The 57,671-nt window shown below is 57.4% G+C and carries 50 protein-coding genes (1 of these 50 running past the window's edge); 33 read left to right on the top strand and 17 right to left on the bottom strand.

Annotated elements, in window-relative coordinates:
- Window positions 1-591, top strand: the 3' portion of a protein-coding gene (hpnE, locus tag VMJ32_08030; GenBank protein HTQ38961.1) for a hydroxysqualene dehydroxylase HpnE. The gene continues 966 nt to the left of window position 1, outside the view; the window shows 591 of its 1,557 coding nt (coding positions 967-1,557); the start codon falls outside the window, past its left edge; its stop codon occupies window positions 589-591.
- A gap of 50 nt (window positions 592-641) precedes the next feature.
- Here hpnE and VMJ32_08025 read toward each other — a convergent pair whose 3' ends face one another.
- The 3 genes from VMJ32_08025 to VMJ32_08015 form a co-directional block, all read right to left on the bottom strand.
- Window positions 642-1,421, bottom strand: a complete 780-nt coding sequence (locus VMJ32_08025) for a hypothetical protein (protein ID HTQ38960.1) — start codon at window positions 1,419-1,421, stop codon at window positions 642-644.
- Between the two features lie 141 nt (window positions 1,422-1,562).
- Window positions 1,563-2,909, bottom strand: coding sequence for a lipid-A-disaccharide synthase (gene lpxB, locus VMJ32_08020; protein HTQ38959.1), 1,347 nt, complete (start codon window positions 2,907-2,909; stop codon window positions 1,563-1,565).
- Window positions 2,906-3,718 carry a glycosyltransferase family 2 protein gene (locus tag VMJ32_08015; protein ID HTQ38958.1) on the bottom strand — a complete coding sequence of 271 codons (813 nt, stop codon included), beginning with the start codon at window positions 3,716-3,718 and terminating at the stop codon, window positions 2,906-2,908. The genes lpxB and VMJ32_08015 overlap by 4 nt, the downstream gene beginning before the upstream one ends.
- 86 nt (window positions 3,719-3,804) lie before the next feature.
- Between VMJ32_08015 and VMJ32_08010 the strand changes: the two genes are divergently transcribed.
- The 12 genes from VMJ32_08010 (at window position 3,805) to VMJ32_07955 (ending at window position 14,605) form a co-directional block, all read left to right on the top strand.
- Window positions 3,805-3,945 carry a hypothetical protein gene (locus VMJ32_08010; protein HTQ38957.1) on the top strand — a complete coding sequence of 47 codons (141 nt, stop codon included), beginning with the start codon at window positions 3,805-3,807 and terminating at the stop codon, window positions 3,943-3,945.
- Window positions 3,942-5,093, top strand: coding sequence for an iron-containing alcohol dehydrogenase (locus VMJ32_08005; GenBank protein ID HTQ38956.1), 1,152 nt, complete (start codon window positions 3,942-3,944; stop codon window positions 5,091-5,093). Before VMJ32_08010 ends, VMJ32_08005 begins: the two co-directional genes overlap by 4 nt.
- Window positions 5,094-5,138: 45 nt before the next feature.
- Window positions 5,139-6,296, top strand: a complete 1,158-nt coding sequence (locus tag VMJ32_08000) for a PQQ-binding-like beta-propeller repeat protein (protein HTQ38955.1) — start codon at window positions 5,139-5,141, stop codon at window positions 6,294-6,296.
- A 79-nt stretch (window positions 6,297-6,375) separates the two neighbouring features.
- A complete protein-coding gene (locus tag VMJ32_07995; protein ID HTQ38954.1) occupies window positions 6,376-7,467 on the top strand; it encodes a peptidase in 1,092 nt (363 codons plus the stop codon).
- A gap of 76 nt (window positions 7,468-7,543) precedes the next feature.
- Window positions 7,544-8,851 carry a coproporphyrinogen-III oxidase family protein gene (locus VMJ32_07990; GenBank protein HTQ38953.1) on the top strand — a complete coding sequence of 436 codons (1,308 nt, stop codon included), beginning with the start codon at window positions 7,544-7,546 and terminating at the stop codon, window positions 8,849-8,851.
- Window positions 8,852-9,006: 155 nt separating this feature from the next.
- Entirely contained in the window at window positions 9,007-10,224 is a 1,218-nt protein-coding gene (locus tag VMJ32_07985) for a polyprenyl synthetase family protein (GenBank protein ID HTQ38952.1), read from the top strand.
- A 139-nt stretch (window positions 10,225-10,363) separates the two neighbouring features.
- The gene (locus tag VMJ32_07980; protein HTQ38951.1) at window positions 10,364-10,912 is read left to right on the top strand and encodes a hypothetical protein; all 549 of its coding nucleotides are present in this window, start codon (window positions 10,364-10,366) and stop codon (window positions 10,910-10,912) included.
- 48 nt (window positions 10,913-10,960) lie between these two features.
- Complete coding sequence (locus VMJ32_07975; GenBank protein HTQ38950.1) at window positions 10,961-12,325, top strand: glycosyltransferase family 4 protein; 1,365 nt, start codon at window positions 10,961-10,963, stop codon at window positions 12,323-12,325.
- Between the two features lie 305 nt (window positions 12,326-12,630).
- Window positions 12,631-12,945: an RNA-binding protein gene (locus VMJ32_07970; protein HTQ38949.1), complete on the top strand. Its 315-nt coding sequence runs from the start codon at window positions 12,631-12,633 to the stop codon at window positions 12,943-12,945.
- A 295-nt stretch (window positions 12,946-13,240) separates the two neighbouring features.
- Window positions 13,241-13,528, top strand: coding sequence for a 30S ribosomal protein S18 (rpsR, locus tag VMJ32_07965; GenBank protein ID HTQ38948.1), 288 nt, complete (start codon window positions 13,241-13,243; stop codon window positions 13,526-13,528).
- 87 nt (window positions 13,529-13,615) lie between these two features.
- Entirely contained in the window at window positions 13,616-14,035 is a 420-nt protein-coding gene (locus VMJ32_07960) for a thioesterase family protein (GenBank protein HTQ38947.1), read from the top strand.
- 99 nt (window positions 14,036-14,134) lie between these two features.
- Window positions 14,135-14,605 carry a nucleoside deaminase gene (locus VMJ32_07955; GenBank protein ID HTQ38946.1) on the top strand — a complete coding sequence of 157 codons (471 nt, stop codon included), beginning with the start codon at window positions 14,135-14,137 and terminating at the stop codon, window positions 14,603-14,605.
- Between the two features lie 27 nt (window positions 14,606-14,632).
- Here the strand turns inward: VMJ32_07955 and queF are convergent, their stop codons facing one another.
- Window positions 14,633-15,031: a preQ(1) synthase gene (gene queF, locus VMJ32_07950; protein ID HTQ38945.1), complete on the bottom strand. Its 399-nt coding sequence runs from the start codon at window positions 15,029-15,031 to the stop codon at window positions 14,633-14,635.
- Between the two features lie 6 nt (window positions 15,032-15,037).
- Here queF and queC point away from each other — a divergent pair, with 6 nt between their 5' ends.
- Together queC and VMJ32_07940 are read left to right on the top strand one after the other, a co-directional pair.
- A complete protein-coding gene (gene queC, locus VMJ32_07945; GenBank protein ID HTQ38944.1) occupies window positions 15,038-15,775 on the top strand; it encodes a 7-cyano-7-deazaguanine synthase QueC in 738 nt (245 codons plus the stop codon).
- A gap of 83 nt (window positions 15,776-15,858) precedes the next feature.
- The gene (locus tag VMJ32_07940) at window positions 15,859-16,593 is read left to right on the top strand and encodes a 7-carboxy-7-deazaguanine synthase QueE (protein ID HTQ38943.1); all 735 of its coding nucleotides are present in this window, start codon (window positions 15,859-15,861) and stop codon (window positions 16,591-16,593) included.
- Window positions 16,594-16,703: 110 nt separating this feature from the next.
- Here the strand turns inward: VMJ32_07940 and VMJ32_07935 are convergent, their stop codons facing one another.
- From VMJ32_07935 to VMJ32_07925, 3 genes are all read right to left on the bottom strand, one after another.
- Window positions 16,704-17,810, bottom strand: a complete 1,107-nt coding sequence (locus VMJ32_07935; GenBank protein ID HTQ38942.1) for a hypothetical protein — start codon at window positions 17,808-17,810, stop codon at window positions 16,704-16,706.
- Between the two features lie 92 nt (window positions 17,811-17,902).
- Window positions 17,903-21,427 carry an ABC transporter permease gene (locus VMJ32_07930; GenBank protein ID HTQ38941.1) on the bottom strand — a complete coding sequence of 1,175 codons (3,525 nt, stop codon included), beginning with the start codon at window positions 21,425-21,427 and terminating at the stop codon, window positions 17,903-17,905.
- 95 nt (window positions 21,428-21,522) lie between these two features.
- The gene (locus tag VMJ32_07925; protein HTQ38940.1) at window positions 21,523-22,200 is read right to left on the bottom strand and encodes an ABC transporter ATP-binding protein; all 678 of its coding nucleotides are present in this window, start codon (window positions 22,198-22,200) and stop codon (window positions 21,523-21,525) included.
- 159 nt (window positions 22,201-22,359) lie between these two features.
- Here VMJ32_07925 and VMJ32_07920 point away from each other — a divergent pair, with 159 nt between their 5' ends.
- Window positions 22,360-23,379 carry a sugar phosphate isomerase/epimerase family protein gene (locus tag VMJ32_07920; protein HTQ38939.1) on the top strand — a complete coding sequence of 340 codons (1,020 nt, stop codon included), beginning with the start codon at window positions 22,360-22,362 and terminating at the stop codon, window positions 23,377-23,379.
- A gap of 23 nt (window positions 23,380-23,402) precedes the next feature.
- Here VMJ32_07920 and VMJ32_07915 read toward each other — a convergent pair whose 3' ends face one another.
- Window positions 23,403-26,657 carry a hypothetical protein gene (locus VMJ32_07915; protein HTQ38938.1) on the bottom strand — a complete coding sequence of 1,085 codons (3,255 nt, stop codon included), beginning with the start codon at window positions 26,655-26,657 and terminating at the stop codon, window positions 23,403-23,405.
- Window positions 26,658-27,520: 863 nt separating this feature from the next.
- On the opposite strand from VMJ32_07915, the gene VMJ32_07910 reads away from it, so the two are divergent.
- A complete protein-coding gene (locus tag VMJ32_07910; GenBank protein HTQ38937.1) occupies window positions 27,521-27,970 on the top strand; it encodes a TraR/DksA family transcriptional regulator in 450 nt (149 codons plus the stop codon).
- A 313-nt stretch (window positions 27,971-28,283) separates the two neighbouring features.
- Entirely contained in the window at window positions 28,284-29,459 is a 1,176-nt protein-coding gene (locus tag VMJ32_07905; GenBank protein ID HTQ38936.1) for a trypsin-like peptidase domain-containing protein, read from the top strand.
- A 1-nt stretch (window position 29,460) separates the two neighbouring features.
- Here the strand turns inward: VMJ32_07905 and VMJ32_07900 are convergent, their stop codons facing one another.
- A complete protein-coding gene (locus VMJ32_07900; GenBank protein ID HTQ38935.1) occupies window positions 29,461-30,405 on the bottom strand; it encodes a nucleoside hydrolase in 945 nt (314 codons plus the stop codon).
- Between the two features lie 593 nt (window positions 30,406-30,998).
- Between VMJ32_07900 and VMJ32_07895 the strand changes: the two genes are divergently transcribed.
- Together VMJ32_07895 and VMJ32_07890 are read left to right on the top strand one after the other, a co-directional pair.
- Window positions 30,999-31,703 (top strand): phage Gp37/Gp68 family protein, encoded by a 705-nt coding sequence (locus VMJ32_07895; protein ID HTQ38934.1) that lies wholly within the window; start codon window positions 30,999-31,001, stop codon window positions 31,701-31,703.
- Window positions 31,700-32,839, top strand: coding sequence for a three-Cys-motif partner protein TcmP (locus VMJ32_07890; GenBank protein ID HTQ38933.1), 1,140 nt, complete (start codon window positions 31,700-31,702; stop codon window positions 32,837-32,839). The genes VMJ32_07895 and VMJ32_07890 overlap by 4 nt, the downstream gene beginning before the upstream one ends.
- A gap of 475 nt (window positions 32,840-33,314) precedes the next feature.
- Here the strand turns inward: VMJ32_07890 and VMJ32_07885 are convergent, their stop codons facing one another.
- Window positions 33,315-35,189, bottom strand: coding sequence for a sigma 54-interacting transcriptional regulator (locus VMJ32_07885; GenBank protein ID HTQ38932.1), 1,875 nt, complete (start codon window positions 35,187-35,189; stop codon window positions 33,315-33,317).
- Between the two features lie 128 nt (window positions 35,190-35,317).
- Here VMJ32_07885 and VMJ32_07880 point away from each other — a divergent pair, with 128 nt between their 5' ends.
- Both VMJ32_07880 and VMJ32_07875 read left to right on the top strand, forming a co-directional pair.
- Window positions 35,318-36,244, top strand: coding sequence for a sirohydrochlorin chelatase (locus tag VMJ32_07880; GenBank protein ID HTQ38931.1), 927 nt, complete (start codon window positions 35,318-35,320; stop codon window positions 36,242-36,244).
- Window positions 36,245-36,698: 454 nt separating this feature from the next.
- The gene (locus VMJ32_07875; GenBank protein ID HTQ38930.1) at window positions 36,699-38,891 is read left to right on the top strand and encodes a carboxy terminal-processing peptidase; all 2,193 of its coding nucleotides are present in this window, start codon (window positions 36,699-36,701) and stop codon (window positions 38,889-38,891) included.
- Between the two features lie 99 nt (window positions 38,892-38,990).
- On the opposite strand, the gene VMJ32_07870 is transcribed toward VMJ32_07875, so the two are convergent.
- Window positions 38,991-39,410: a hypothetical protein gene (locus VMJ32_07870; GenBank protein HTQ38929.1), complete on the bottom strand. Its 420-nt coding sequence runs from the start codon at window positions 39,408-39,410 to the stop codon at window positions 38,991-38,993.
- A 27-nt stretch (window positions 39,411-39,437) separates the two neighbouring features.
- Here VMJ32_07870 and VMJ32_07865 point away from each other — a divergent pair, with 27 nt between their 5' ends.
- The 3 genes from VMJ32_07865 (at window position 39,438) to trmB (ending at window position 41,680) form a co-directional block, all read left to right on the top strand.
- Window positions 39,438-39,983 (top strand): 3-hydroxyacyl-ACP dehydratase FabZ family protein, encoded by a 546-nt coding sequence (locus VMJ32_07865; GenBank protein ID HTQ38928.1) that lies wholly within the window; start codon window positions 39,438-39,440, stop codon window positions 39,981-39,983.
- A 118-nt stretch (window positions 39,984-40,101) separates the two neighbouring features.
- Entirely contained in the window at window positions 40,102-40,986 is an 885-nt protein-coding gene (locus VMJ32_07860; GenBank protein ID HTQ38927.1) for a rhomboid family intramembrane serine protease, read from the top strand.
- A gap of 52 nt (window positions 40,987-41,038) precedes the next feature.
- Window positions 41,039-41,680: a tRNA (guanosine(46)-N7)-methyltransferase TrmB gene (trmB, locus tag VMJ32_07855; GenBank protein ID HTQ38926.1), complete on the top strand. Its 642-nt coding sequence runs from the start codon at window positions 41,039-41,041 to the stop codon at window positions 41,678-41,680.
- 76 nt (window positions 41,681-41,756) lie between these two features.
- Here trmB and VMJ32_07850 read toward each other — a convergent pair whose 3' ends face one another.
- From VMJ32_07850 to VMJ32_07830, 5 genes are all read right to left on the bottom strand, one after another.
- On the bottom strand, window positions 41,757-43,202 hold the full coding sequence (locus VMJ32_07850; GenBank protein ID HTQ38925.1) for an aldehyde dehydrogenase family protein: 1,446 nt from the start codon (window positions 43,200-43,202) through the stop codon (window positions 41,757-41,759).
- A 74-nt stretch (window positions 43,203-43,276) separates the two neighbouring features.
- Window positions 43,277-43,651 (bottom strand): four helix bundle protein, encoded by a 375-nt coding sequence (locus VMJ32_07845; protein ID HTQ38924.1) that lies wholly within the window; start codon window positions 43,649-43,651, stop codon window positions 43,277-43,279.
- A gap of 67 nt (window positions 43,652-43,718) precedes the next feature.
- The gene (locus tag VMJ32_07840; protein HTQ38923.1) at window positions 43,719-44,852 is read right to left on the bottom strand and encodes a hypothetical protein; all 1,134 of its coding nucleotides are present in this window, start codon (window positions 44,850-44,852) and stop codon (window positions 43,719-43,721) included.
- Window positions 44,853-44,912: 60 nt separating this feature from the next.
- Window positions 44,913-45,800, bottom strand: coding sequence for an alpha/beta fold hydrolase (locus VMJ32_07835; protein ID HTQ38922.1), 888 nt, complete (start codon window positions 45,798-45,800; stop codon window positions 44,913-44,915).
- Window positions 45,801-45,899: 99 nt separating this feature from the next.
- Window positions 45,900-46,367, bottom strand: a complete 468-nt coding sequence (locus VMJ32_07830) for a hypothetical protein (GenBank protein HTQ38921.1) — start codon at window positions 46,365-46,367, stop codon at window positions 45,900-45,902.
- Window positions 46,368-46,778: 411 nt separating this feature from the next.
- Between VMJ32_07830 and VMJ32_07825 the strand changes: the two genes are divergently transcribed.
- The 7 genes from VMJ32_07825 to VMJ32_07795 all read left to right on the top strand — a co-directional run bounded on the left by VMJ32_07825 (window position 46,779) and on the right by VMJ32_07795 (window position 55,261).
- Window positions 46,779-47,336, top strand: coding sequence for a hypothetical protein (locus VMJ32_07825; protein ID HTQ38920.1), 558 nt, complete (start codon window positions 46,779-46,781; stop codon window positions 47,334-47,336).
- The gene (locus tag VMJ32_07820; GenBank protein ID HTQ38919.1) at window positions 47,333-49,162 is read left to right on the top strand and encodes a DEAD/DEAH box helicase; all 1,830 of its coding nucleotides are present in this window, start codon (window positions 47,333-47,335) and stop codon (window positions 49,160-49,162) included. The genes VMJ32_07825 and VMJ32_07820 overlap by 4 nt, the downstream gene beginning before the upstream one ends.
- Window positions 49,163-49,284: 122 nt before the next feature.
- Window positions 49,285-50,160: an ATPase domain-containing protein gene (locus tag VMJ32_07815; GenBank protein ID HTQ38918.1), complete on the top strand. Its 876-nt coding sequence runs from the start codon at window positions 49,285-49,287 to the stop codon at window positions 50,158-50,160.
- 123 nt (window positions 50,161-50,283) lie between these two features.
- Complete coding sequence (locus VMJ32_07810; protein HTQ38917.1) at window positions 50,284-50,814, top strand: general stress protein; 531 nt, start codon at window positions 50,284-50,286, stop codon at window positions 50,812-50,814.
- A 23-nt stretch (window positions 50,815-50,837) separates the two neighbouring features.
- Window positions 50,838-52,724, top strand: a complete 1,887-nt coding sequence (mnmG, locus tag VMJ32_07805; GenBank protein ID HTQ38916.1) for a tRNA uridine-5-carboxymethylaminomethyl(34) synthesis enzyme MnmG — start codon at window positions 50,838-50,840, stop codon at window positions 52,722-52,724.
- Between the two features lie 426 nt (window positions 52,725-53,150).
- The gene (locus VMJ32_07800; GenBank protein HTQ38915.1) at window positions 53,151-53,732 is read left to right on the top strand and encodes a response regulator; all 582 of its coding nucleotides are present in this window, start codon (window positions 53,151-53,153) and stop codon (window positions 53,730-53,732) included.
- Between the two features lie 119 nt (window positions 53,733-53,851).
- Window positions 53,852-55,261 (top strand): HAMP domain-containing sensor histidine kinase, encoded by a 1,410-nt coding sequence (locus VMJ32_07795; GenBank protein HTQ38914.1) that lies wholly within the window; start codon window positions 53,852-53,854, stop codon window positions 55,259-55,261.
- A 46-nt stretch (window positions 55,262-55,307) separates the two neighbouring features.
- Here the strand turns inward: VMJ32_07795 and VMJ32_07790 are convergent, their stop codons facing one another.
- The gene (locus VMJ32_07790) at window positions 55,308-56,960 is read right to left on the bottom strand and encodes a transposase (GenBank protein HTQ38913.1); all 1,653 of its coding nucleotides are present in this window, start codon (window positions 56,958-56,960) and stop codon (window positions 55,308-55,310) included.
- On the opposite strand from VMJ32_07790, the gene VMJ32_07785 reads away from it, so the two are divergent.
- On the top strand, window positions 56,959-57,534 hold the full coding sequence (locus VMJ32_07785; protein ID HTQ38912.1) for a hypothetical protein: 576 nt from the start codon (window positions 56,959-56,961) through the stop codon (window positions 57,532-57,534). The two genes, VMJ32_07790 and VMJ32_07785, sit on opposite strands and share 2 nt — an antisense overlap.
- The last annotated feature ends 137 nt before the right edge of the window (window positions 57,535-57,671 follow it).

The following is a 57,671-nucleotide window of genomic DNA, read 5'->3' as shown; positions in this document are numbered from 1 at the left end:
GACCGGCTGCGGGCCGCGCTGCCGGAATTAAAGCAGACCGATGGTTTGGAATCGGCCCCCATCAGCGCCGTGCATCTGTGGTTTGACCGGCCGATTACTGATTTGCCGCACGCGGTTTTGCCGGGCCGCACCAGCCAATGGGTGTTCAATCATGGCGTGCAATCGAATTCGACGGGTGCTGACGATCCGCCGGCGGACGCGCATTATATTCAAATCGTCATCAGCGCTTCGCGCGGTCTGGCCTCGCAGTCACGCGAAGCAATTATCGCACAAGTGCGGCAAGAGCTGGTCGAGGTGTTGCCGGAAGCAGCACAGGCGAAGCTGCTGCAAGCGCGGCTCATTACGCAGCAGCATGCGGTGTTTTCGCCGCTGCCGGGTAGCGAACACTTACGTCCACGCCAACAAACCGCGGTGCCGAATTTGTTTTTGGCGGGCGATTGGACTGCCACTGGCTGGCCAGCCACGATGGAAGGAGCCGTGCGCAGCGGATATCTGGCCGCAGAAGCGGTTCTTTTGCGCCTCAATCGCCCCACGAAAATCCTGTCGCCCGATTTACCCCGGCCGTGGCTGGCGCGGTGGCTGACAAGCTAAACCGCCAGCGGATGGATTCATCACTTTCCTGCGCGACAACAGCTTGTCCGCTACCCCAACTGCTCGATAATGCCTTCCAAGAAAGCGGCCAATTTTTTCGAGCAGACCAGCGCAGCCTCGCGGAAGCGCCACAAATCTTTCACCGTTGACGGCCGGCGAATGATCGAGCCGGCCGTGGCGCCAATCCGCCGCATCCATGTGGGGCGAGTAACCAACCGCTCGATGTCGGCCGGTAATTCCTCGTCGACCGGATCGCTCACGACCCGCACGGCCAAAAAACGCTGCTTTTCGCGGCGACATTCCTCGGCCACGGCCAGCGTTTCCATATCGACGGCCAAGGCGCCGTGCCGCTGACCCAATTGCAGCTTCTCCGCGGCTTTGAAAGCCACCCGATCAATCGTCAACAGCGGCCCCACGTGCAGGCCGGGAGTCGCTGCTTGTTGCTGCGGCGAAATGTGAAAATCGATCGCCAAGCGCCGGCCATCTTCGCCCAAGATGCAATCGGGCATGACGATGTCGCCACGATTCACATCGGCCTGAAGCCCCCCGGCCAAGCCCGCAGAGATCACCCAGCGCGGTTTGTGCCCGACGATGAGCGCGGCCGTGGCCATGGCAGCATTTTTTTGTCCCACTCCGGAGTGGACAATCACCACGCCGCGCCCTTTCAAACCACCCTGCCAGGCGGTGTACCGGCTGCCGCGGACGGCAATTTTGCCAGCCAATTTGTCCTCCAGCGCGCCGGCTTCCAAGCCCATGGCAAACACCAGGCCCACATGGCACGGCGGCAAATTTGCCTCGGGCAGATCGCTGGCCAATGAATGGTACGACATGCAAGCAATGATCGAAAATAGGACGGTGCAATGCCTGGAACACAAGCCCGCATGGTTTACAAGATACTTGCCTTTAGCACGCGCCGAAAGAGACTCGGCTGCAGAAGTGTGAAGCAAAACGAATACGGCGGAAGCGGCGTCTCAGGCCGCCTTATCCATGCGTCGCGGACCATCGTTGTTGGGCGCCGTTTTCGATTTGCTGCGTGCCTGTGCCTTGAGTATTGCCTTCTCCGCTCCGCCGCTGCTGGCCACGATCATGCCCGGCGTGAAATGCGGCCTGGGCGGCTGGGAATGCAGACGGGCATGATGCTCGGCCTCGGCCAAAATCAATTCGGCGGCCATTTGCGAGGCGCCGCCATGCCCCACTTTCGCCTTCAATTCCGCCAACTGCGCAATCAACCCATCGCGCCGCTCGTCGCTGGCCAACCACTGAGTTACATGCGCGGCGATTTGCAGCGACTTATCTTCGTAGGTTAAATACTCGGGGAACAACACCCGGTCGGCATCCGGATCGGTGGGACTATACGGCGTGGTATCGGACGGAAACAATTCCTTGGCCGTCAGTAAATTCACCAGCGTAATGTATTTGACCCGGCGAAACATTTGCTGCACGCGATAGGCCAACGGTGTGATCCAGTACAGCACGACGGTGGGCTTTTTGTGATACAACAGCTCCAGCGAAACCGAGCCGCTGCACGCCATGCAACATTCGGCCAACTGCATCAGCTCTGGCGTTTTGCGAACGTACACTTCCGCCGGCAGCTTGGCCTGTTCGATTAATCGCCGGGCGATTTGCGCCTGATGCGGCTTGAATGCCGCCACGGCAAAGCGAACTTTTGGAAACCTCACTTGCACCAGCGCCGCCGCTTTCAAAAACCACTTCAAGTTGTGCTGCACTTCCTGCGTGCGCGATCCGGGCAGAATGGTAATCAAGCGCCCTGGCTTGCGGCGCATGGCATCCATGAACGCTTCGTCAACTTTGTGCTCCCGCACTTCGTCGAAAAACGGATGCCCCACGAACGTCGCCCGGCAGCCTTGCTCGCGAAACCACGTTTCTTCAAACGGCAGCGCGCACAAGACGTGATCGACAAACCGCCGCATTTTTTTGATCCGCCAACTGCCCCACGACCAAATCTGCGGCGGGCAGTAATACAACACCGGAATGCCATGCGCCTTCGCCCGCCGGGCTATCCACCAATTGAAGCCCGGGTAATCGATCAGCACCACGGCATCGGGCCGCTGGTGGCGAAAGTAGCGATCGGCCCGGCTGGCCAGCGCCAGAAACTTGTGCAGGTTCAGCAGCGCCCGCAAAAACCACATCACCGCCAGGGCGGTCAAATCGGCATGCAGCGTGCAACCGGCGGCGGCCATTTCCGGCCCGCCGTAACCGACGCACTGCACTTTCGGGCGCAACCGACGCAACTGGCGAATCAAATTCGCCCCGTGTACGTCGCCACTGGGTTCTCCGGCCGAAAAGAAAATTTTCATGCGCGTTTCACCAGCGGCGGATGTTGCCCGGACGGAAAAGCAACTTCGCTGGCGGCGTGATCATGGCGCATTGAATTTTCCCCGCCACCGACAATCCGCAGCGCGGGCCGTTCGGCCATACCACCGGCAAACAATTCGCAAACGGTTTGACTCCGCCAGCGTCGGCAATGCCACCAGGCAGCCAGCAAATCGCCGGGATTGGCCCGTAAGTCTTGCAGCGGCTGGGCTGGACCCTGCCGCTGCACGTACGCTTCGCAGACGCGAAAGCCCCGTGGTCGAACCAGGGCAGGCAAATACCGCGCCATGCCTGCCGTAAGATTCAGGTCGCTAAACACTTCGCGCCGCGCTGCCCAAAACAAGCAATCAGGATCGTGCCCATCGAGTCCCAATAGCAACCACCTCGGAACTCGGCCGATGCGCTGCCACAGCTTGGCCGCGCCAAAGTGGCGGCGGCGGCCCATCACCAAATCGCCGCGCTGCAGCAAATTTAACAGCGCGGGGATTTGCTCAGGCGGGTAGGTCAATCCTGGCTCAAGGGCAATCAGCACTTCGCCCCGGGCAGCACGAATTCCCGCCGCCAGTGCCACGCTTACACCGGCCGGCTGATCCAGCCGCAACGCCCGCAATGCGCGGCATTCCATCAATAGCTTTTCCAGCAACCGCTGCGTGGCGCTGCTGGAGCCGTCATCGACGACGACAATTTCATACGGCTCCCCCAGCTTATCGAGCACCGCAGCCAGTCCGGGCAACTGCCGCCGGACTTCGTCCCCGCGATCCTGCTGCGGAATGATAACAGAATTTCGAATCATCGTCGCTTCCTTGCGACCGAATTCCCCCGGCGTTTCTAACCGCAGTGACGCAAAGGCACAGAGATAACGAACCGCGGGAAATTCGCATGCCCGTGAAAAATCGAGTAAAACCGGCCGCGGAGTATCTCAAAACCGTGGAACCCCGCAAAGGGCATTTCATGCTAGCATACGGCCTGGGCATCCGCTCCCTGCCGTCTCCGCGCCCCTTGGTTACAATCGAATTATGACGCCGTTTGATTTTTATCCGCGAACACGCATCGTCTTCGGCCCGGGCAAATTGGCTGCGCTGGGGGAGTTGGCCGGGGAATTGGGCGCGCGGCGAGTGCTGGTGGTGAGCGATCCGGGCATCGTGAAAGCCGGCCACACGGCGCGGGGCATGGAAATGCTCCAGCAGGCCGGCATTGAAGCGCAGTTGTTCGACAACGTGGGCGAAAATCCGACCACAGAACATGTCGATGCCGGATTGAAAGTTGCAAAACGCTTTCAGCCGCAGTTGATTGTCGGGCTCGGCGGCGGCAGCAGCATGGATTGCGCCAAGGGAATCAACTTTCTGTACACAGGCGGCGGCACGATGCAAGATTACTGGGGCATCGGCAAAGCCACCCAGCCCATGCTGCCGATGATTGCCGTGCCCACCACCGCCGGCACCGGGAGCGAAACGCAATCGTTCGCGCTCATCAGCGACGCCAAAACGCACATGAAAATGGCCTGCGGCGATAAAAAAGCTAGCTTCCGCGTGGCGCTGCTTGATCCGGAATTGACGGTGACCCAACCGTCGCGAGTGACGGCATTGACGGGCATCGACGCCGTGGCTCATGCATTGGAAAGTTATGTGTGCCGCACGCGCAATCCGGCTTCGATGGCCTTCAGCCGCGAGGCGTGGTTGCTGTTGGGCGCCAACTTTGCACACGTGCTGGCCGCTCCCACGAATTTGGAAGCCCGCAGCGGCATGCAGTTGGGCGCCTGCTTTTCAGGCCTGGCGATTGAAAACAGCATGCTAGGCGCGGCCCACGCATTGGCTAATCCACTGACGGCACACTTCGGTATTGCGCACGGCCAGGCAGTCGGCATGATGTTGCCGCACGTGATTCGCTTCAATGGCGAAGAGTTCGGCCATTTATATTTCGAGCTGTTGGAATGCACTGCCGGCGGAAATGGCTTTCCCGAGCCCACGGCGGGTTACCGGGGTCTGGCCGATTTTGTGGCCGCTTTGGTCCAGCAGGCGGGCTTGATCAGCCGCTTGCGTGAGTTCGAGATTCCAGCCCACAAGCTGGAAACGTTGGCCACCGATGCCGCCAAGCAGTGGACGGCCGATTTCAATCCACGTAAAGTGCAGGCGGAACAATTGCTGTCGCTGTATCAAGCCGCTTATTAATTGACCAGAGCTCAGCCATTGATGCGCACCAGATCAATATCGATTGTGCTTTTGCTTGTTTTCTTGTGTGGCTGCGGAACGCAGAACACTATTCCTACAGCCAACGATAATTCAGGGCTTAAGGCTGCCAGTGACGACGATGGTTCCACCAGCGGCCAGTGGCCGGTGTTTCGCGGCAATGCACAGGCGACGGGGGTGGCGGAAAGCCATTTGCCACCGCAGTTGCAGTTGGCGTGGAAATACGCGGTCCAGAAGGGATCGTTCGAGGCCACGCCGGTGGTGGTCGACGGCGTGGTTTACATCGGCGACATGGACGGCACGTTTTACGCGCTCGATTTGCAAACCGGCAAGGAGCGGTGGAAATTCGACATCGGCAAAGACAAGGCCGGCTTTACCGCCGCCGCCGCGGTGCGCGACGGTTTGGTTTACATCGGCGACATGGATGGAAATTTTTTCTGCCTGGATGCCCGGACAGGCGAGAAAAAATGGACTGCCACCGCGGGGGCCGAAATTGATTCCGCGGCCAATTTCTATCACGACAAGGTGCTGTTCGGTTCGCAAGATGCCACGCTGTATTGCTTCGACGCGAAAACCGGCCAGAAGCAGTGGACGCATCAAATTGGCGATCAAATTCGCTGCTCGCCCACGGTCGTGGACGATTGTTGTTTTTTGGCCGGGTGCGACGGCAAGCTGCACGTCATCGATTTGCACGACGGCAAAGAAACCGGCGCGGTGGAAATTGCGGCCCCCACCGGCAGCACGCCGGCCGCGACGGGCGAGTTGATTTATTTCGGCACGGAAGGGGCCACGTTTTTTTGCCTCAATTGGAAGCAGCTCAAGGAAATTTGGAGTTGGCAAGATAAACTCCGTGGCCTGCCGATTCGCTCCAGCGCCGCACTGACGCCGCAGGCGGTTGTTTTCGGCGGGCGCGACAAAATCGTGCATGCGCTCGATCCGAAAACGGGCGAGAAATTATGGGATTTTCCCACCAAGGGCCGGGTCGATAGCTCGCCGGTGGTGGTCGGGCGGCGCGTGTTTGTCGGTTCTGCTGACGGGCGCATTTATGGCCTCGACGTGGCTTCCGGCGAAAATGTTTGGGAGTACGAATGCGGTGGCGCGCTGGTCGGCAGTTTGGCTGCGGTCCAGCGGCATCTTGTTATTGCCAGCGATGCCGGAGTGGTATACTGCTTTGGAGAGAAGTAGCAGAGGGGCATGGTAGTCTGGTGTCTGGTCGTCTGGGGCGATATTGCATCCGTTGGGAATCGCGACGCACAGGTGAACGATGAAGAAACGTAATTTATCGCCGAGGATTTCCCGGCGAGAGTTTGTCAAATGCGCCGGCGGCGCATTGGGAGCAAGCGCCGTCCTTGCCCGAGCCCCGCTGTTTTTGCACGCCGACGACAAAGCCGGCGGAAAAGCGCCAGTTTTGGGTAACGGACCCCACACGTACGAGGCCCTTCACGGCTGGGCGCAGATTCCCGATGGCATGCGATTCGGCAACACGCACATGGTGCAAGAAGATTCGCAGGGGCGGATTTTCATCCATCATCAAAACGGTGCGCCCGACTCGGTCTTCATTTTCGATCCTGACGGCAAGTTCATCAAATCGTGGGGAGCCCAGTGGCGCGTAGGCGCTCACGGCATGCAACTGCGTCGGGAAGGCAACGACGAGTTTTTGTACCTGGCCACGACGAAGCAGCATCAGGTGGTAAAAACCACACTCGACGGCGAGCAACTGTTTGTGCTCGATTATCCCAAGGATGCGGATGGCGCGGCCGGCGACCGCTGCTATAAGAACGAGCAAAAGTATTTGCCCACGAACATCGCGTTTGCGCCGGGCGGCGATTTTTACGTGGCCGACGGTTACGGCTCGTATTTCATCCATCGCTATGGCAAAGACGGAAAGTATATTTCCACGTTTGGCGGCCCGGGCACGGACGACGGCGTGCTGCAAGAACCGCACGGCATTTGGTGCGACACACGGGGGCCGAATCCTATGATTTTAGTGGCCGACCGTAAGAACGAGCGGTTGCAATGGTTCGACCTGGACGGTTCGCACCTGGAAACGTTACGGCCGCCGGAGGACAAAGCCTATCGCCGGCCCTGCCACTTTGACCAGCGCGGCAGCGAATTGCTCTTGCCGGGGCTGGATGGCCGCGTAAGTATTCTGGACAAAGACAACCAGCAAATTGTCATTTTGGGCGATAATGACAATCCCCAGCAGCGTGGTAAAAACAATATTCCGGCCGCCGACCGCAAGCCGGGCGTGTTTGTTTCGCCGCATGGCTGCCTGTGGGACCGGGCCGGCAACATTTACATTACCGAGTGGCTGACCGACGGCCGGGTCATCAAGCTGCGAAAAGTGGATGCCTGACCATGTTGGCTGTGTGAAGTTGTGATGTTTAGCCGCAATCCCGACGCGCCGGGAGAGCGAGAGGAGCTGACACAGCGTGGCGACCGGAACGACCAAAAAAACCGAAGTTGGCAGCTACTTCATCGCCAATTACCCGCCGTTTTCGCAGTGGACGGCGGAAGCGTTGCCCGTAGTGCAAGCGGCGCTGCACGCCCCGCCGGCCGATGTGCCGCTGGGACTGTATTTGCACATTCCGTTTTGCCGCAAGCGGTGCAAGTTTTGCTATTTTCGGGTCTACACCGACAAAAACGCCGCGGAAGTGGAGCAATACGTTGCGGCCTTGGCGCGGGAAATCGAACTCGTCAGTAAGCTGCCGGTGATGGGTGGGCGGCCCTTTCGATTTGTTTATTTCGGAGGCGGCACCCCCTCGTTTTTAAGCGCCAAGCAACTCACGTCGCTGGTCGATCGGTTGCGAGCCAACATCCGTTGGGACCAGGCTGAGGAAGTCACGTTCGAATGCGAGCCGGGCACGCTTTCTGAACCGAAGGTGCAAACGCTCCGCGAATTGGGCGTGACGCGCATCAGCCTGGGCGTGGAAAACTTTAGCGATGCGGTGTTGGAAGAAAACGGCCGGGCCCATTTGTCGGCAGAAATCGCCAAGGCCTGGCAGTGGATTGTCGACGCCGGCTTTCCTAACACGAACATCGATTTGATCTCCGGCATGGTCGGCGAATCGTGGGACAACTGGCGCGATACGGTGCGCAAGACCATCGATTGTTCACCCGACAGCGTGACCATTTATCAAATGGAATTGCCGTTCAACACGGTGTATTCGAAAGATATTTTGGGCAATCACCTCGAAACGCCGGTGGCCGATTGGCCGACGAAGCGGGCCTGGGTCGATTACGCTTTCGACGAGTTGTGCGCCGCCGGTTACAGCGTTTCCAGCGCTTACACGTTGGTGAAAGACAAGCGCAAAGTCAATTTTAGCTACCGCGACAACCTGTGGCGCGGCAGCGATTTGCTGGCCACGGGCGTGGCCAGCTTCGGCCATATTTCCGGAGTGCATTACCAAAATTTGGCGGAGTGGCCGCAATATGTGGGTGCTTTGGACCGCGGCGAATTACCCCTGTGGCGCGGCATGCAGCCGACAGCGCATCAACGTCTGGTGCGGGAAATGATTTTGCAACTTAAAACAGGCGAACTCGACGCCGGATATTTCCGCCGCAAATTCGGCGTCGAAATTCTCGATCACTGGCGCGACGTTTGGCAGGAATACGCCGCCGATGAATTGCTGGCCATCGAGGGGGACCATATTCAACTTAGCCGCGCCGGTTTGTTGCAGGCCGACGCACTGTTGCCGGCGTTTTTCGAGCCCGAACATCGTGGAGTGCGCTACACCTAAGTGCCAGCAAACAGTTTTTCCAGGGGGATATTCTCGCAGCGTATCCTGGAAAGTATGCGGTTCTTGTCGAATACCATCTTTTCTTGCGGCTTCAAACGTGTAGCATTAGACGGAACGCCAATTGATCGGTCGCGGTTTTCTAGGAAGGCACTACTTTGGCAACTGCACTCCCCCAATCTGTCCGAGGTGATGGAAATTCGTCGGCGGGGTCCGCTTCCAATCGCCGTCACAGTGTACAAATTGACGACGGTTACGCCCGCCTGATGCAGGCCGCGGCCGTCATGTTTCAACCGCAAGAGTTGGAGCGATTGGCGCCGCGGTTGCATGGCCCATTGTCTGCGGCAAATCGCGATCATGGCGAACGGCTGAACGGACAAGGGTTGCAAGGTCTTACTCCGCTGGCAGCCACCGAAGCCCTGGCCTACGATTTTTTAGCCAAGGGGGGCAAGCATTCACGCCCATTCATTACGCTGGCGGCTTATCAGGCGTTGCGGACGGAGGAACCCGTCCGCGCCAATTCCGCGCGAAACGGTGAAGCGCATACGGAACTGGAATTGCCCGATGCGGTGAAGCGCTGCGCCTTGTCGATCGAAACGTTTCACAAGGCCTCGCTGGTGCATGACGACATTGAAGATGACGACGAGTTCCGCTACGGCACGGCCACGCTGCATCGCAAATACGGCACACCGACGGCAATCAACGTGGGCGATTATTTAATCGGTCTGGGCTACCGCCTAGTCAGCCGCGAAGCGAAAGCCCTGGGCCCCGACGTGGTCAGTGACATTCTCGATCATATTGCCGATGCCCACATGAAATTGAGCGAAGGACAAGGCGCGGAACTGATCTGGCGCGATTCGCACAACAAACAACTTACGCCGCAAGATACGCTCAGAATTTATGCGCTCAAAACAGCTCCGGCCTTCGAGGCGGCTTTGCACACCGGTTTGCGTTTGGCCGGCCCGACGGAACATTACTTGCAGCCCATTGCTCAGTTCGCCCGCGACCTGGGCATCGCCTTCCAAATTATCAACGATATGAACGATTGGTTGGGCGACAATCACAATAAACTGCTGGCCGCCGGAGATATTAGCGGCGGACGCCCGACGCTGCTGTGGGCCTTGGCGCTGGATGGTTTGCCGGTGGACAAGCGCGGCAAGTTGGAATCGTTGGCCAACGAACTACCCTTGTCGGACGAAAAGCTGCGTGAAATCCGGCGCCTGTACGATGAAGCGGGCGCTTTCCAAACGGCTGATCGATGGGTGTACAAGCACCAGCAACGGGCCGAAGCTTTGGCCGCGGACATTCAGCCCGAACCGCTACGGCGATTGTTTTTCCACTTGATCGACATGGTGTTGGAGCGTCGGCAAGTGTAGGCCGGAATTCCGGATTGGACTCTTGACCACCGCCGCCCTAAGATTGGTCCCAGCGACATTGTATTGCTACCTGGATCCCTTTGGACTTGCCTTGCGCTTGCAGTCCCGCCCGCTGCCTCCTGCCCTGTGCCAACCGCCTGTGCCATCTCGCCCCGTCAACGCTGAGTTATCGAGTCTTGTCGGGCTGTTTTACGGCTTGCCCGATGGCCTGGGGCACTTTGAAAAATCGCTCCCAGAAGAAGTGCCGGGACCTTATCGCAAATTACTGGATCATTGCCATCACATGACCGTGGCCATGGAAGAATTTTACGAAGGCCCGGTGGATGTGCGGGTGTTGGGAAAAAAGCTGGACGGGAACCATTATGCGAGGCGGATTTTGCTCATGCGCCACAGCGACCGGCGGGTGGTGCAATTTGGCATCGTGCGGTTGAATTTCGATTTCCTGAGCGACGAAGTGCGGCGAGAAATTGAAATCCAGCAAACGCCGCTGGGTCGCATCCTGATTCGCCATAACGTGATGCGGAAAATCGAACTCATAGGGCTGTGGCGCGTGCAGCCGGGGATCGACTTATGCCAAATGTTCGGCATCGCCCCGCAACAAACCACGTATGGCCGCACCGCCATTATTCACTGCAACTGTGAACCCGCGGTAGAATTGCTGGAGATTGCCGCGCCGGTGGATGTTTAGCCGCCGGGCTAGCCCGGCGCTTGCCTTATGGCGCTACAGACCAGTTCTATGGCCAAAATTCCCGAAGCGTCAGCTCGATACAGCGATGGTTCACCGTTGCGGATTGTGTATCTCACCGCGGGGGCCGCCACGCGCTATTGCGGTTCCTGCTTGCACGACAACGCCTTGGCTAAAGCACTGGCGGATTTGGGCGAGGATGTTTTGCTGGTGCCTACCTATACGCCGCTGCGCACCGATGAAGAAAATGTCAGCCTGAACCGCGTTTTTTTTGGCGGCGTGAATGTTTACTTGCAGCAAAACTCGTCACTGTTTCGACACACACCCTGGTTCTTAGATCGCTGGCTCGATTCCCCCAAGCTGCTCAACTGGCTGGCCGCGCGCAGCGCCGGCATGCCGGTGGCTAAATTGGGCGCCCTCACTATTTCCACGCTGCAGGGCGAACAAGGCCGGCAACGAAAAGAACTCGAAAAGCTGGCTTCGTGGCTGGAACAGGAAGGCCGGCCACAGGTGATTCATCTTTCCAACGCGCTCTTGCTGGGCATGGCGCGCCGGCTCCGCGAGCGGCTGAACGTGCCCATCATCTGCGGATTGGCGGGCGAGGATTTGTTCCTGGAGCAATTGTCCGAACCGCACTACAGCCAGGCGCGCGAGCTGTTGCGCCAGCGGGCGCGCGATGTCGATGTGTTCGTGGCGTACAACCGCTACTTCGCCGACTTCATGGCCGATTATTTAAGCGTTCCACATAATCGCATCGAAGTCATCCGCCACGGGCTGCATTTGGCCGGGCACGGTCAACGCCGTGGCAGCCAAGCAGACGAGCCGTTTACCATCGGCTTCTTTTCTCGCATCGCTCCGGAAAAGGGGTTGCATCTGCTGGTCGAAGCGTTTGCATTGCTGCGGGCTGATGGTGCTGACGGGGCTGTGCCCCGGCTGCGTTTGAAGGCCGCCGGTTACAAATCGTCCGGCGACGAACCGTATTTTCAATCCATCCTGCAGCGCGTGCAAGAGTTAAATTTGGCCGACCATTTTGAATATGCGGGCGAATTGGATCGCGCCGGAAAAATTGCCTTTTTGCAATCGCTCGACGTGATGAGCGTGCCCACGGTATATCGCGAAAGCAAGGGGCTTTCCGTATTGGAAGCGCTGGCCAACGGCGTGCCGGTCGTCGTGCCGCGGCATGGCTCGTTCCCGGAAATCATCGAGCATACCGGCGGCGGCCTGCTGTGCGAGCCGGAAAACGCCGGCGATCTGGCCCGCAAGTTGCGCGAATACATCTTGAATCCCGCGCTGGCTGCCGAACACGGACGCCGCGGCCGGCAAGTGATTCACGCCCAATACACGGCCCTGCAAATGGCCCAAGAACACCGCGAATTGTACCGCGAGGTAAAGCGTGTTGCTGTCGCGGCGGGGTAGCCGCCAAATTCGGCGTTGTGGCCGAACTCAAAAACCGGCAATGCTTTGCGGCTTACCAAAGGGAGGGGCTATGCCGAATCATCCCGGTCAACGCTCCAGACCACCGGCGGCAATTTCGGACTTCTTGATTGTTTTTTGCCTCACAGACATTGCGGCCTGCGCCAGGGGCACGCTACACTTCCAATAGCCGGTCAAGCGGCGTTGTGGCCCTCGGGGAGCCAAGCCACGGCGTCCTCGGTTCAGTTCACGTCTCGTTTTGAAGAAGTGCTGTTTTAGTTCGTGTGCTCCCTTGTAGAAGGTGTTCGATGGGTCGACGGATTTATGTTGGGAATCTTCCCTGGTCAACCACTTCCTCGGAATTGCAAAACATGTTTGCAGAACACGGCGGCGTGAAAAATGCCGAAGTGATTTCCGATCGCGAAACCGGCCGCTCCCGCGGTTTCGGGTTTGTCGAAATGGAATCCGATGAAGCGATGAATGCCGCCATTGCCGCCATGAACGGCAAAGACATGGGCGGCCGTGCGCTAACGGTCAACGAAGCGCGGGAACGCACCCCGCGCCCCGCCGGTGGCGGTGGTGGCCGTGGCGGTTATGGCGGCGGCGGTTACGGCCGGCGCTAAGCTTGTCTGGCGCCTTGATCGCCAAATTGTTTGTGAGGGCAGTTGACGGAGAGTTAACTTGACCATCACCTCGCCCCCGGCTGGCAAACTGCCCGCCGGGGGCGAATTGTTTTGAGTGGGGCGGCGTTGTAGAGGTCCAAGAGTCGAAAAGTCTGAAAGTCGAAAAGACGGAGGTGCGGGGCGATCCGCCCGTTTGACTTTTCGACTTTTAGAAACCACAAGACCCCGCTAGATTCTGAATGCGGAAACCGGTATCATAAGTCGTTTCATTTCACACCCCAACTCCTTCGTCCCTATGCCTCGATTTGGTTCCTTTCGCGACAAAAAGAAAATGCCCCTGCGGAAGCGGGCCAAGCCTAAAATCCGCACTAAGAAAAAAGACCCCATCTTCATCGATGGCAAGCGGCCGCGCCCCTTGTTTGTCGATTACAAAGATTTGGACCTGCTGAACAAGCTCACCAATCGCCAGGGAAAAATTGTCAGCCGTCGCAAAAGCGGTTGCACCGCCGCCAGCCAACATGCCATTACCCTGGCGGTGAAGCGGGCCCGCTTCATGGCGCTATTGCCGTACGTGGGCGAGTAGTTTTTAAGGCAGAAGGCAGACTGCAGAAAGCAGAATCGCACGCACGATTTGGTGTTTTCTGCCTTCTGCCTTCTGCCTTCTGCATTTATGCCTTCTTTCACCGCCACGCGCCGAGTGGAATTTCGCGATACCGATGCGGCGGGCATCATGCACTTCGCCTCGTTCTTTCCGCTGATGGAATCAGTGGAGCACGAATTCTTGCGGCACTTGGGGCTGAGTGTGCTGGCGAAAGATGATACGGGCCCGTTCAGTTGGCCGCGCGTCAATGCCCAGTGCGATTTTCAAAGCGCGGTGCGCTTTGAAGATGTGCTCACCATCACGCTCAGCATTTCCCGACTGGGAAACAAAAGCGTGACGTACAAATTCGAAGTGTCGCATGACGAGCGACCTGTGGCCACCGGCAGCATGACCGCCGTTTGTTGCCGGTTGCCCGCGACCGGTAACGTGCTGCAATCAATTCCCATTCCGGAAAATGTGGCCGGCAAACTCCGGCCGTATTGCGTGTAGCTGTAGGAGGCGAATCCCTTCGCCGACGGAATCAACCGCTTCGCAGTCGGGGAAAGGTTTCCCCTCCTACAACGAATGGCGATGTGCTAAGCTTTCGGCATGTCACCAGAAGACCTAATGCGGCTAGCGATCGACAAAACCCGCGAGGGTTTTAAGACGGGCAATAGTCCGTTTGGCTGTGCGATTGAGCAGGGGGGAAAAGTCATCGCCTCCGCGCACAACACGGTGCTGACGACCATCGACAGCACGGCCCACGCCGAAGTGAACGCCATTCGGGCTGGCTGCAAACACACGGGCAAAATTTTTCTGGAAGGGGGCATTGTCGCCACTACCTGCGAGCCGTGCCCGATGTGCATGTCAGCCTTGCACTGGGCCCGAGTAGAGACGGTTTACTTCGGCGCGACCGTCCAAGACGCAGCCGATGCGGGCTTCAACGAGTTGTACATCGACGCCCAGCAAATTCTATCGCTGGGCCGCAGCAAAGTAAAACTCATCGGCGGCGTGCTGTCCGCAGAGTGCAAGCAACTATTTCACGATTGGAAAATGCTGCCGACGGCCAGAACATATTGAAGACTCGAGGGATTGCCGTTTACAGATTCATGTATCAGATTTTAATTCCACGATCACATTCGTGCTGATCCCACCCCGCGGCGTAAAAGCCGCCACCAGTTTCATGCGGCGCGGCGCAAGCACCGCCACCAAATCATCCAAAATGCGGTTCGTCACCGTTTCGTAAAAAATTCCCTCGTTGCGGAACTGCTGCAAATACAGTTTCAGGCTTTTCAGTTCCACGCATTTGGCTTCCGGCGTGTACGTGATAGTTAGCGTGCCGAAATCGGGCTGGCTGGTTTTCGGGCAAACGGAAGTGAACTCTGGGCAGATGATTTCAATGCTGTAATCTCGCCCAGGATATTGGTTGGCGAAGGTTTCCAGCGTGTTGCGAAAATTGTCGGGCACGTGCAGCTCCTTTTCTTCAAACTTTAATTGTGCCAACATGGAAGGATGGAAACCAGAGCCTCCGCGACAACGAACACACCGAATGCGCCATCAAGGGGAAAATCAGCCGTCATTTTGCTCTCCGGCGGGCTAGATTCGACGACCACAGCCGCCGTGGCCAAGTCAGAGGGATACGAACTGTTTGCTCTGTCGGTCGATTACGGCCAGCGGCACCGGTTCGAACTGGAAGCGGCTGCTCGGGTGGCAAAACACTTGGGAGTAAAACGGCACGAAACAGTGCGAATCGATTTAGCTCGTTTCGGCCACAGCGCTCTAACCGCGGACATTGCCGTGCCCAAGGGACGCAGCGCCGATGAAATGGGACACGGCATTCCAGTGACGTATGTGCCAGCGCGGAACACGGTGCTGTTGTCGCTAGCGCTAGCGTATGCCGAAACGGTGGAAGCGGCCGACATTTTTCTGGGCGTCAATGCCATCGATTACAGCGGCTATCCCGACTGCCGGCCGGAATATATTGCTGCGTTCGAACGGCTGGCGAATTTGGCTACCAAGGCGGGCGTGGAAGGGACACTGCAATTCAAAATTCACACGCCGCTGATTACGATGACCAAAGCGGAAATAATCCGCCGCGGCACGCAATTAGGCGTAGATTACGGTCTGACATACAGTTGTTACGATCCCGACGCAAGTGGCAAGCCGTGCGGCCGCTGCGACGCTTGCTTGCTCCGCCGCAAAGGCTTTGCCGAAGCGGGAATGACCGATCCACTAGAATACAGCAATTAGCAATTAGCAACTAGCCAATCGCAGAAAATGAATGATACCGTCCGTTGCTAATCGCTAATTGCCAGCCGCTAATTGCTTTCATCATGCGTATTGCCGAGATATTTCGATCGCTGCAAGGCGAGGGCTTTCTGACCGGAACGCCCAGCGTGTTTGTCCGCGCCAGCGGTTGCAACCTGCGGTGCTGGTTTTGCGATACGCCATACACTTCCTGGGAGCCGGAAGGAGAAGATTTATCGGTCGAGGAAATTCTGCGACAGGTCGATGAATTGCTGGGACACCCTCACCCCGACCCTCTCCCAAAGGGAGAGGGAGATTATAAATGCGGTCATGTCGTTCTGACTGGCGGCGAGCCGATGTTGTTTGCCGAACTGGTGCCACTGGCCGCGGCTTTGCGCCAGCGCGGTCTGCACATCACGGTGGAAACGGCCGGCACACTGTATTTGCCGCTGGAGTGCGATTTGATGTCGATCAGTCCCAAGCTGGCCGGCTCCGCGCCGCCGGCATCTCAAGAACCGCGTTGGAATGTGCGGCATGAAGAATCACGGCACTTGCCCGACGTCATACGGCGATTGGTGACAGAGTATCCCTATCAGATTAAATTCGTGGTCGATTCACCCGACGATTGCCTGGCCGCCGAAGCATGGCTGGAAGAATTTCCACAAGTCAAACGCTCCCGCGTGCTATTGATGCCGCAGGGAATAAACGTCGAAACGCTCATGCACACCGCAACCTGGTTAGAACCGTACTGCCGCCGGCAGCAGTTGAATTTCTGCCCCCGAAAGCACATCGAGTGGTTCGGCAACGTGCGCGGCACGTGAAGAAAAAATAACCAATGCCCAAGCACCAATGACCAATGTTGGAGCAAATCATTGGTCATTGGGATTTAGCTCCGCCACTTCGTGTGGTCATTGGAAATTCATCTTGGTCATTACGGTTTCGCCGGCTCGGGAGTGGCGGGAGCGGCGGGCGGTTTTGTCTCGGTGGCGGGTGCCGGGTGCGGGGCGCCGTGCGGAGCAAACACCAGCACGCTAACCGCGCCGGCGACCACGACAATCAGCCCGGCGTAGAAAAACGGCGAAATGCTGCTTAATTGCTGGGCCGTGATGATGCTAAAGAATGTATTCACGACTGGCGCGCCGCCAAAGACCAGCGGCATAACGTAAATGGGTTTGCCACCGAAGGTAAATGCTAGAATTACGCCTAACGACCCGACGGCGCCTGCGGTTCCTCCTGCCAGACTCCAGATCACTCCGCGAGCAGAAATTTGGCCGTGGTCTCCCAGAGCGGTCCAAAAAACTAAAGGAGCAACGATCCCCACGACAACATACGCCATTCCTACGCAAATGAAGGGTCGCATGCGGCTGCCGTGCATAAAGGTTTGTCCCTTGTGCAATAACGGGCCATAACACCCCCAACAAATTGCCGTTAACGCAATGAATGCGGAAATAATCAGCAGAGTCGTAAATCCAGAACCCGTGTTTGCGACAGCTGCTTGCGCTGTGGCAGCATTGGGTTCTGAGGCGGGAACTGCTTGCCCAGCAGTAGCCGTTGGAAGAGGCGCGGCCGGCGCCATCTCGTGAGGTTTGAAGACTAAGACTGCCACGGCGCCCGCAATTACCAAAATTAATCCGGCGTAAAAGAATGGTCCCGTCTCGCGATAGGTTTTCGAAATCCACATCGCCAGCAACGTGTTAACGACCGGCGCTCCGCCAAACACGAGCGGCATCACATAAATCGGATTGCCTTTGTTGGTGAGCGCCAGAATCAAGCTGAGCGCGCCCACGGCTGTAACCACGCCTGCAAAAAAACTCCAAATGATGCCGCGGGAATTCCAATTACCAGGTTCGCCTCGCCATACCAGCAAAGCGGTTGTTGCTAAAACCGCGATCAGGAAGTATGCCACGCCAACAAATACAAACGGCAACCAATGGCTGCCGCCCATTTGTTTTCCGCCAATGCTCAATAATGGCCCGTAAATTCCCCAAGAAATGGCGGTCATTGCGGTGAACAGCAAAACGTAAACTAGGTTTTTCATGAAGTTGCCTACAGGAGAGAAATTGGAGAGTTCTGTAGTGTAACATCTGTAAGGGCAGCGAAACGAGAGAGATTTTGCTGAATTCCAGCCGATCAATTTCCGTGCAAGGCAGCCAACAATGGGGCACGCAGTACGGCTCGCACGGCCAGCATTCCGGCCGAGACGCCGACAATCAGAACGATCAGCAACATGGCAATCAGCGAAAGCCACGGAATGCCTGCTCCGCCGGTCAGCAAATGGGGCAATAACGCAACTCCTGCAGCCACCGTTCCGGCAGCCAGGCCGGCAATCAACAACGCAGCATTTTCAAGCAGCACCATTTGCGCCAAGCGGCGTCGGCGGAAGCCCGTGGCCTGCATCAGCGCCAATTCGCCCCGACGTTCGAAGACGCTCCGTAATTGCACGGCGGCCAGCCCGAACGTGCCCAGCAACAACCCCAGCGCCCCCAGGCTGCGAAAGGTCGCCAAATAGGTGTTTTGCACGGCGAAAAACATCGCCAGCCGCGCCGTTGTGCTTTGCGTGACAAATCCGTAATCGCTCAAGCCGTTTTCCAACGCATCAGCCACTTGAGCGGCGCCCGGTGGCGGCGCAGCGGCAGTTGCAGCGCTGGACTCAGCACCTGCCGACGGCACACTCGCTAGAAAGAATCGGTAACCGCTCGCATCCGGAAACAACCGCTGGAAGTTTCCCTCGCTGATGAGCAAATCACCCTGAAAAATGCTGCCGTCCAGCAGCCCCACCACTTGCAGGCGAATTTTTCCGCCGCGTGGATTATCGATTTCAAACATCTCTCCCACGCCGCCGTAAAGATGCAGGCTGTACAGCGCGGTATTTTGATCCAGCACGACGGGAATGGCGTCGCCGGGCGCGGGGTCAGATTTTTTTCCATCGCCCGCCTCAGGATTAGGCCGACGCATTAACAACAGCCAAGAATTGCTTTTCTCTCGATCCGTTTTCGCCGCCGTCGCCGCCCAAGCGAAACCCCCTTGTCCGATAAATTCCGGCGGCACGCCCAATATACGCGGCTGCCGCGGCCGGTAAAGATTCAAGCAACTGGCGTCGTCGCCGGCCTCGACTCGCAGCGAATAAATCCGCACGCCGGCAGCTTCCGCGGCGGTTAGCGTTTTCTCCGCCTGCGAGCTAAAGCCTAAATCTTGCCAAGCTGCGGGCGAGTTTAGATTTTGATAAATCGGCTGATCGCTGTGGGCCACGAAGGCATAACCCCCGTCGCCGCTGTCGAACGCAGGTCCATGCACGGGCGCCTCGAGCTGAAACGCGCTGAGAGCGACGATCAGAAAGCAGGCGGCAGCCGTCAAACCGATGGTCAGCGTGCTGCGCAGCGGATTGCGAGAAGCGTTGCGCCAGGCCAACCACGCCAGAGCTCCGCGGCCCACCAGGGGCGATGAAGTGCGGACGGCCCGAAGACGGTCCCAAAGCCACGTTAATATTGCGGCCAGCACCAAAGCGCCGGCGGTTATAAATGTGCCGGCCTGTTCTTCGCCGGTGAGCGAAGCGGCGGAAAAACCCGCGGCAATGGCCACGACCAAAAGCGCGGCGGCAATCCACGGTGCGCGGCGCGCTGGGCGGTGACCAAATAAACGGCTTTCTTCGGCGCGGCCGGCCAGCAAGCTCCGCACACTGACTCGCCGGGTTTGCCGCACCGCCCAAACGATGGTGGCCAGCGAAATCGCCACGCCGAAAAATCCGCCGTGAACCACGCTGTGCTCGTCAACATGCAGATGCAAAAACGGCGTGGAAATCGCTCCCAGCCACCATGTTTTCAATCCCACCAGCATCAGCCAGGCGTATCCGACGCCGGCCATAGCGCCGAATGTAGCCCCGATCAATGCTACAAATCCGCCTTCCAGCAGCAACATTCGTCGGGCCAAGCGGCGCCTCAGTCCGACGGCCAACACAATGCCCAGTTCCGCGGCCCGTTCATCGACTCCAAGCTTGAACAACAGCATCACCAGCATTAGCGCGGCGGCGATGATAAACAGGCTGAATCCTAAAAACAGCAATGCAAATGGAGTTGTGCCTGCAGCGGCAGTCAAACTTAGCCGCTTGACCGGCAGGAAATCGAAGCCTAAATCGGCGGGTTTAATGGCCGATTGTAATTTTTCGGCGATGGCTTGCTCGGTCAAGCCGTCTCCCGACGGAATGCGAATGGAAGTGGTGTTGCCAAAGCGACTGCTCCACAATTGGCGGCCTTCCTCCAGACTGATGAAGGCCTTGGGTGTGGCCCGATGCTCGCGCCAATACAAATCGTCCTGATTGTTTGGCGGCGTGCTGCGAACACGCTGCGGATCGTACGGAAATGGCGGGTTCCAATCGGCGATGGAAGCTTCGTCGGTGATTCCTTTCACCTCGGGCGTGAAATCACGGTCGTCAGCCACGCCCGCCAGCGGGGTAATATCTTTCAAGCGAAAGGTGTGCCGCGATTCGACCACTTTGCCGTGCGTGCTTTCCGGCTCAAAGTACGTGATGACGATCGTGTCGCCCGGCTTAACCGGCGCGCCTTGGGCGGCCAGATCGTCGGCAGCCCAGGAGTTGAGCACAATTTCATCTTCGGCCAGCGGGCCAATGGGCTGGCCTTGGCGATTTACCAGCGGACCCAGCGGCGGCTGATTGCTGAAATCGACCGCCGCCACGGTCGAATACGGAATTTTGCCGCGACCCTCGTCCGCTAATATGTAATTCGCCAGATACGTGAATGCTGGCTGCGCCCCAAGAGCGCCAAAGGTTCGCATCGCGGCCGATTCAATCGCCGGCTCCAGCAACATGCGATCGGTGGTGATGTTGAAATACCCACGCGCGGTTTTGCGAATGGAAACGCCGTAATCGGCCAGCGTCGGTTGCAAGGAGTTTTGCAGCGCTTGTTCGGCGGCTGCGTCGGGCACGGCATTCTCATCATTGCCGGCGACAAGGATGGCATTTACGCGCCCCTCGACGCCGATCATTTCTTGGAGCGGCTGGATGACTGTGTAAGCATCAAGCGGCAATTGTTGCGAGGGGCGCAGGCCGAAGCGGCCCAATCCTTCGGCGGGAATCACGTCGCTGACACTGAAGCGGCGGCTGCGAATCGTTTCGGTCTTCCTGCCCAGCGGACTGTCCGCCGGAACATTGGCCGCTTGTTGTAATCGCAGAACAACTTCGTCGCCGGCTTTCACGCGCAGTTGATCGGCCAGCGGCTGATTCAGAACAATTTCGTCTTTTACTGGGGGCTTGGTCGGGGCGCCGCTTCCCAGTTGCCAGAATGGTTCCCCCACGCCCAAAATGGCCACGTTGCCCGCGCGGCGATGATGATCGCCCGTTGGATTTTCCAGCGTGCCTTGCAGCATGATGGCCGGCAGCGCGGCGGTGAAATCGTGCTGGAACGTCGGATCAGCGGCAACATCTTCAGCCAGTTTTTCTCGAAAGAAATGGGGCGTAACCAGTGCCGCGTCGATGCGGCCCAGCCGATCGATCGCCAATTGCCGCAGGCTGAATGTCACCGAATCGCCCACCACCAGCGCACCCGTCAACACCGCCGTGGCAGCCATCACTCCCAGCGCCACGGCGAAATTGCTGCGCCAGTGATATGCCAAACTGCGAAGGGCAAGGCGGAGGGGGGACATGAGGGCAGTGAGTGGTCGAGTGGGGAGGAGGGTTTTATAGTTTTGCCGCCGGGCTGGCGTAGCGCTTGCGGTTTAGCAATATGAGCCGAAATAATTCAGGCAATTGCGGCTAGGTTTCCTTCGTTCAATTCCAGTCGCTTATCGAACAGCGCGGCCAACTCCAGACTGTGCGTGACCACAATCATCATAGTTTGTTCGTCGCGCTGCAGTTCCAACAGCAGCTTGCCGACCGAGGCGGCGGTGGTGCGATCGAGATTTCCTGTCGGCTCGTCGGCCAACAACAAAATGGGTTTACGAATTAGCGCCCGGGCCACGGCCACGCGCTGGCGTTCGCCGCCGGAGAGTTCGGCCGGCCGATGATCGATTCGCTCGGAAAGCCCCACCCGCTCGATCAGCAGCCGAGCGCGTTCCAGCGGCGCGCCGTTGTGTCCCGGGTGCGCGATGGTGGGCAACAACACGTTTTCCAGCACCGAGCACTGCGGCAGCAGGTAATGATCTTGGAACACAAAACCGATTTGCTGGTTGCGGAAATCGGCCAGCTGGGGCTCGTCGAGAGTGAACGGATCGGCGCTGACGAGTTCGATGCGGCCGGAAGTGGGCCGATCGAGCGTGCCGACAATGTAGAGCAGTGTGCTTTTGCCCGAGCCGCTGGGCCCCAAAATCGCCAAGTTTTCGCCGCGTGACAACTGGAGCGATACACCACGCAATACCGATAACGATTCGGCTCGCGTCGGAAACTGCTTGGTAATGTTATCGACGATCAGATCGGGCATGGCGCTGCAGGAAAAGTACGGTCTGCAAGTTACCGCGTAATTTGCCTTGGGACTTGCGGGAGGTTATGCTGGGCCACACAATGGCAACACTCGTTGGCCTGCGGATGTTGTATCTGCACCAAGCGAAACTATTTCATCACCACAGCAAAGTCAATCGCCATGCCCCACGAACCGCCGGAGGTCATTCTTAGCGCCTTTGCCGATGAATCAGCGAACCAAAAGACGGCGGTTCAACAGTTTGCGGCGCTGGGGGCCTTGGGGTTGCAATACTACAGCATTCGATTTATCGACGTCGGTAATGGCATTAAGAACGTAATGCAGCTTTCGCGGGCGGAAATCACCAAGCTGCGCCACCTGGAGGATGAATACGGACTGAATGTCACTTCCATCGGCTCGCCGTTGGGCAAAGTGAAATTGGTCGACGAGGAAGACGGCACCAAGAACAAGTACGTGCCGTTCAAAAAATATCTGGCCGGCGACGTGAAACGGGCCTGCGAATTGGCCCATGCGTTCGAGACGAAGCTGATCCGCGGATTTTCGTTTTATCCGCCGTGCGGGGCCGATCCGGCCAAGTTCCTGCCGCAAACGGTGGAACAACTGGGGCAAATTGCCGAAGCATGCCATCGTTCCGACTTGACTTACGGCTTGGAAATCGAAGCGAATTTGGTGGGCCAAAGCGGACAACTGATGGCGGAAATTTATCGCCAGGTGAATCATCCGGCCCTGCTGTTGATTTTTGACGCCGGCAACATTGTCTCGCAGGGTTATACGCCCGCCGAGGTTTTCCAGCAGTATTTGGCGATGAAGCCGGGCATCGGCTGGATGCACGTCAAAGATTATCGTTCGCCCCGGCCCGCTAAGCGCAAGCGGCACGTCGATGAAGACGGCCTCAAGCACTTTGTGCCCGCCGAACTGGGCGACGGTTCTTACGGCGTCATTCTCCGCGATTTTCGCAAAGAAATTCCGGCCTTGGAAAAAAAGCTGAAGCGGCGGGGCATTCCCGGCGTGTTTATGGATTTAGAGCCCCATTTGAAAGGGGGCGGACAATTTGGCGGCTTTAGCGGGCCCGACGGCTTGGGCGTGGCCACGCGCAGTCTGTGCCGCGTGCTGGACGTGGCGGGCATTGGCTACCATTTGCGCGATTTCGACGACGTGCTGGCGGCCCGCGGGAAATGCTAGCCGTACTTTTCAGCCGTTGGCGGTTACGACGTGCTTTCAGGCGTCACAGAAGTCGATTCTTCCGACGGCTCGGCCGGAGTCAATGCGGGCGCAGATTTCTCGTGCGATTCCGCGAGGTCTTTCTCGTGCGCAATGGCCGCGAATTGATGCTCTTTGTGCCGTTGCGTCGAAAGCAGTTTTCGCACGAGCAGATGTGATCTCGTGAAGCAACAAATCGCCGCCCCCACTCCGGTTAATCCCAGATAAAACAGGGGTGAACGGAAATCAGGCACTTCGATCAGCAAGATGATTCCGACGACCAAGCTGAACGTTCCCGCCCACAAAATCGTCCAGGCCCGGTCCGTGCCGCGACGATGATGGTGCGTGGCGATGGCGGCGCGGGCACTAAGATTCGCGATTTCGCGCATCGCCGCCAAATCGCGACTTTTTTCCGGCGCCGCCGAGCGCGGCTCGAATTTGCCTGCTTTTGTGGGCGGTGTGGTGGTTTCCGGTCGAGACGTGACGGAGGGAAAGACCGTTGACGATAACGACGATGACGATGCAGGCTTGGTGCTTTCGTCCGTCGCAGGACGGCGAGCCGCAGGCGTGGATGCATCGTCCGTCAGGCCACGCATTCGTTGCAGCAGCTTGACCATGTAATCGTCGACCGATTCGTCATGCTCGTGCTCGGGTTCGTGGATGGCCGGAGCGCTAGGAGTTGCCTCCGTTGCCTCTGGTTGAAGTTCAGGTTCTGGCGTAGCCGGCGGCATGTTCTGTTCCTCTTCGACGTGGTCTTCTTCGACGTGGTCTTCCTTCAAAAGCGACATCGCCCGCAGCCGGGCAAACAAGGCATCTTCATCGGAAGCAGAGGTTGGCTGGCCATCGTCTTGCGACGCGGTCGGTTCCGCAGGTTTCGTGTCGTGGGTAACGGTCTCGCTGGACGGGGCTTCCTCTTCTCGTTCCATCGCTGAAACTGGTTTTTGATCGCGCAGGGCCGCCATGTCGTCTTCCAACTTGTGAAGCGCTTGTTGTGATTGCCGGCACTCCTGCCGCAGTTGGTCGTTCTCGGCTTCCAAATTGGCGACCTGGCTTTCCAGGGCCGCAGCACGCTCAGTCAATGCCGTTTCTTGCTGGGTGTGATCCGGTTCGCGTTGGTTGGCGCGAGCAGCAGAATCCTGCTGAAGTTGTTTCAATTCGGCGGAGAGTTGCCGCACTTGCTCTTCCCGTTCTCGTAATTCCGACGCGATTTCTTCCCGTTGTGCATTTCCCGCGCGACGATCGGACTCGAGCGATTGCCGCCGCTTGTCAAAGGCATTGCGCTGTTGCTGCAGTTCGGCAGCTTGTTCAGCCAGCGATTGCCGTTGCTGTTCCAGGTCGGTGCGCTCGACCGCGAAGGCCTGCTGTTGCTGGTCGAACGCTTTTCGTTGTTCCTCCAGCGTTGCATTAAGCTCGTCCAGTGCCTTTTGCTCGTCGTCCAGCAGCTTTTGACGTTGTTCCAACGTTTGTTGTTGCTCGACGAGTGTACGTTGGCGTTGCTCGCCGGCCTGCTGCCTTTGTTCCAAAGTTTGTTGCCGTTGATCCAGCGCGTCGCGCCGTTCGTCGAGCATCAGTTGGTGCTCATCGAGCGCCACCTGACGCTGGTCCACCGTTTGTTTCTGTTCGTCCAACGCCCGTTGACGTTGATCCATAGTCTGTTGCCGCTGGTCGAGGATTTGCTGCCGCTGACACAATGCCTGACGCTGCTGTTCCAGCGAAGTTCTTTCCTCGTCCAGCGCTTGGCTTTGTTCTTCCAGCGTGCGTAGTTTTTGCGTCAACGTTTGCTGTTGCTGATCAAGCGACTGTTCGTGCTCGGCGCAGCGCTTCTGCAGGAGTTTAAATTCCTGCTGTTGTTGATGAAGAGATGTCTGCTCCTGCGCCACCGTCAATTGCAATTGTTTCAGCTCTGCCTGCTGACTTTGCAACTCGTTGACATGGCGGGCATGCTGGCTGTCCCACTCAGCGCTTCGGTTTTTCCGTGATTCTTTTTCTTCATCCCAAGTGGCTTTTTCGGCTTCGCGGGCATGCTGTTGTGCTTCCCAAGTGGAGCGCTCCGCTTGCCAACCCTGTTGTTGCGAAAGCCATGCCTGGCGATCGGCATCGAACTGGGCCTGCGCGGCATTCAATTGTTCCCGAAGTGCTGTCAGAGCGGCTTGCTGAGCCTCCAAATCGACATCTGAAGTGGCCGATAGAGGAGACTGCGCCAACGCCGCCGCTTGTTGGAGCTCAGCTTCTCGACGGGTTAGATCGTCCGTTTGCGCTGCCAGCGCGCCGGCCTGAGCTTCCAGCGCCGAAGATTGAGCTTGAAAGGCAATCGCTTGAGCATCCAGCTCCGCGGTACGAGCCTCCAACGCTCTGGCCTGGGTTTCCAAAGTTGCGGCCCGAAGTTCTGACGCAGCGGCCTGGGCATCCAGCTCACACGCCCTTTGTTGAAGGTGCGATTCTCGTTCCTTCAGCAGCGTTTCATGTTCCAGTATTTTGGCATGTTGCGCAGCTAGCAGCGCTTCGCTTTGGCAGGTTGCCGCTTCGCGCTCGTGAAGCGTGATTTGCAGTTGCCGGCAGGCTGCTTCTTCTTGCAGGCGTTGTTCCTGCACAGCCTGCTGCTGGGTTTCTATCGCCGCGCGTTCGCTTTCGAACTCGGCCGCTTGCTGGGCAAGCCTCGTTCGCTCCTCGTTCAGACGTTCGCGTTCCAGCGCCCACGATTGCTGCTCCGCAACGGACTGCCGACTTTGTTCATCGACCTGTTGTCGCTGCTCGTCGACCTGTTGTTGTTGCCGGGCCAGCAGTTGTTGCTCTTGTTCATGAGCGGCCTGCCACTGTTGTCGTTGATCTTTGAGCGATTGCAGATCAGTTTGCAATTCCGACAACAATCCCAAAAGCTGTTCGTTTTCCGCGGAGCGCTTCGCCTCTTGGGAACGCTCACCTTCGTCGTCGACAACTTCAAATTGAATCGGCCCCACGGTTAAACGATCGTGCAGCCGGAGCGGCGATTCGTCGAACGCGCCTTCGTTCAAGCGAGTATCGAGCGTCCAACGGCGAACAATGGTTTGCTTAGCCCCCCGCAAAATGACGCAGTGCAGCGGCGCGATGCCGGGTGCTTTCACACGCAGCGTGCATTGCCGCGATGAGCCGATAGTCACTTTGGACGAAAGCAGGCGGACGACTTCGCCATCGCGCTCAGTCCCGCAAACGCGCAGCGCCAGCGCCGCCGGAGGAGTACCCAGTAATGCGCTGACCGGTGCGGCGGAAGCAGTAGCGGGCATGGACGTGGAGACCAAAAAAGGAAGTGCAAATCGGCCAGCCAGGGATGACTTACGATTCGCAAGCCGTAACTCACGAATCTCATTGGAGATGTAGGTTATTCGGCAGGCGAGGTCAAAGCGCTGGCAGGCAATGAAATCCCAAACCCATTACGGTTTCACAGGCCTATTGCCGCTAGCAACAGGGCGGGAATCAGAGGGCTGGGCGTTTTTTCGACGGAAATCGCTGCACCTCCAGGCCGATTTTGCCGATTATCCCATAGCGACTGCCATCGGTCATCGTAATCGTTACGAGCGGAAAACTTCATCAGACTACGATGGCCGAAATCAATGTTCGCCCAGGGCAAGTTTGAGCATCGCGGCATACGGGCCGGTTCAGCTTGTGTTTTGAAACAATTAGATTGTGAATTTCGTCACTTAAGTGTCCAAGACGAGGAAATATGATGGGTGCTCGGCATCTGGAAATCGCTCCAGAACAACACTTGGCGGAATAAACTGGCCGCCTATTATTTAGCCGCACACCATATCCCAGCCGGTTGTATGAGGTTGCAAAACAGGTTTTTTAGAAAAATGGATGTGTCCGGCGATCCTTTTCGCCGGTTTCACGTACTATATTTGGTTTGCTAACCGTAGGCTCCCGCGGCCGGGGTTAGACGGCATCGTGGAACAAAAACAGAGAAACGAGGTCTCAGAAATCTGATGGTTTAGCAAGTTGTCGAAGGGGGTTGGACGCTCGCAGTTTTAAGGTTCGGGATGCATAACAGGTTGTCGTCACTCTTTTAGCGACGGCACAACCCAGTTGTCCCACTGTGGCCGTCTAAACAACTTTCTGCTTCAGCTGGGCTGTCGGGATGAGGATTGCCCACATGGCACGCAAAGATGCACTGGTGAGTATGCGTCAGATTCTTATCAAGCGGCGGGACGCCCTGCGCAAAGCGCTGGCCGGCGACTTGAGTTTACTCAAAGAGCTACGGGCCCAAACGGCCGGCGATTTGGTCGATGCGGCGCTGGATTCCGCCCAAGACGAAATCAGCTCCCAGTTGGCGGAAGTGGAAAGCCGCGAACTGGCAAATGTCGAAAATGCTCTGGAACGGATGCGCACCGGTCACTACGGCGTGTGCGAGGGCTGCGGCTGCAAAATTCCCATGGCCCGGCTGAACGCATTGCCGTATGCCACCTACTGCATCCAATGCGCGCGAGAAGTCGAGAAGTACGGCTCCGCAGGCGGCCATGATCAAGATTGGGGCCGGCTTTCCGATTCCGGCGGCGGCGAATCGGAAGCGACGCTGGACGATATCGAGCTGGACGTTTCGTAAACGGCATCTGGTCCGTCGGGGCGATGCCCGGTTGACTTGCGGCGTTTTCCTATGGCAAACGGTCCATCCGGCCGGAAATGCCGCGATTTCGAAATCAGTATTTCCGAAATTCAAAAGGGAGGGCGGAGCGACAGCCGACCGAAGCCTATCTTCGGTTTGGCCGATGCCCCGCCCTCCCATTTTGCTGCGCAACGTGCATGTCTTACGCAAGTATTCCGATAGGCGCCGTTTTTTTCGGGCGGCGTCGTTTTACCTGCGGCTTGGCATTTGTCATACTGAATATGTGAGGGGAACTTTGCTTCGGAGTTTTTGTATGGCCCGAACGAACTGGTATCTAGCTGGCGGTGTGCGGAGTGCTTTGCTGGGCGCCTTTTACTTGGGCGCCTTGTTGACGTGGCTGGCGATGAACCGGCCGGTGGTTGCGCAGCAATGGGACGAGAAGCAACCCACGGCCGAAGAGCGGGCTAAACAATTCGACGAATTGGCGGTCGAATCGGAGCGCTTGCAGCAGGCCGGCAACGTGCTGCGCAAAGTTTCGCACCTGGTTAAGCCGTCGGTGGTGCACATCGATTCGGTCCACAAAGATCATTACGCCCGCCGCGAGGAAGACGCCGGCTCCGGCACCATCGTGCAATTTGGCGAAAAATTGTACGTGCTCACCAACCGGCACGTTATTCGCGATTCCAGCAGTGACAGCATCACCATTCGCTTGGCCGACGGACGCGAGTTGCATCCCACCCGCATTTGGGCCGACCAGCCCACCGACATCGCGGTGATGACCATTCAAGGCACAGGGCTGGTGCCGGCACGCATCGGCAACAGCGACGACATGGACGTGGGCGATTTTGTGCTGGCCGTGGGCAGTCCGTTTGGGTTAAGTCACTCCGTCACGTTCGGCATCATCAGCGCCAAAGGCCGGCGCGATTTAGATTTGGACGAAGGCTCCAACAACGTGCTCAAGTTCCAAGATTTCTTTCAGACCGATGCTCCGATCAATCCCGGCAACAGCGGCGGCCCGCTGGTGAATATGAAGGGGGAAGTGATCGGCATGAACACGGCCATCGCCTCCAGCACCAACAGCAGCGCCGGCGTGGGTTTTACCATTCCCATCGACATGGCCATGATTGTGGCCAAACAGTTAATCGAACACGGCACGGTGACGCGGGCCTACTTGGGCGTGCGGTTTTACGACAAAGATAAAGACAAAGACAAATTCGCGGCCGCCGAGTTCATCAAAATTGGCCTGCCGCGGCCGGAGGGCGCCCGGCTTTCGGGCGTGGTGGCCAAATCGCCTGCCGAGGCGGCGAAGCTACAGCGCGACGACGTAATCGTCGAGTTCAACGGCGTGCCGGTCGAAGACGACAGCCATCTGATGTTCCTGGTCAGTCTGATCGAAGTCGGCAAAGAAGTGCCGATTACCGTTTTCCGCGGCGGGCAAACCGTAAACCTGACGGTCAAAGTCGGCGATCGGGCCGATTATCCCGAATAGCTCAGCTTGCTTTTCCGGCGCGTTCCAGGCTGCGCAGCACGCAATCACGCATGGCGGCAACATCGGCCTTGATGGCGACGTCCATATTCTGGCGCCACTCGCGGATGCTCGCCCGGCGGCGATCGAACACCACCATGCCGCCGGTCAGCTCGCCTTCCGTTTCCACGTCGCCGGCCAGGGCCTCGGTTTCGAAAAGTTCCGGATTGGTCACGGCCACAATGGCGGCCACATCGTGCAAGTTAACGTGTTCCTGTCCCAACACTTGACGCTGGGCACGGTACGCAAAGGGCAAAATCTGCCGCAGAAATTTTCCGGCCCGGGTCGTTTCGGCGGGAAGTTGATCGAGCAAATCGAACGTGAACGCAAGCTCGCCGCTCACGTCCAGCGGCACCAGCGTTTTGGTGGCGGGCGATTTCAGCACGTGGCGCGCTGAAAGCGGATCGCAATAAATGTTGAAATCGGCCACCGGGCTCACCCGCCCCGGCGTGTTGATCGTTCCGCCGCTGATGACCAGCCGTCCCACAAGCGAGGAAAATTCCGGATCGCGCTGCATGGCTCGGGCGATGTTCGTATGGGGCCCCAGACAGATGATGGTGATTTCCTCGGGAGCCGCCCGTACTTCGTCGCACAGGACTTTTTCGGCCGGGTGAATGTTGGCCAGACCGGCGAAGGGGAACTCGATGTTGCCCAGCCCGTTTTGGCCGTGGAGCACGCGGCCGTCGGTGGGCAGCGGGTTGTCTTCCGGCGCGGCGCCGACTCGCGGCCAGCGGGGCGGATCTAGCTGCTCCACGATCGTTTGCACGTTCCGCGTGGCCTGACTGGGAAACACGTTCCCGCCCGTCGCCGTCAGGGCCAGCACTTCCAACTCCGGATCGAACAGCGCCATGGTCAAAGCCACGGCGTCGTCAATGCCTGGATCGGTGTCGATAATCACCTTTCTGGCCATGGGGCGCTGTCTCCTTCCAGCGGGTCAACTGACGGGCGTGTGTACCGGTGTATTGTACGAGGGATGGATTGAAATAGGGAGTAGGCGCGCTCGTGGGAGAAAACGGTAAAAACGGTGAAAAACGGTCAATAACCGGTTGAAAACGGTAGTGAAAACGGTGGCAAACGGCGGAAGGCTAATTAGGCACATGCGCGGCAATCCGTTCGCTGCTGCTTGCAAAGTTTCGAGTTGCCAAAGAGCAATCAATGCTAACGAGGAATGAGCCGACATTGCCTGCTGCAGCCTGGCGGTCCGTTACCGCCTGCATAGACCGGCCACCACCAGGCCCTGGGTTGCCTACTTTCGCCGGGCTTCTTTCGGGGCTGATTTATATAGGACCACCCTAGCAAACAAGCGCGTTAATTTGCAAAGCTTTTTTGGGCCAGGAGTGAGAAATGATAATTTCGGGGTTGGCCTAAAATTGGGATTAGAATCTGATACGCGGGCGGGACTTCCGGCCGAAACCCGGCTCGTGGATGCTCTTGCGTTTTTCGACCGATGTACATATACTGGCGTACAGTATGCCGAATCCGCCCAACTTGGAGGGGGCTGAAATGGCACAAGCATCAACTATCGAATGGACCGAAGCGACTTGGAATCCTGTCACCGGATGTACGAAAATCAGTCCGGGATGCAAGTTTTGTTATGCAGAACGCATGGCTCATCGTCTAAAGGCGATGGGACAAGACAGATACCGAAATGCATTCAAGTTAACACTTCAACCCGATGCGTTAGAAGTGCCGTTGCGATGGAAATTGCCTCGTGTAATTTTCGTCAATTCGATGAGTGATCTCTTTCATGTTGATGTACCGCTAGAATACATCCAGCAATGTTTTGGTGTGATGGAAGAAGCAAGCCAACACACATTCCAAGTCTTGACGAAAAGGCCGGATCGCGCTGCCGAATTGAGCGCAGATTTGCCGTGGCCTAAGAATGTCTGGATGGGAACAAGTGTTGAAAATGAGGATTATTTGTGGCGCGTGAGATCATTGCGCGAGATTCCTGCCGCGATTCGATTCTTATCAGTGGAACCATTGTTGGGGCCAATTAAACGGTTGCCACTAAAAGGCATACACTGGGTAATCGTCGGAGGTGAATCGGGTCCGGGGTCGCGTCCTATGAAAGTTGAATGGGTGCGACAGCTTAGAGATCAATGTGTTTCAAAAGATGTTCCTTTTTTCTTCAAGCAGTGGGGCGGGACTAACAAGAAACGAACCGGCCGCCTGCTTGATGGGCAGACTTGGGATCAAATGCCGTGACCGACACGCTACCGACCGTTTGGGATGCTAGTCCGCACACTCTTGTAAAACACGCAATTCTCCATGAATATCTTCATAGGTGGATGGCAATCCTAACTCGACAGTCTGCCAAAATTGGTGATCAAGCACGAGAAATTCTATTTGTGGACGGTTTTGCCGGACCGGGCGAGTACAATCGCGGCGAACCAGGGAGTCCATTGATTGCGTTGAATGCAGCCTTGAACCACACGGTATCGTTTCCTAATCCAATTCGGATGCTTTTCATTGAGCGTCGCGAAGATCGCTACGAGCATTTGAAGCAAATGCTCGCGCCATTTAAAGGGCAGATTGCAACATCTAAGAATGTTAGAGCGGTTGAACCAAAGTGTGGCGACTGCGATGCCATTCTTAATACACTGTTGTCCGATTGTGAAGCGAAACATATCAAATTCGGCCCTGCACTCGCCTTCTTAGATCAATTCGGCTACGGCGAAGTATCTATGGCTCTGATCGCACGGATTTTAGCCTTTCCGGTCTGCGAAGTGTTCACATATCTCGACTACAAGGATATGAACCGATGGATCACGGACGATACGAAAGCAGATGCATTTACACGAGCCTTTGGCGGTGAAGAGTGGCGAGACTGCGTTGGTTTGCCAGAGAAACAACGCCGCGAAAAACTGCTCGCACTTTATAAAACGGCATTGAAGTATCGTGGGGGCGCAAAATTCGTTGTGTCATTTCTCATGTATGATCGCAATAACATCCCGCTTTACTGGCTTCTCTTTTGTACAAAAAGTCTCCGCGGTATCGAAGAAATGAAGAAAGCCATGTGGAAAGTCGATGAAACTGGCGAATTTCGTTTTTCAGACCGTGATGATCCAAGTCAGTTGATGCTGCTTGAAAAACGATTCGATCAGACTTGGTTGGCAGAAGAACTAACAGCCCGATTAGCCGGGCAGACAATGGATGGCTCACAGATCAAGGAATTCGTATTGACCGAAACGCCGTGCTATTTATTCAAAGCCGCCTTGAAGTCGTTAGAGAGTAGCAAACGAGTCACAATAGCGGAATCGGTTGATCGAAAACCAAATACGTTCCCAGACAAAAAATTGGCCGTTATCAAGATTCAATTTCCAAAAAGTTTATTCAACTAGGAAGTTTCAAGGCTGAGTAATGGATTATGACTTGGCACAAAACTTCCTTGATAATCTGTACCTGCGATATGCGCCTTCTTTCCGCATATGGCGAACCACATCTTTCAAAGAGTTTGGCTAGGCGTAAATCAGTCGGCCGCGCGGTTCCGTGATAGGACGGCCGAGTTCGCGGGCTGTTTCGATCCACTGCTGGATTACCGTTTCGGCATTGGCAACCGCCGCTTGATGGTAGTGCCGTCGGCGGCACAGCCGAGTAGCTCGGGTACTTCGGCGATGAAGCCTGATCGTCAGAACTCCAGTAAAGAATGATTTCGTACTTTGCGTTATTGGACATGGCGAATACCCTCGATGAATTGCTACACTCGGTTAATCTTCGTCCGAAACTACACGGCGGTTAGAAATGGCAAGCATGTCGCGAGCGGGCAGCGCGACCAACGGTCGCGGCTTTATAGGTGAAAATGGCAACACGCGGCACTCAGCGGTTAATGCCGTACTCTTCGATTTTGCGGTAGAGGGTGGCGCGGCCGATGCCGAGCAGTTTGGCGGCTTCGGGCACGTTGCCACCCGTGCGCTTCAGGGCTTCGCCGATGAGGCGGCGTTCCCAATAATCCAGGGCCAGGGTTTCCATTTCCGGCGCGCCGCTGATGTCGTGCAGGCCCAGGTCGCTGGCTTCAATCCGGTTGTCGCCGGCCATGACGACCGCGCTATCGATCACGTTGCGCAACTGGCGGACGTTGCCCGGCCAGTTGTAGGCGAGCAGCTTTTGGCGGGCCTCGGCGGAAATTTCCAGATGCGGGCGGCCATGCTGGCGGCGGAAATGATCGAGGAAATAATTGGCCAGCAGGTTGATGTCGCTGCCCCGGTCGCGCAGCGGCGGGACGACCAGCTCGAATACGCTGAGGCGGTAGTACAAATCTTCACGGAATTTTTTCTGGCGGACGTATGTTTGCAAATCCTGATTGGTGGCCGCGATAATCCGCACGTCGGCGGTGACTTCCTGCGAGCTGCCGACGGGCAAAAACGGATGCCCTTCTAAAATTCGCAGCAGCTTGGCCTGGCCTTCCAGCGTCATTTCGCCCACTTCGTCCAGAAACAGCGTGCCGCTGTCGGCCTGCTGGAAAAAGCCGATGTGGTCGCGGTCGGCGCTGGTGAAAGCGCCGGCCTTGTGGCCGAACAGTTGGCTTTCCATCAGCTCGTGCGGAATGGCCGCGCAGTTGACGCACAGCATGGGGCGGTCGGCCCGGGGACTGGCTTTATGAATAGCGCGGGCGACGAGTTCTTTTCCGGAGCCGCTTTCGCCGCGGATCAACACGCCGCCGCTGGCCTTGGCGAGCCGGCCGATTTTCGATTTCAATTCGCGCATGCCGGTCGAATCGCCGATCAGTTGGCCGAAGATCGACGATTTTTCCACGAGCCGTTGATAATCGGTTTCCAGCGCGCTTTGTTGGCGGGCGCGAACCAGCGCGATTTCCAAAATATGGGCCAGGGAAATGGCGAAATCGAAATCGCTTTGCCGAAATCGGCCTTGGGCCAAATAAGCGTGGACGGCGCCAAAGGTGTGATGTTCGCTGACCAGTGGAACACACAGCGCGTCGGCGTAATGGCCCAGGCTGTCGGACTGGGGGCTGCCGCGCTGCTTGGCAATCCACACAGCATGGCCTTTGCGGCAAACCAATTCGGTGAGCGAATCGCTGAGATCGGCGGGTTCGCGCGAACCTTCCGGGATGACAAACTTAGGCTTCAGGCGGCCTTCATCGTCGACCCACAAAAAACCCACGATGGAGGCTCTGGTTTGGGCTTGGAGCAATTCAATGGCGATGCGCACCACTTCGTCCGGTTGCGGGCAACCGAGCAGCTTGATGCTGAGTTGATAGAGGACGAGCAGTTGTTTGGCTTGTTCGAAATCGCGCACGGCGGCCAAGCCCAGCACGCCGGTATCGGTGAGCGATTGCCCGGCGTCGCGCACGGGAGTGTCGCGGACGATGGTGTTGGTGTACGTTTCCTGCGGCTCGGCGACGACGGCGGGGGGTTGATCGGCCAGGTGAAATTCGAACTCGTTGGAGCCGACTCGAATGTTGTGCCCTTCGGCCAGGACGGCTTCGTCCGTTTTTTGGCCGTTGACGAAAGTGCCGTTGCGGCTGCCGGCATCGCGGATGATCCAGCGGCCTTCGCCATCGAGCAGCACCTCGGAATGCACGCGGGAACAGAGCGGATCGCCCAGCACAATTTGGCAATCTTCACCGCGCCCCAAGCGCGTGGTAGCAGCCCGATCGAGTAAAAAATGCTCGCCGGCGCGTCCGCCGACGGTCATCGTGAAGTAAGCGAATTTTTGGGCGGTGGCGACAGGCACGGCGGGGTATAAAATGACGAATGTCTAATGACGAATGACCAAGGCTAAGATTCTCAGATCGGGAATTCTCAGTTCGAGATTTCTGACGGGATCACACAAACCACTACTATAGCAGGATTATCGTGTCGATGGGATTCCCGGCGAGCATACAAACGGCGAAAAAAGGCCTCCTTTTAGTGGGGCACGGGACGCAAAATTCCAACGGTTTGGCGGAGTTCTGGGCCGTGGCGCGGCAGGTGGCGGAGTTGGCCGGCGAGTTTTTGGTGGAATCCTGCTTTTTGGAATTGGCCGAGCCGAGCATTCCGGAGGCCTTGGAGCGATTGTTGCGGCAGGGGGTGGAACGGTTGACGGTAGTCCCGCTGTTGTTGTTCGCGGCCGGGCATGCCAAGCACGATATTCCGGCGGCGGTGCAAGAGGGGCTTTGTGGTCAGTGGTCGGACTTCGGCGAACTCAGTCGAGCCGTGGTCTGTGGCCAGAAAGGAAAGGTGGCGAAGCAGAAGGCAGAAGGCAGAGGGCAGAAGGCAGAAGATGGTTCGCGGGAAGAGTTGCAGGTCGAATTTCTCGGCGCGCTGGAATGCCACGAGCGGATCGTCCAACTATCGGCCCAGCGATTTGCCGAGGCATTACACGACCGGCCGCACGTTCCGGCGGCGGAAACTCTGCATTTATTGGTCGGCCGGGGCAGTTCGCATGCCGACGCCATTGCCGCTATGCAGCGGTTTGCGGCGTTGCGGGCGCAAGAGACCGCCGTGGACCGCGTGGAAGTTTGCTTTGCGGCCGTGGCCACGCCAACACTGAAGGAAGCGCTGAAGCGGGCGGCCTTGAGCGAATATCGGCGGATTGTGGTGCAGCCACATTTGCTATTCACGGGGGAAGTGCTGAGACAGATTGGAGAGGCAGTGAGTCAGTGGTCGGTGGTCGGTGATTGGAAAGAAGAAGGCAGAAAGCAGAAGGCAGAAGAAGAGGGAATGGAAAAGGAGTGGATTATCGCGTCGCATTTGGGGCCTTCTCCGTTGGTGGCGCAGGCGGTGGTAGAGATGGCGCGGTCCGCATAAAATGTAGTGGGATGCGGCCATCCCGGCGGCGTCTATGTATAGGCAGTCTCTGGCTGCCTAAGCTGCCCGCTTGTGAACATTTTGGGAGTGGCCCACCAAAAAATGCCCAAACTTCAAGCGATCTCAACAGTTGCAGGGTGCGTAACAATAGTCGGCATTCGATATTGCATCGCGGAACACGAGCCAGTAATATCGGTTTTAAGTCGTTAGTTATTTAGCACTTAGTAAATTTGCCGGCGGTTCCGGGCCGGTTCAGCATAAAGGAATATTCCCGCTTTGGCGGGAGCGACCGGCCGCCATCTTTTTCCATCCGGCAGAATGCTTTTCCCTGGGATTCTTGCCCGGCCAAAGTATGGTGTGGCCCGCGGTACTTCCGCAGTCCCGATATGATTGGGACTGCCTATAATGCGGTAAGGTTTCCCCAGAGTTTCCAAATATCATCGTGGAGAAGAGCATGAATCGCGCGACATACGGATTGGTCCATTACCGGCGTTTGCTGATTACGGGATTGCTGGCGGGGATGACGGTGTGGGCCGGCGGTTGGATCGCCAGGGCGGCGACGCAGGGACCGACTCCGCTAGCGTACGATCGGCAAATATCGCGGGCCGTGGCACGGCTGCTGGTGGACGACCACTTATCGAAGCAGCCGCTGAACGAGGAGATGTCGAAGCGGGCGTTCGCCACGTATTTGAAGATGCTGGATCCGATGAAAGTGTATTTCACGCAGGCCGACGTCGATGAGTTTTCGAAATATGAAGACACGATGGGCGACATGATTAAAAAGGGGGACGTGAGCTTCGCGTACACGGTGTTCGACCGGTTTTTGCAGCGCGTCGACCAGCGGCTGCTTTTGGTGGACGAGTTGCTTTCCAAGCCGATGGATTTTACCGTCGACGAAGACATGAAGACCGATCCCAAGCAGCTTACGTACGCCAAAGACGACGCTGAAATACGCGACAAATGGCAAAAGCGATTGAAGTTCGATTTGCTTTCCAAGAAGGCGGACAAAGTGGCCGACCAGGAAGCGCACGACAAAGTGGAGCGGCGGTATCACAGCTTTGCCAAGCGGATGCACCAAACGACCTCCGACGAGTTGTTGGAACGTTACCTGACGGCGCTGACGACCAGCTTCGATCCGCATACCGATTACATGTCTCCCAAGACGCTCGAGAATTTCGACATTAACATGCGGCTGCAGTTGGAGGGCATTGGCGCGGCATTGGAATTCGAATTGGAGGAAGGCTGCACCAAAGTGAGCCGATTGATTCCCGGCGGGCCTGCGGAAAAAGACGGCCGTCTGAAGCCGGAAGACCGCGTGATTGGCGTGGGGCAAGGCACGGACGGGGAAATTGTCGACGTGGCCGACCTGGATTTGAACGACGTGGTCGATTTAATTCGCGGCAAGGCCGGCACCGTAGTCCGATTGAAAGTGCAAGCGGCCACCGGCGGAACTCCGCGCATTATCGACATCACCCGGGCCAGCATCGAATTGAAGGATGAGGAAGCCCGGTCGGAAATTTTCCACACCGAGGCGCCCAATCCTAACCAGCCGAAGCCCAGCAGCGAGGAAATGGCGAAATCGTTGATTATCGAAACCGATGTTCACAAGCCCAATGGCCAACCGTACAAAATCGGGGTGATTGATCTGCCGAGTTTTTATATGGATATGAAAGGGGCCAAACTGGGGTTGAACGATTACCGTAGCACGACCCGCGATACGCAAAAAATACTGGACGATTTTAACGCCAAGGGAGTGGATGCCGTGGTGTTGGATTTGCGTCGCAACGGCGGGGGCTCGCTGGTCGAGGCGGTAAGCCTGACGGGGCTGTTCATCGACGAAGGGCCGGTCGTGCAGGTGAAAGATTCCGACGGCCGGGTGCAGCATTACGACGATACCGACAAGGGCGTGGCCTGGGCCGGCCCGCTGGTGGTGCTGCAAAGCAAGTTCAGCGCGAGCGCCAGCGAGATTTTTGCCGGCGCCATCCAGGATTATGGGCGGGGCATTATCGTGGGGGATAAAACCTCGCACGGCAAAGGGACGGTGCAAAGCCTGCTGGACGTGAGCGGGCCGTTTTTTGCCAACTTGCCGAATCCGCCGCAGTTGGGAGCGCTAAAAATAACGATTCAGCAATTTTATCGTCCCGACGGCGACAGCACCCAGAACCGGGGCGTGGTGTCCGATATCGAACTGCCTTCGCTGACCACGCATTTTGACGTGGGCGAGACGGATTTGGATTTTGCGTTGCCGTTCGATAAAATATCTCCTGCCGAGTACACGAAGGTGAACATGGTCGATTCAGGATTGCTGGATCAGTTGCGCGCGCGTTCGGCCGAGCGCATCCAAGGCTCGGAAGATTTCCAAAAGCTCGACAAAAAAATTAAGAATTACGTGGTGCAGAAAGACCGCAAAACCGTTCCGCTGAACGAGGAAAAATTTCTGGCAGAACGGGCCGCTTTGAATACGGAGGAAGAAGAGGAAAAGCAATTGGAACAAATGGACGATCCCAACCGGCCGGTCGTGAAGCGCGACTTTTACTTCAACGAAGTTTTGGCCATCACGCTGGATTACCTGCAATTGGGCAAAAAGTTGGCGGCCGCGGACAAGGTTACCAGCAGCAACCATCCGAGCGTTTCGCTGGGACAATGACGAGGGGCCGTTGGGACTGAGAACAGGAAACCGTGAGTGGATGAGCAGTGACGAGCGGCGAACGTTCGATTGGTGGGCAGCGGTTTTTGGTCATAATCGTTACATGTTCACAACCCCCGAGAGGAGTCGGGGGTTTTTTGCTGCGCCGCGAGCTTGCCAGTTGGCGATTGGAAGAGCGTTGATTTTGCCGGACACGATTTTGGGAGCAAGCAAGTTTGCCCGTGCGCGTTTTTGTGGGGTCGGAATTTTGGGGTGACACGGTATCTTGAGCTTGGCGTGGGTCCGCTTCACATGGGCCTGGGAAGATGGTAATTTGAACGAGTGCGGCACAGTTCTTTTGTGCCCAAGCCACACCAAGTTCGCACGAGGAGTAAACCGTTCATGGCCAAGCCACATCGCAATTTGAAAAAAGCCAATCACGGGGCCCGTCCTGCCAATAGCAAAGCCCGAAAGATGAAGCGGAAGCACATACGGACGTAGAAAGAACATGACGAATCCCGGCGCGCCGGGATTCGTCATTCGTCATTTCCCTCTGAGGGTTCCTGCGTGTCTGGCAAAGAGCTGATATTGGATTTTTCCGAATACGACGTGAACCACGTCGTGGCGGACATCGAGGAAATTCGGCGCTATAATTTGCAGCGATTTGAAATGGAGCAACTGACGGCCATTTGCCACTGCGATACGCAGCGGCAGATTTGCATTGGTTACAAAGAAATCACTCTCAACGAGTTTTGGGTTCGGGGGCACATGCCCAAGGCGCCGTTGATGCCGGGGGTCATCATTTGCGAAGTGGCCGCCCAATTGGCCAGTTACTTTGTGCAAAAATACGATTTGCTGGGAGCCAAAGTAGTGGGCTTTGGCGGGCTGGAGGAAGTCAAGTTTCGGGGCGGCGTGCTGCCGGGCGATCGGCTGGTGATGGTCGTCCAATTGTTAAAAGTCCGCCGCGGGGCCATGATAATCTGCCGTTTTCAAGGCTTTGTGAAAGAGGCGATGGTGGTAGAGGGTCGGCTGAAAGGCATTCCCTTGCCGCTGGATTTGGAAGCGCTGGGACTAAGCGTAGCGGCACCGGTGCCCCTGCCAGCACAGAACTGAATATGATTGAAGCCGTGCCGGCCCATCCCCGGGTTGCGGCGTTCCAGGGACCGGTTTTTCGCTCTGTCGTCCATCATGGCCAGCCTGGTGACGGCCAAAACTACTCCATCGCCTGGGCATGTTTCCATTTGCCGATACCATTCCGACGAAGCGCTGGGCCGTGGTCACTTATATTCTCGTGGCCCTTAACGTCGTTTCGTTGTTGTGGTTTATGAGCCTGCCGCCGCAGCAACAGGAAATGGTGACCGCGCAATGGGGATTTGTGCCGGCGCGCGTCGCGCAGGTTTCCGATCCGCACAAAATTGTCGATGTACAGATCGGCCAGCAGCAATTTTTGTGGTGGGGTCAAATTGTGGGGGTGCCCCGCGTGGTGCAATTGCGCGCCCAACCGCAACAGATTATGTTGTCGGCCGTAACGTGCATGTTCCTGCACGGCGGCTGGCTGCATTTGATCGGCAACATGATCTATCTGCTTTTGTTCGGCGATAACATCGAAGATAAGCTGGGGCATGCACTCTACGCGGTGTTTTATTTTGTGGGGGGATTGTCGGCCACGGCCGCGCATTGGGCCATGGACCCGAGCAGCGCGACGCCGATCATCGGGGCCAGCGGGGCGATTGCGGCGGTGTTGGGCGGGTATGCGGTGACGTATCCGCATGCGCGGATCAAAACACTGGTGATTTTGTTTTTGTTTGTCACGGTGATCGAATTGCCGGCCTATGTATTTTTAATTTTTTGGTTTGGGATGCAGTTATTCAGCGGCCTGGGAGCGCTGGGGGGACAAATGGCAGGGGGTGTGGCCTGGTGGGCGCACGTGGGGGGCTTTATTGTTGGGGCGGTGATGATGCCGCTGTTTTCCCTGGCTGCGCCGCAGGAGCCGCCTGAGGTGTTGGATGCCGACGAAGATTGGAACCGGCGGCACGGTTTCGGTTTGGAGTCCCCCGATGTTTCACGACGTCGGCCCGATTCGTACGATCCACGCTGGCCGGAAGGCTGGGACTAATTAGAAATGACGAGTCCCGACGCGCCGGGATTCGCCATTCGGATGATTCTGCATGTCACGCCGTTCGCTGCGAAAAATCGATCCGGCGCTGAATTTGTCGGAGCATTTGCTTGCGCCGGAGCGGTTGCCGCATCCGTGGGACTCCGTGGCCGTGTTTGGCCGCGCCGCGCCGTTGGAAGTGGAAGTCGGCAGCGGCAAGGGGCTGTTTTTAAGTGCCGCAGCCAGCCAGCGCCCGGAACACGATTTTTTGGGAATGGAAATCGCGGCCAAATATGCGCGGTTTTCGGCAGCCCGGCTGGCGAAGCGCGGGGTGGAAAACGCGCGGCTGATTCATGGGGATGCGCGGCGGGTTTTCGCGGAGTTTTTGCCGGACCAGTGCGCTGTGGCCGTGCACGTTTATTTTCCCGATCCGTGGTGGAAAAAGCGTCACAAAAAGCGGCGGGTGATGAGCGAGCAGTTTCTGCGTCAGGCAGAGCGGGTTTTGCGGCCGGGCGGCACACTTCATTTTTGGACCGACGTGGAAGAGTATTTTCAGACCACGTTGGAATTGATTGCCAGGGTGACACCATTGGTCGGCCCGCTGCCGGTGGCCGAACAGGCAGCGGCGCACGATTTGGATTTCCGGACCCATTTCGAGCGCCGCATGCGGCTGCACGGCGAGGCGGTCTACCGGGCGGAATTCCGCAAGCCGTAGCCAAATTAAATTGAACCGCAAAGACGCGGAGGCACGCAGAGCACAGACGACATTTCTCTGCATACCTTTGCGTTGATCATTTATTCGCCAGGGTCGCCACCCGGTCAGGTGGGAGTTGATAGGCCCTGGCGCGGAACAAAAACTCCACGATGCTCCCTTCGTGCGGCTGGAGCCAATCGAGCTTGGTGGTGGGAATTGGCCCGATGTTCAACCGATCGATATTCGTGGCATCGGTCAGTTCGCGTTGCCACTGCGGATTGTTGGTGATGGCCGTGCCGACGAGCGTGTAACCGATCGACTCGATCATTTTTTCCTGGGGGCAATTCACCACACTCACAAACGGGAACATGAATTCTTTTTTGGACGCCGCCAGCGTGGGCGATTCGCAGTGCAGCACCGTCGGCCGCAGATACGCGCACCGCTCCAGTTCCACCAGCCGCGGACCATACATCGCGGTGATATGTTCCACGCCGGCTTCGCGCAAGTCTGCCTCAATGCTTTTCCACACGCCTGCCGCTTGTCCGGGCACCGTGAACGCCGCCAGCGCCGCCGTCGGGTCTTCCGGCGACTTGGGTTCCACCGGGCCAATTCGCTTGGCAATCGCTTGGGCAATTTCCTGTGTGTGACGCGAGGCCCAAATGCTGGAGCAGTTGATGCACCCCCGTCCGCTGTTGACGAACACGCTCTCGACCATCACGTCGAGATATTTCTCCCACTCGTCAACCACATCGTCGCCCAGCAGAATTTTGCTGAACCCCGGCCCATGCACGCTGACTTTCGGATTGCCCTTGTACCGCTCCACCGTGGCTGTACCGCCGAAGATCATGCTCCGCTGGCAACTGGCCAGCACGGCCGCGCCGGCATCGGCCCCGCCGGGATAAATGCTAATCGCTTCCGCCGGAATGCCCGCCTGCACAAACGCCGCCGTCATGCGGTAGGGCGTCCACGGTTCTTGCGGCCCAGGCTTGAGCACCAAGCCCACTTGCATGGGAATCACCGGCAGCCACAGCGTATGCACGCCCGGCGAATTGGACGGCAACACCACCCCCAGCGCCGGCGCTTGGCACTGATAACTCACCACTACGCCACGGCTTTCTACACCGTAGCCGCGCGACAGTATTGCCAACGGTAGCCCGCGGGTGAGCGCATCGAGCATTTGCTCCATGTGCGTCAACACGAAGTGATTTTTGGCCATGTTGGCCTGGGCCATGTGTTCGGGCAAACCCGTGCTGGCCGACTGCTGCCGGGCAAACTGCTCGGGCGATTGCGTGCCATCGCCCATTGGCAGCGTGGCGCTCAAATACAAATCCGCCGCCTGTTTAATCCGCTCGATCAAGTCCTCGGGCTTGAAATCGAGCAGCGCCTTGCGGGCGTTCTTAGCATTGCGCATATCGCGCTGCAGCAAGGCTCCGTTCGCTTGGCTAACCGCCGCAATCGGCTCGCCGCTGATGAAATGAACCACCTGGTCCTTCTCCAGCGAATCGTACGGCTTGCCCCAACGGAGAACGGGAAGGTTGAGCATAAGTGCGGAGTGGGGAGTGGGGAGTGCGGAGTGGGGAGTGGGGAGTGCGGAGTGCAGAGTGCGGAGTGCGGAGTTTAAGAATCGGATCGACGAGAACTTTTTATCGATGCAACCACCATTGCAGTAATTTCATTGGATTCTTTCAACAACTCGATCAACTGTTCTTTCTTCATCAGCTTTGAATCTCCCAAAATATGTAGCCAAAATGCCGCCTCGTCGGATTCTTCCTCAACGATCCCTAATTTGGCTCGAAATTCAGCTGGACTTCTGGCCCGGCAAGCAGCTCTGTAATTTGCTCCCACCGAAGTGCCACAACGTAGTAATTGCCCACCGATGTGATCTGCCGAGCGTGACCGCGGTAAACTATCGACTAAGCGGATAACTCGCAAAGCAAATTGATAAGTCCGCGGTCGCAACTGCTCTTTCGATGCTTTATCGTTGGAACTCATTTTCCTTGCCCTGTTCGAAATTAATCCCGATTGAAAACTCCGCACTCCGCACTACCCACTCCGCACTCTAATACACGCCCACCGTGGTGGCTTCGGCCAGTTCATGAAACGGGCGCACGCCGCTGACGCCGTCCCAGGGATATTTTTCGTACGGCGGTTCACGTTCTCCTTCGTCGCGCTCCATGAAGCCGGGCACAAAAAACTCTTTCGTCAGCGTGGTCAATTTTGCCCGGCCGGTTTGGCCGTAGCCCACCACGTTGTTGTAATTTTTGAAATCCACCACTTCCACTACGGCCCGGGGTTGCGGCGCGTAGTAACTAATTTTGTAACCGTCGGCGGCGGTGACCGGCTTGCTGGCGGCCAGGCCCATCAGCGTGTTCCCGTAGGTGGGCGTCATGTACACGCCGCTTTGCTCCGGCGGCCCGCCCAGAAATTCTTCGACGGCAAACCGCGTCCATTGCGGGGTAAACTCCGTGCCGCCGCTGAAAATGCCGGTGATGCCCTCCTGGGGAATACTGGAGCCCCTCTTTTCCAATTCCAGCGCTAATGCCTCCAACAATTTTGGCGTGGTGAACATGCACTTGATGTCGTGACCGGCCCGCAAAATGGTAATCGCCTGTTCGATGCAGTGCTGCTTGTACGCTTCCAAGTGTTCCATCCACCCGCGCTTGATGAGCTTGATGACCCAGCGTGGATCCAAATCGATGCAAAAGCAAATGCCGCCGCGGTGCTGCGCCAAATGCTCTACGGCCAGCCGCAGCCGCCGCGGCCCGGATGGCCCCAACATCAGCCAATTGGAGCCGTGAGGAAAGTATTTTTCGGGGAGCGTTTGGCTGAACAGTTCGTAATCGATGCGAAAATCTTCACTGGCAATGCGGCTTTTAGGAATGCCGGTTGTCCCGCCGGTTTCGAACACATAAATCGGCTTATCGGCCAGCGCTTTGGGCACCCACCGCCGCACGGGACCGCCGCGGAGCCATTCGTCTTGGAACTCCGGAAACTTTTTCAAATCGTCGAAGGAGCGCACTTCCGTCAGCGGATTGAATTTCAACTCGCTCGCCTTCGCCAGCCAAAATGGGCAGCCCGTTGACGGATGAAAATGCCACTGCACGGTTTCGTACACGTGGGCATTCAGCCGGTCTCGGGCAGCGGCGACGAAAGCACTAAGATCGGCAGGCGAGGTCACTGGATTTGGCGTCATGCGGCGGTCCTAGGCGATTCAGTATCAGAAACAGCAAACAACTGATTTTATCGGCCGAACTTAGTTTGTCGCCAGCCACGCCCGAATTTTGTGGGCCAGCTCGTCGATTTGCCCCGTGTAAATGTGGTTGGCCCCGGCGATGGTCACCACTTGGATATTTTGCGCTGGTGAGACGGCGGCGGAAATATCTTCCGGCAGGCCGCAAAAATTCGCTTCCTGCAATTCAAGGCCGCCAAAAGCAAACAACGTGGACAGATGCAGGCGGTTCAACTCGCGCAGGAAATTGTATTTTTCGTCGGGGCCATATTTGTCGATGAAACTGGCGGCCGACGCCAAAAACCACAATGGCCTTTCGATCAAGGCATCACCGCGTCCAGCTGCGACATGTTCTTGAGCAAGCCGATACTGTGTCAGGAATTCTTCCCGCTTCTCGGAGGCCAAATAATGTGAATGCGACAACCGCGGCGGCGAAATTGCCACCAGTCGCGCCAGCGCCGGATGTTGAATTCGAGCGGCGGTATGCAGCGCCTTAATCGCTCCCAGGCTGTGCCCAATGAGCGCCACCGATTTGAACCCGCGCGACGCCAAAAACTCCAGCCAGGCAATCAAATCGTGCCGACAATCTTCCACCTGCTCCAGCGCCGAGCCTAATCGCCGTGGACCATGCAGCGTGCTGGCCACACTCACCACATCGTGACCGCGAGTGTTCACCCGCAACACGGCCAGACCATCGGCCAGCAGTTTGGGCGTAAGGCCCTCGAATAAAGTCGCGCCGTAAAAATTGCTTCCCGTACCGTGCACGCACAGCGCGGCATCGACCGGCGGTCGATGCTGCACGTTGGAGCCTCGCGAAACTACGGCGTGATCGGCATGCTTGGGTATAGCCAGGGCGCCATCCAGTCGCAAACCATCGGCCGTGCGCACTTGAACCAGTTCCACGTGAGACACACGTAAAATATCCTGAGTTGCTTCCGCCAAATCGAGGGGACCGTGGCCGCCTCCGCTTCCTCGCGGATGAGGCTCGGTATGGATGATGGTTTAGGCGCGTTATTGGGCGTTGGTCGGATTGGGTGCGCTGCCCAGTTGCGCCAATACCTGAAGCACGCCGTTTAGATGTGCTAGTCGAGGACCGTAACGATCGATGAATTCGTTCAAGAAAAACTCGCCGTCGATTAAGGCCTCGGGATTTTCGTTCACTTCAGCGGCTAAGGTGGCCAGGAACTCCGTTTGCACTTTGGTTAGCGCTTCCGACGCAATGCGGCATTTGTGCGCTAAGCGCGGATTGGCCTCTTTCCATTGCGAAAGTTCGCTGGCCCGCTGTTTTTGCGCGGCGCCCACCTGGGAAATCAATTCTTCCATCAACTCGTTTTGCCGATCCAAGGCCAACAAAATATCGTGCAACAGTTGGCTCTGTTCCAGCGAGTTGCCTGTAACCGGCGCTGGCGATGGAGTGGAGGCCGTGGTGATATCGAGCTGTGTATAGAGCTGTGCAGCGGTGCGGGTCGATTGCGTCATCGAAATGGAGCCCTGTGTCAGAAAAGTGTTAAACCCTTAATTTAACAACAAACCTCGGCGCATGCCACTACTTTGGCGAAGCGAGGCGGAGAAATCTGAAAGTGTCGGCTGCATCGGTCGGGAAAGCGGCCCACCGGGGCCATCCTGCCAGCCCCGCTTTACCGTCCGGTTAATCAACTTTGTGTCGGCGATGCCAAGGCTGTTCTGAAAGCGTTTTTCGCATTTGACCCGGCTATTTGCCTGAGACTGCGAAATCTAGCTGCCCAAAGACCACTCGGGCGAGCCGATAAATAAGGTGTTGAGAGGCCTCGGATCGATCACACGGAATCCCAGCAAGAGCAGCAGCTCCGAACAACCGTGCTAGCATCATAATACCGTCGACATCTTAGAAATTGGGGAATATATCTGCCCATGCCCGACGATCGCACCAGAGGCTGCCTCGGCTTTTTGAGCATTGTGGAACATGAAGTACACGGCCTATTCGGCGGTTATTTGTTGCTCAACGCCGTCGGCCAGCCGCTGGAATTCCATTGCACGGCCCCGGTGAAGCCCAATCGGGCCCAGCAAATTTTGTACGGTCCTACGCTGGAGCCGTATCTATACGGCGAGCAAATCGGCGCGACCCTATTGAATGCCACGCAGCGCCGGCCGTCGGTTTTGTTCGTGGAGCAAGTTGCCGCATTGGCGGTCCGGCAGCACATTGATGTGCCCACGGCGCTGGTCTGCGCAACCATTTCGCTTGCCAATTCGGCCGCCGCTGGCGAGGCCCCGATCGAGGTTCCCGGCGAGACCCCGGAATTCGTTATAAGGCAAAACCACCTGCGTGTGGCCGCCCGATTTGCCGCCGACCAGGCGCTCATTGTGCAGCGGTTAACCACGCTCGCAGATTTGTTCGATCTGTGCGAGCCGTTCGAGCGCATTCGGGCGGCCATCGACGAAGCCCAGCGTGCCAGCGCCAAAGCCGCATGAATCATCCCGCTGCCAACAGCCCTGCGGTTCACCAGGCAAGTCGCGCTCTACGTGTCACCAGTTTTTCCGCTTTGAGCGTGACACCGCCCGCGGTGCATGGCGTGCCGCTGGTTACCAAGGGGGCAGTGGAACTGCTTTCACCGCCGTTGGCGCTGCCGCGTCCGGGTGTGTTATCACCGTCCATCGTTTCGACCGGCCCGGCGGTGCGGAGTTTTAGTTTTTGTCTGCCGGCGCCGCCGACCGGGGCATCAAACAAGAAACTTTTCAGTCCTCGGGTAATCAGCCGGCGTGCCGCTTGGACCAGCGCTTCGGCAAGACGCGCCACAACTTCCACTCGGCTCCTGCCGCCGGCCGACGTCATCAAACTTTCCGACCGCTTGCGGTACGTGCTGCAGCCTTCGCTGGAAACATTGCTGGCGCGTCCCGGCGCTGCGGGGCTCGATTTTCCGCATCATCCGTTCCCCTATCAAATGCAGGGCGTGGCGTTTTTATATCCCCGTGTGTCCGCGGTGCTGGCCGATGAAATGGGACTGGGCAAAACCATGCAGGCCATCACGGCGCTGCGCATGCTGCTGCATGCCGGAGAAATTTGCAGCGTGCTGATTGTGTGCCCCAAACCGCTGGTGACGAACTGGCAGCGCGAGCTGGCGCAATGGGCGCCGGAGCTTCCCGTGGCGGTGATCGAGGGCGATCAATCCCGCCGCGCTTGGCAATGGCAACAGGCCGAGCCGCCCGTGAAAATCGCTAATTACGAATTGCTGTGCCGCGACGCGGAAATTGTTGCCCGGCATTCGCAGCCGTTCGATTTGGTCATTCTGGACGAAGCACAGCGCATCAAAAACCGCAGCGGCGTCACGAGCGAAGCCGTCTGCTCGATTTCGCGCCGCCGCAGTTGGGCCCTGACCGGCACGCCGGTGGAAAACTCGCCCGACGATTTGCTGGGCATTTTTGAGTTTGTCGCGCCGGGCAATTTATCGGGGAATATGAAGCCGCGCAGCCTTGGCCGGGCCGCCGGCGATTACATCATCCGACGCACCAAATCGCAAGTTCTGGCCGATTTGCCCCCCAAATTGTTCCGCGACGCCGATGTCGATCTTTCGCCCGAGCAGCGCGAAACCTACACGCTGGCCGAGGACGAAGGCGTGCTGCGGCTGACCGAGCTGGGGGACGCGGTCACCATCCAGCACGTCTTCGAGTTGATTTTGCGGCTCAAGCAAATTTGCAATTTCGATCCGGCGACCGGCGTCAGCGCCAAGCTGGAACGCCTGGCCGCCGATTTGGACGAAGTCGCCGCCAGCGGGCAAAAAGCCATCGTCTTCAGCCAATGGGTCGGCGCCGCCCAGCGGCTTCGCGGCCAACTGGCCCATTTGCACCCGTTGGAATATCACGGGCAAATTTCGCCCCGGCAGCGAGATGCCATTTTGGAACAGTTTCGCGCCGATCGCCGCCACCATGTGCTGCTGATGACCTACGGCGCCGGCGGCGTAGGTTTGAATTTACAATTTTGCGGTTACGTGTTTCTGTTCGATCGCTGGTGGAACCCGGCCGTGGAAGATCAGGCCGTCAACCGCGCCCATCGCATCGGCTCGGCCGGGCCGGTCACCGTCACACGCTTTTTAGCGCGCGACACCATCGAAGAACGAATCGATCAAGTGCTGGCCGAAAAGCGCGAACTGTTCGACACCATTTTCTCCGATGCCGCCCGGCCCCACGCCCTGGGCCTGACGCAGCAGGAAATCTTCGGCCTGTTCAATCTCCGCTGCCCAACGGGTACGATAGATTTGTCGGCGAATCCCGGCGCGCCGGGACGGCGTAATGCGTCCTGACAGCGTGCTAAACCGCAAGCGCGATTCCGATACGCATATTCTGTCACATTCCACACTCCCCATTCCGCATTCGTCATTCGTCATTCGTCATTCGTCATTAGGCATTCGTCATTTCCCCTCCTATGTCCCGTCTTTCTACTGGAGTTGCCGGCCTCGACGATTTGCTTGGCGGCGGGTTGCTGCCCGGGCGTCTCACCGTGGTCGTGGGGGCCACCGGCATCGGCAAAACGCAGTTGGGGTTGCAATTCGCCCATGCCGGACGAAATCAGGAAGGCCGAGCGGGTATTATTTTGGACCTGACCGCCCGGGGCGATTCGCAAAGCCAGGGTGAATACGCCCAGCGAATGTTCGATTGGAAACTGCAGCCGGCCAGCGCCGCCGCACCGCCGGCGCTCGACGATTTTTTCAATCCCGCTCGTCATTTCGGCGATTATTTGCATGTCTTCGATCGCCGGGGCAAGCGGGTCACACGAGCCGATTTGGACTTCGAAGCCTGGCACGACTGGCGGGCCGAACTAAACGCGCGGCTGAACGCCGCTATTGCTTTTTTCTACGGCAACTTTATCCACGGAGTCCGTCGGGCGGTAATCGACGGCGTGGAACCGGTCGGGCGGCCCAGCGATTCCATCCAGCTCGATCTGTTCGATTACGTTTACCACCAAATTCTGAGGAAAGAAGCCGACTGGGTGGCCCGCGATTTATTTCGGGAACGGTTCCGTGAATTCGCAGCGGCGGTAGCCGCGGCACATTACAATCACGAGCAAATTGGTTGCCTGCTGTTGTACACTTCGGCGGAAACGATGTTGGACGAACTCATTCGCCGGCCGCTGGATGAAGGGGATGTTCTGGCCAACGCCAATACCGTCATTCACCTGGGCAAAGTGCGGGACGGAGACAAAATCCGCCGGGCGTTGCATATTGCCAAACACCGGGGCAGCGCCGCCAGCGATCAAACCGTGCCGTTCGAAATCACCGCGCACGGCCTGCGGCTGGTATAAATGCCGCTTCGGACGTTATGATGTGACTCGCCGCACGACATAAGGTTTGCTGCTTCTATTGGTTTGGTTCAAGCCACTCAGCACTGACCACTGACCACCGATCACTGTCCACTGAGGTTTCCCATGCCCGAAGAATGCGTCGTCGCCGTTTACGAAAAGGCCGATCAAGCGAAAACGGCGATCGAGAAGCTCATCGCCTCCGGTTTTCCCAAAACCAACATTTCGCTGGTCACCGCCACGCTCAGCCAAGAACCGGCCGCGGTCAAACGCGCCTTGGAACTGGGGGACGAGGCCCATAAGGACGCCCTGATTGGCGGCGGCATTGGCGGCGTCATCGGTTTACTGGGCGGCGCTACCGTGATCTCGTTGGCCGGCACGGGCGCTATTATCGCCGGCCCACTGGGCGCGCTTACCGGCGTGGTGGTGGGTGGATTGATCGGCGCCATTCGCGGATGGAGCGTGCATAAAGATCACATACCAATGTACGAGAAAAAAATTAAATCAGGCCACGTCCTGGTCATTGCCCACGGCAACGATCCGCTGGCGCTGGCTAAGGCCGAAAAAACTCTTTATGCCACGAGCGCCGTCGAAGTGCGCCTGCACGCCGCCATCGACGACGCCGACGACCCCCGCGTCGACGATTTGGCGAAGTGACGTTTAATGTAAACGATTTCTCTATGTCCTCCTCGCCATACGATTTCGACGTGCTTGTCATCGGCGCCGGCCATGCCGGGTGCGAAGCGGCGTTGGCGGCGGCGCGCATGGGGGCCCGCACAGCGCTGCTGACCACCAACTGCGACACCGTGGCGCAAATGAGCTGCAACCCGGCCATCGGCGGCGTAGCCAAGGGGCAAATTGTGCGCGAAATCGACGCGCTGGGCGGGGCAATGGGACAGGCCATCGACGCCACGGGAATTCAGTTCCGCTTGCTCAACCGCCGCAAAGGCCCGGCCATGCACAGCCCCCGGGCGCAAGCCGACAAAAAAGCTTATCAGCAGGAGATGAAGCGGATTGTCGAGTCGCAGCCGAATCTGGTGCTGCGGCAGGAAGTGGTGGAAGATCTGCTAACGGAAGAGTGGGAAATGCGGAATGTGGAATGTGGAATGGAAAACAAGCAGTCTGAAATCTGCCGGCTTCCGAATTCCGAATTCCGGCCTCGCCGCATCAGCGGCGTAGGTGTGCGCGGCGGGGCCAAATACCGCGCTCGCGCCGTGGTTCTTACCACAGGCACGTTTCTGCAAGCCATCATGCACACCGGCGAAACGAAAACTCCCGGCGGCCGCGCCGGCGAGGGAACGACGTCTGGCATCAGCGGCGCGCTGGTGCGGTTGGGCTTCGAGCTGGCCCGTTTCAAAACCGGCACGCCTTGCCGCCTGAACGGCCGCACCATCGATTACAGCTGTTGCGAGCTGCAACCCGGCGACGACGATCCGCAACCGTTCAGTTTTCTCACTGACAAAATTTCGCAGCCGCAAATGCCGTGCTGGATTACGTACACCAACCAGGCGGTGCATGATCTGATTCGCGCCAACTTGCACCGGGCGCCCATGTACTCGGGCCAAATACAATCGCGCGGTCCGCGGTATTGCCCATCGATCGAAGATAAAGTCGTGCGCTTCGCCGACAAAGAGCGGCATCAATTGTTCTTGGAACCCGAGGGGCGCACCACGTTGGAAGTGTACGTGAACGGCGTTTCCACCAGCCTGCCCCGCGACGTGCAAGACGCCATGCTGCCGCTCATTCCCGGATTGGAACGGGCCGAAATCATGCGCTATGGCTATGCCGTGGAGTACGATTATGCTCCGCCGGTGCAACTGTGGCCCAGCCTGGAAACCAAACTTGTCGGCGGGCTGTACTTCGCCGGGCAGATTAACGGCACCACCGGTTACGAGGAAGCGGCGGCCCAAGGTTTAATGGCCGGCATCAACGCGGTGTTGAAGCTGCGCGCGGCAGAACCGCTGGTGCTGGCCCGCGAACAAGGTTATATCGGTGTGCTGATCGACGACCTGGTGACGCGCGGCGTGGACGAGCCTTACCGCATGTTCACCAGTCGCGCGGAATTTCGTCTATCGCTGCGGCAAGACAACGCCGACCGCCGCCTGACACCGCTGGGACGGCAGATTGGTCTGGTGAATGATGTGCGTTGGCAACAGTTCGAGCGTAAGCAAACGGCAATGGCGCGCGTGCTGGCATTACTGCAAATCACCAAGTCGGGCGAAACGCAGCTGGCCAAGCTGCTGCGACGTCCGGAAATCGGTTGGGCGGATTTGGTCGCCCAACTCCCGGAGCTTGCCCAAGTGCCAGATGAAGTAGCGCGGAGCATCGAATACGATCTAAAGTACGCCGGCTATGTGGAGCGCCAGGATTTGGAAGTATCGCGTTTACGGCGGTTGCAAGAAAAGCGAATTCCCGCAAGCTTCGATTACTCGTGCCTGGTTCAACTGCGCACCGAAGCCCGAGAGAAATTCGCCCGAGTGCGTCCCATGAGTTTAGCGCAAGCGAGCCGGATTAGTGGCATCACCCCGGCAGACGTGGCAGTTCTGCTGGTGCATCTGGAAGGGTGAGGCGCCGCGTAGCATTTTGGCCTGCCTTGAAAAAGAGGGGACAGCGGTCAAATCGATGCTTTGCGCAAGCTATTTGTTGTCCGGCGGTTGCGGCGATTGGATCAATCTTGACGCAATTCGCAAGATGGCTATAATTCGCATGGATGGCAAAATTGGTAAGCCAGGCGGTGTGGTTTCCAGTGAGCTGTCTCAGGGCAAATTCTACTTGCTCTGTGAATTGGTGCTGGCATGGTAGTATAGGATTCTAACGTCAGGGTTGGACGAGATGAAATTTTGCTGGTGAGGCCGCACGCCGTTGACGTGGCGGCGCTCGTCTTTGCGAAACATGGAGGACTAGGTACCCCGAGGCTTCTTGCGGAATAGATGCTAATCGTGGGTCCCGCTGAGACTAGCTGCGCCGCGGCTAGCGAGAGGGTAGTTTGCCAGATGAAAACCGTATTTACGACCGGCGAGGCTGCGAAAATTTGCAAGGTCAGCCAACAAACGATTATTCGCTGTTTTGATTCCGGACAACTCAAGGGATTTCGAGTTCCCGGCAGCCGTTTTCGTCGTATTCCCAGGGCCGAGTTGTACGCTTTTATGCGCGACAACGGCATTCCGACCGATGCCTTGGAAAGCGGGAAGCGGAAAATCCTGGTTGTCGATGACGATCAAGAACTGGTCGACCTGATTGTCGACGTTTTGGAAAAAGACGGCCGCTTCGAAGTGCGCTCCGTGAATAACGGGTTCGACGCCGGCATGATGGTCAAGGAGTATCGCCCCGACTTGCTGGTGCTGGACGTGATGTTGCCCGACATCAACGGCCGCGAGGTCTGCCAGCGCGTGCGGAGCGACAAAACCATGGACGACGTAAAAATCATCTGCATCTCGGGCATGATCGAAAACGACAAAATCGAAGATTTGAAAGCCGCCGGCGCCAATGATTTTATGCATAAGCCCTTCGAGGTGGAAACGCTGGTCGACCGCATCGGCGCGCTGCTTGATGTGGAATCGGTGACCACGGGTTGAAGTTGCACGTGCCGCCTGTCGGATGAATATCATTTCGAACTCCAAGCCCACGGGTTGCAACCCGTGGGCTTTTATTATTTTGGAGCGTGACATTTTTCCCCGCTTGAAGAAATATCGCCATGACTTCTCGCACTTTGTTGAGTCTACCGGCGATCGTTTACGACAGCCGACCATGGCGGCTGGCGTTGTGCGACGCATCCGCTTTGGCAATGCTGGAAGCCTTCACGGAAATCAGCGACGAGTGCCGCGCGAGCCGTTTGTGTGCCGTACTGGCGGTCGATCCGGCGTTTGCAATTTGGAGCGTGTGGTGTGCGGCAAAACAGGGGGACGGGGCGGGGCCAGCGGCACAACCTTTACCGGCCGATTTCCCGCGATCTATTTCCGGGCTGGCCGCCTGGTTGGCGCCGCGGTTACCCTTGTTGCTGGACTGGCACGATGCCGCAAGCACGATCGATGTTTCCGCTGCCCAGCATGGGCAGTTTGCAGCGCTGGTGGCGGAATCAGTCGCCGCAGCCCAAAACGCTCTGCGTTCTACAGGCAGTGAAGAACCGCTTTCGAATCCCCTCTATCTGGCAGCGCTAACTGCGCGGTGGCAGGACTGGCTGGCGGCTGCACAAGGGGGCGAAGCGGCACCGCTTGTTGCGTGGCCCACGTGGCCATTGGAAACTCCAGCCGCCGGCAATACCACTGCACCGGAAGCTCGCGCTAAGGCAGACGAAGCGTGGCGTCGCTGGCTGACAGAAATTCCCGCAGTTCATGCACTCCTCCCCTTCTTCGCCGCGCAGCTGCGCCGTCTGGCCGACTTGGAACAGAACTTCGAACAGCGTTTGCAAACGGCGAAAATGGAATCGCTCAGGGAGTTTGCCTATGGAGCGGGGCACGAATTGAACAATCCCTTGGCAAACATCGCCAGCCGTGCGCAAACGCTGCTCAAAGAAGAAACGCATCCGGAGCGGCGGCGGCGATTGGCGGCCATCAACACGCAAGCTTTCCGCGCTCACGAAATGCTGGCCGACATGATGCTGTTTGCCAATCCTCCGCAACCGGTGTGGGAGCGAGTCGATTTAACGGCCTTGGTTCACGAAGTACTCACTGGACTGGCCGAACAGGCTGCCGCCCAGCAGACGGCGCTGCATGCGCCAACCCGAATCGAACCCTTGCACGTTGAAGCGGACCCCGCGCAACTGCGGATTGCGCTGCGGGCCGTATGCACCAATTCGCTGGAAGCGTTAAATCAAGGGGGAAATGTGACCATCGAAATCTGCCGCAGCGATGCAGCGGAGGGAACCATCGAGCAACCCGCCGGCGCCGTTCAGATTGTGGTCAGCGACGATGGTCCCGGGATTCCCCCCGAAATTCGCGGCAAAATCTTTGACCCTTTTTTCTCCGGGCGGGAAGCCGGGAGGGGGCTGGGTTTCGGCCTCTCGAAATGTTGGCGGATCGTCAAGCTGCACAGCGGGCAGCTTGATGTGCAAGCTCCTCCGGGTCAAGGCGTTACGTTTACCATATCACTCCCCCAAACGCGTTAATTCCGCGGCCTGCGTTCACATAATATTGGGCTTTGCATTTTTATTCTCAGTTCAGGGATGATAAAGGTGCAGGTAACGAGCCTGCACTAAAATTCGGATTCACATTAAATTCGTGGATCGACTGGACAACACAGCACAGATTGTGACAAACGAACTTCGCCAGGACTTCATTCTTCATCGCGGTGTCTGTCTTGCTGCGCACACTGTCGCCAAACTTTGCCTTGACCATGCTGAACGTCGATTCGACGTTTGAGCGTTGATGATAACGGGCCATGAATTCATCCCGGTTGTATTGGAAGTAGTGGAATAGCTTGCCCCACAGACCGCCTCGTGCGGGTGACGCATTTCGCTTGAACGGAATCATCGGCGATGAACCGCAGTCAAGCGTGGCTTGCAAATTCGATTCACTGGAATAGGCTAAGTCCGCGCACACATCGTTGACGTTGAATCGGCTGGCAGTGGATTGCAGCAATGGCTGATACATCGTGCCATCGTTTGTATCTTTGTCGTGAATCTCCACAGCGGTAATGACGTTCGTTTTTACGCCGCACATAATATGTGCCTTGACCCAAGCCCGTTTGATTTTCAATTCACCGAACTTGTGATCGTACCAGCGGTCAAACCGGGAACTGCTAAAACCCGATGAATCAACGGCAAAGTTTGTTTCCAGCGCGCGGAGCGGGCTGGCAGTTGTCTCAACCAGCCAATTCAGCACCGGCGAAGTTTCGGGAGATTCCAGCACTTTGAATACAGCGTTAAAGTGCGGTACGCGCCCGATGTATCCCTTGGCCTGCGCGTCTGCCAAATCGCACATAAAGCGCCGTCCGCTGACGGTGGTAAATACCTTGAAGCATGCCGCAAACACAGCATCGCCCAATGGAATTGGTGGCCGACCGGGGCCGGTGTGCAGCGGTTCGGGAATCTGCTGGCAAAGTTCGTTTAGCAGAACTTGAAAGTGATTCTTTTCGGTAGTCTGGGCCGCATTGTAGGCTTGCCAGTTCTGGGGATAGCTTGGGCGCACCGTGCGGACAATCGCCATTTGGGTTTCCGTAACTGAACCATCCTCGTTAAATTCAAACTGTCGCTGATACACAATTTCGGCGGCATAAATGTGTTTACACTTATGACCGGCCTCTTGATGATCGGGGCAACTGCAAGACTGGGTTTTGCCGTGAATTGACACGGTGTACTTAATCCCATTGCCGGTTGCAGACGGAACCGACCAAGTACCGTTTTTCTGCTTGCGAATGTTGAAGCGGGCTGCAATTTCTAAACCCCTTGATTCCCTGGCGTCCATCGTCATTTCCCTTGTTAAACGGCTGTAGTTTACGTCCAGACGTTTAATATATAGAGAAACTTCGTTTACGTCCAGACAATTACTAAAATTCTTGACAAATTTTTTGTCAGGACGTAAAGTATGGGCATGAAGAAAGAACCTCCCAAACGTGGGCCGGGCCGTCCGGCCACTGGAACAGCTCCCATGCGTTATTTCAGGATGGACGATAAATCCTGGGATACGATCCAGCGTGGCGCAGAAGCGGGCGGAGAGACCGTATCGGCCTTTATACGCGACACGATGTTGAAGGCTGCCAATCGGCGGCTCAAGGCTGAATAGACCTATTCGCGTATTAGAAGCATTATACGCCGGCGAGAGCGGGCGGAATTGCGCTATTCGTAACTGCTTAGGCTGATTCAACATGGGAAAGCGTCTAAATATGGCTCATTTTCTTATTGACGCTGCGATTCTCGCAGTCGTCGTGTGCGGAATTTTCTTTTGGCACGAACTTCCGACTGCATCGTTTTGGATTGGATGCTCAGCGATAATCTTGTTTGTTTTAGGAATGGCATTTTTCATCCAAGCATCACTGCTAAACGAGCCTTTGCCAGATATAAACCATGCCAAAGCAAACGCAGGCCAAAGCGATAATGGACAAAATAGCCAGGGACCAGCCAGCAATCCGGTTGCCGTCCAGAACGAATCCGGTGCCAATGTACAGCAACACTCCGAAGAGCATGATCAACAGCGCACAGCAGAACATGAAAATAATAGGATTCATGGATTAGATGCCTCCGTTTTTGCTAGTTTGTTAATGGCTTTGTTCACTTTTTTTCTAGTGGTTTGCAGTGCAATTGGGTTTGCATATCAAAACCGGGCAATTAACGCAGCCAAGCAAGCAGCGGCGGCAGCGGAGCAAAATGCCACTTCGGCAAAAGAGGCCGTCGAATGGGCTCAAAAATCAACAAAGATTCAGGACTGCGCATATCTATATTGACTTGCCTTGATTTTCTGTACCAGGGGTTATGAAGGTAAGGGTCGGGTAACTCCGCTGTGCTGCTGGAGCGTAGGCGTAGCCGAAGCGGAAGCAGCACAGCGGGCCGCGAATTCTGCCGGGGTCACGTAACCCAGGGA

The organism is Pirellulales bacterium (assembly GCA_035499655.1).
GTDB lineage: Bacteria > Planctomycetota > Planctomycetia > Pirellulales > JADZDJ01 > DATJYL01.
The sequence above is the reverse complement of the archived record's forward strand: the minus strand, read 5'-3'. Positions and strand labels throughout refer to the sequence as shown.

Bases quoted from the DNA above. Each gene is read 5' to 3' on its own strand.
- VMJ32_08025 (HTQ38960.1), bottom strand. From the start codon at position 1,421: ATGTCGTACCATTCATTGGCCAGCGATCTGCCCGAGGCAAATTTGCCG.
- lpxB (HTQ38959.1), bottom strand. From the start codon at position 2,909: ATGAAAATTTTCTTTTCGGCCGGAGAACCCAGTGGCGACGTACACGGG.
- VMJ32_08015 (HTQ38958.1), bottom strand. From the start codon at position 3,718: ATGATTCGAAATTCTGTTATCATTCCGCAGCAGGATCGCGGGGACGAA.
- VMJ32_08010 (HTQ38957.1), top strand. From the start codon at position 3,805: ATGCCCGTGAAAAATCGAGTAAAACCGGCCGCGGAGTATCTCAAAACC.
- VMJ32_08005 (HTQ38956.1), top strand. From the start codon at position 3,942: ATGACGCCGTTTGATTTTTATCCGCGAACACGCATCGTCTTCGGCCCG.
- VMJ32_07995 (HTQ38954.1), top strand. From the start codon at position 6,376: ATGAAGAAACGTAATTTATCGCCGAGGATTTCCCGGCGAGAGTTTGTC.
- VMJ32_07975 (HTQ38950.1), top strand. From the start codon at position 10,961: ATGGCCAAAATTCCCGAAGCGTCAGCTCGATACAGCGATGGTTCACCG.
- VMJ32_07970 (HTQ38949.1), top strand. From the start codon at position 12,631: ATGGGTCGACGGATTTATGTTGGGAATCTTCCCTGGTCAACCACTTCC.
- rpsR (HTQ38948.1), top strand. From the start codon at position 13,241: ATGCCTCGATTTGGTTCCTTTCGCGACAAAAAGAAAATGCCCCTGCGG.
- VMJ32_07960 (HTQ38947.1), top strand. From the start codon at position 13,616: ATGCCTTCTTTCACCGCCACGCGCCGAGTGGAATTTCGCGATACCGAT.
- VMJ32_07955 (HTQ38946.1), top strand. From the start codon at position 14,135: ATGTCACCAGAAGACCTAATGCGGCTAGCGATCGACAAAACCCGCGAG.
- queF (HTQ38945.1), bottom strand. From the start codon at position 15,031: ATGTTGGCACAATTAAAGTTTGAAGAAAAGGAGCTGCACGTGCCCGAC.
- queC (HTQ38944.1), top strand. From the start codon at position 15,038: ATGGAAACCAGAGCCTCCGCGACAACGAACACACCGAATGCGCCATCA.
- VMJ32_07940 (HTQ38943.1), top strand. From the start codon at position 15,859: ATGCGTATTGCCGAGATATTTCGATCGCTGCAAGGCGAGGGCTTTCTG.
- VMJ32_07935 (HTQ38942.1), bottom strand. From the start codon at position 17,810: ATGAAAAACCTAGTTTACGTTTTGCTGTTCACCGCAATGACCGCCATT.
- VMJ32_07930 (HTQ38941.1), bottom strand. From the start codon at position 21,427: ATGTCCCCCCTCCGCCTTGCCCTTCGCAGTTTGGCATATCACTGGCGC.
- VMJ32_07925 (HTQ38940.1), bottom strand. From the start codon at position 22,200: ATGCCCGATCTGATCGTCGATAACATTACCAAGCAGTTTCCGACGCGA.
- VMJ32_07920 (HTQ38939.1), top strand. From the start codon at position 22,360: ATGCCCCACGAACCGCCGGAGGTCATTCTTAGCGCCTTTGCCGATGAA.
- VMJ32_07915 (HTQ38938.1), bottom strand. From the start codon at position 26,657: ATGCCCGCTACTGCTTCCGCCGCACCGGTCAGCGCATTACTGGGTACT.
- VMJ32_07910 (HTQ38937.1), top strand. From the start codon at position 27,521: ATGGCACGCAAAGATGCACTGGTGAGTATGCGTCAGATTCTTATCAAG.
- VMJ32_07905 (HTQ38936.1), top strand. From the start codon at position 28,284: ATGGCCCGAACGAACTGGTATCTAGCTGGCGGTGTGCGGAGTGCTTTG.
- VMJ32_07900 (HTQ38935.1), bottom strand. From the start codon at position 30,405: ATGGCCAGAAAGGTGATTATCGACACCGATCCAGGCATTGACGACGCC.
- VMJ32_07895 (HTQ38934.1), top strand. From the start codon at position 30,999: ATGGCACAAGCATCAACTATCGAATGGACCGAAGCGACTTGGAATCCT.
- VMJ32_07880 (HTQ38931.1), top strand. From the start codon at position 35,318: ATGGGATTCCCGGCGAGCATACAAACGGCGAAAAAAGGCCTCCTTTTA.
- VMJ32_07875 (HTQ38930.1), top strand. From the start codon at position 36,699: ATGAATCGCGCGACATACGGATTGGTCCATTACCGGCGTTTGCTGATT.
- VMJ32_07870 (HTQ38929.1), bottom strand. From the start codon at position 39,410: ATGACGAATCCCGGCGCGCCGGGATTCGTCATGTTCTTTCTACGTCCG.
- VMJ32_07860 (HTQ38927.1), top strand. From the start codon at position 40,102: ATGTTTCCATTTGCCGATACCATTCCGACGAAGCGCTGGGCCGTGGTC.
- trmB (HTQ38926.1), top strand. From the start codon at position 41,039: ATGTCACGCCGTTCGCTGCGAAAAATCGATCCGGCGCTGAATTTGTCG.
- VMJ32_07850 (HTQ38925.1), bottom strand. From the start codon at position 43,202: ATGCTCAACCTTCCCGTTCTCCGTTGGGGCAAGCCGTACGATTCGCTG.
- VMJ32_07845 (HTQ38924.1), bottom strand. From the start codon at position 43,651: ATGAGTTCCAACGATAAAGCATCGAAAGAGCAGTTGCGACCGCGGACT.
- VMJ32_07840 (HTQ38923.1), bottom strand. From the start codon at position 44,852: ATGACGCCAAATCCAGTGACCTCGCCTGCCGATCTTAGTGCTTTCGTC.
- VMJ32_07830 (HTQ38921.1), bottom strand. From the start codon at position 46,367: ATGACGCAATCGACCCGCACCGCTGCACAGCTCTATACACAGCTCGAT.
- VMJ32_07825 (HTQ38920.1), top strand. From the start codon at position 46,779: ATGCCCGACGATCGCACCAGAGGCTGCCTCGGCTTTTTGAGCATTGTG.
- VMJ32_07820 (HTQ38919.1), top strand. From the start codon at position 47,333: ATGAATCATCCCGCTGCCAACAGCCCTGCGGTTCACCAGGCAAGTCGC.
- VMJ32_07815 (HTQ38918.1), top strand. From the start codon at position 49,285: ATGTCCCGTCTTTCTACTGGAGTTGCCGGCCTCGACGATTTGCTTGGC.
- VMJ32_07810 (HTQ38917.1), top strand. From the start codon at position 50,284: ATGCCCGAAGAATGCGTCGTCGCCGTTTACGAAAAGGCCGATCAAGCG.
- mnmG (HTQ38916.1), top strand. From the start codon at position 50,838: ATGTCCTCCTCGCCATACGATTTCGACGTGCTTGTCATCGGCGCCGGC.
- VMJ32_07800 (HTQ38915.1), top strand. From the start codon at position 53,151: ATGAAAACCGTATTTACGACCGGCGAGGCTGCGAAAATTTGCAAGGTC.
- VMJ32_07795 (HTQ38914.1), top strand. From the start codon at position 53,852: ATGACTTCTCGCACTTTGTTGAGTCTACCGGCGATCGTTTACGACAGC.
- VMJ32_07785 (HTQ38912.1), top strand. From the start codon at position 56,959: ATGGGAAAGCGTCTAAATATGGCTCATTTTCTTATTGACGCTGCGATT.
- VMJ32_07790 (HTQ38913.1), bottom strand. From the start codon at position 56,960: ATGTTGAATCAGCCTAAGCAGTTACGAATAGCGCAATTCCGCCCGCTC.